Annotated in this window: 55 protein-coding genes and 1 pseudogene (2 of these 56 running past the window's edge); 18 read left to right on the top strand and 38 right to left on the bottom strand. The window is 73.0% G+C overall.

Going from position 1 to position 55390, the window contains the following annotated elements:
- Nucleotides 1–208: the 3' portion of a 3-hydroxybutyrate dehydrogenase gene (locus tag ACFOX0_RS08775; protein WP_377543372.1), read on the top strand. The gene continues 575 nt to the left of window position 1, outside the view; the window shows 208 of its 783 coding nt (coding positions 576–783); its start codon lies beyond the left edge, outside the window; its stop codon occupies nucleotides 206–208.
- A 15-nt stretch (nucleotides 209–223) separates the two neighbouring features.
- Entirely contained in the window at nucleotides 224–2143 is a 1920-nt protein-coding gene (locus ACFOX0_RS08770) for a helix-turn-helix domain-containing protein (RefSeq protein ID WP_377543573.1), read from the top strand.
- Nucleotides 2144–2163: 20 nt separating this feature from the next.
- On the opposite strand, the gene ACFOX0_RS08765 is transcribed toward ACFOX0_RS08770, so the two are convergent.
- The 7 genes from ACFOX0_RS08765 to ACFOX0_RS08735 all read right to left on the bottom strand — a co-directional run bounded on the left by ACFOX0_RS08765 (nucleotide 2164) and on the right by ACFOX0_RS08735 (nucleotide 9227).
- On the bottom strand, nucleotides 2164–2775 hold the full coding sequence (locus ACFOX0_RS08765) for a TetR/AcrR family transcriptional regulator (RefSeq protein ID WP_377543371.1): 612 nt from the start codon (nucleotides 2773–2775) through the stop codon (nucleotides 2164–2166).
- A 13-nt stretch (nucleotides 2776–2788) separates the two neighbouring features.
- The gene (locus ACFOX0_RS08760) at nucleotides 2789–4354 is read right to left on the bottom strand and encodes an MFS transporter (protein ID WP_377543370.1); all 1566 of its coding nucleotides are present in this window, start codon (nucleotides 4352–4354) and stop codon (nucleotides 2789–2791) included.
- A 157-nt stretch (nucleotides 4355–4511) separates the two neighbouring features.
- Complete coding sequence (locus ACFOX0_RS08755; protein ID WP_377543369.1) at nucleotides 4512–5549, bottom strand: branched-chain amino acid ABC transporter permease; 1038 nt, start codon at nucleotides 5547–5549, stop codon at nucleotides 4512–4514.
- On the bottom strand, nucleotides 5546–6427 hold the full coding sequence (locus ACFOX0_RS08750) for a branched-chain amino acid ABC transporter permease (protein ID WP_377543368.1): 882 nt from the start codon (nucleotides 6425–6427) through the stop codon (nucleotides 5546–5548). The genes ACFOX0_RS08755 and ACFOX0_RS08750 overlap by 4 nt, the downstream gene beginning before the upstream one ends.
- 7 nt (nucleotides 6428–6434) lie before the next feature.
- Nucleotides 6435–7679 carry an ABC transporter substrate-binding protein gene (locus tag ACFOX0_RS08745; protein WP_377543367.1) on the bottom strand — a complete coding sequence of 415 codons (1245 nt, stop codon included), beginning with the start codon at nucleotides 7677–7679 and terminating at the stop codon, nucleotides 6435–6437.
- Nucleotides 7680–7762: 83 nt separating this feature from the next.
- Complete coding sequence (locus ACFOX0_RS08740; protein WP_377543366.1) at nucleotides 7763–8455, bottom strand: ABC transporter ATP-binding protein; 693 nt, start codon at nucleotides 8453–8455, stop codon at nucleotides 7763–7765.
- Nucleotides 8442–9227 carry an ABC transporter ATP-binding protein gene (locus ACFOX0_RS08735; protein WP_377543365.1) on the bottom strand — a complete coding sequence of 262 codons (786 nt, stop codon included), beginning with the start codon at nucleotides 9225–9227 and terminating at the stop codon, nucleotides 8442–8444. The genes ACFOX0_RS08740 and ACFOX0_RS08735 overlap by 14 nt, the downstream gene beginning before the upstream one ends.
- Before the next feature lie 463 nt (nucleotides 9228–9690).
- Here ACFOX0_RS08735 and ACFOX0_RS08730 point away from each other — a divergent pair, with 463 nt between their 5' ends.
- Complete coding sequence (locus ACFOX0_RS08730) at nucleotides 9691–10665, top strand: endonuclease domain-containing protein (protein ID WP_377543364.1); 975 nt, start codon at nucleotides 9691–9693, stop codon at nucleotides 10663–10665.
- 90 nt (nucleotides 10666–10755) lie between these two features.
- Here ACFOX0_RS08730 and ACFOX0_RS08725 read toward each other — a convergent pair whose 3' ends face one another.
- Nucleotides 10756–11079 (bottom strand): DivIVA domain-containing protein, encoded by a 324-nt coding sequence (locus ACFOX0_RS08725; protein ID WP_377543363.1) that lies wholly within the window; start codon nucleotides 11077–11079, stop codon nucleotides 10756–10758.
- 212 nt (nucleotides 11080–11291) lie between these two features.
- On the opposite strand from ACFOX0_RS08725, the gene ACFOX0_RS08720 reads away from it, so the two are divergent.
- Nucleotides 11292–11531 carry a winged helix-turn-helix domain-containing protein gene (locus ACFOX0_RS08720; protein WP_377543362.1) on the top strand — a complete coding sequence of 80 codons (240 nt, stop codon included), beginning with the start codon at nucleotides 11292–11294 and terminating at the stop codon, nucleotides 11529–11531.
- Nucleotides 11532–11678: 147 nt separating this feature from the next.
- Here ACFOX0_RS08720 and ACFOX0_RS08715 read toward each other — a convergent pair.
- A pseudogene (locus ACFOX0_RS08715) lies at nucleotides 11679–12140 on the bottom strand (aminotransferase class V-fold PLP-dependent enzyme); the annotation flags it as partial.
- Between the two features lie 778 nt (nucleotides 12141–12918).
- Between ACFOX0_RS08715 and ACFOX0_RS08710 the strand changes: the two are divergent.
- Nucleotides 12919–13449 (top strand): endonuclease domain-containing protein, encoded by a 531-nt coding sequence (locus ACFOX0_RS08710; RefSeq protein WP_377543361.1) that lies wholly within the window; start codon nucleotides 12919–12921, stop codon nucleotides 13447–13449.
- 96 nt (nucleotides 13450–13545) lie between these two features.
- Here the strand turns inward: ACFOX0_RS08710 and ACFOX0_RS08705 are convergent, their stop codons facing one another.
- From ACFOX0_RS08705 to pgsA, 7 genes are all read right to left on the bottom strand, one after another.
- Nucleotides 13546–14295 (bottom strand): YebC/PmpR family DNA-binding transcriptional regulator, encoded by a 750-nt coding sequence (locus tag ACFOX0_RS08705; RefSeq protein ID WP_377543360.1) that lies wholly within the window; start codon nucleotides 14293–14295, stop codon nucleotides 13546–13548.
- Nucleotides 14296–14526: 231 nt separating this feature from the next.
- Entirely contained in the window at nucleotides 14527–15165 is a 639-nt protein-coding gene (pdxT, locus tag ACFOX0_RS08700; protein ID WP_377543359.1) for a pyridoxal 5'-phosphate synthase glutaminase subunit PdxT, read from the bottom strand.
- 177 nt (nucleotides 15166–15342) lie between these two features.
- Nucleotides 15343–16257 carry a pyridoxal 5'-phosphate synthase lyase subunit PdxS gene (gene pdxS, locus ACFOX0_RS08695; RefSeq protein ID WP_377543358.1) on the bottom strand — a complete coding sequence of 305 codons (915 nt, stop codon included), beginning with the start codon at nucleotides 16255–16257 and terminating at the stop codon, nucleotides 15343–15345.
- A 184-nt stretch (nucleotides 16258–16441) separates the two neighbouring features.
- Complete coding sequence (locus tag ACFOX0_RS08690; RefSeq protein ID WP_377543357.1) at nucleotides 16442–16939, bottom strand: hypothetical protein; 498 nt, start codon at nucleotides 16937–16939, stop codon at nucleotides 16442–16444.
- Nucleotides 16940–17058: 119 nt separating this feature from the next.
- Nucleotides 17059–18204: a glycosyltransferase family 4 protein gene (locus ACFOX0_RS08685; RefSeq protein ID WP_377543356.1), complete on the bottom strand. Its 1146-nt coding sequence runs from the start codon at nucleotides 18202–18204 to the stop codon at nucleotides 17059–17061.
- 14 nt (nucleotides 18205–18218) lie between these two features.
- The gene (locus ACFOX0_RS08680) at nucleotides 18219–19184 is read right to left on the bottom strand and encodes a phosphatidylinositol mannoside acyltransferase (protein ID WP_377543355.1); all 966 of its coding nucleotides are present in this window, start codon (nucleotides 19182–19184) and stop codon (nucleotides 18219–18221) included.
- On the bottom strand, nucleotides 19181–19813 hold the full coding sequence (pgsA, locus tag ACFOX0_RS08675) for a phosphatidylinositol phosphate synthase (protein ID WP_377543353.1): 633 nt from the start codon (nucleotides 19811–19813) through the stop codon (nucleotides 19181–19183). The genes ACFOX0_RS08680 and pgsA overlap by 4 nt, the downstream gene beginning before the upstream one ends.
- A gap of 254 nt (nucleotides 19814–20067) precedes the next feature.
- Between pgsA and ACFOX0_RS08670 the strand changes: the two genes are divergently transcribed.
- Nucleotides 20068–22230, top strand: a complete 2163-nt coding sequence (locus tag ACFOX0_RS08670; RefSeq protein ID WP_377543351.1) for an elongation factor G-like protein EF-G2 — start codon at nucleotides 20068–20070, stop codon at nucleotides 22228–22230.
- 61 nt (nucleotides 22231–22291) lie between these two features.
- On the opposite strand, the gene ACFOX0_RS08665 is transcribed toward ACFOX0_RS08670, so the two are convergent.
- The 4 genes from ACFOX0_RS08665 to ACFOX0_RS08650 form a co-directional block, all read right to left on the bottom strand.
- On the bottom strand, nucleotides 22292–23365 hold the full coding sequence (locus ACFOX0_RS08665; RefSeq protein ID WP_377543350.1) for a CapA family protein: 1074 nt from the start codon (nucleotides 23363–23365) through the stop codon (nucleotides 22292–22294).
- Between the two features lie 16 nt (nucleotides 23366–23381).
- Nucleotides 23382–23954, bottom strand: coding sequence for an HIT family protein (locus ACFOX0_RS08660; RefSeq protein WP_377543349.1), 573 nt, complete (start codon nucleotides 23952–23954; stop codon nucleotides 23382–23384).
- 70 nt (nucleotides 23955–24024) lie between these two features.
- Complete coding sequence (gene thrS / locus ACFOX0_RS08655) at nucleotides 24025–26049, bottom strand: threonine--tRNA ligase (protein ID WP_377543348.1); 2025 nt, start codon at nucleotides 26047–26049, stop codon at nucleotides 24025–24027.
- A gap of 94 nt (nucleotides 26050–26143) precedes the next feature.
- On the bottom strand, nucleotides 26144–26956 hold the full coding sequence (locus ACFOX0_RS08650) for a polysaccharide deacetylase family protein (RefSeq protein WP_377543347.1): 813 nt from the start codon (nucleotides 26954–26956) through the stop codon (nucleotides 26144–26146).
- A gap of 146 nt (nucleotides 26957–27102) precedes the next feature.
- Here ACFOX0_RS08650 and ACFOX0_RS08645 point away from each other — a divergent pair, with 146 nt between their 5' ends.
- From ACFOX0_RS08645 to ACFOX0_RS08635, 3 genes are all read left to right on the top strand, one after another.
- Nucleotides 27103–28248 (top strand): class I SAM-dependent methyltransferase, encoded by a 1146-nt coding sequence (locus tag ACFOX0_RS08645; protein ID WP_377543346.1) that lies wholly within the window; start codon nucleotides 27103–27105, stop codon nucleotides 28246–28248.
- Nucleotides 28249–28402: 154 nt separating this feature from the next.
- The gene (locus ACFOX0_RS08640; RefSeq protein ID WP_377543344.1) at nucleotides 28403–29092 is read left to right on the top strand and encodes a response regulator transcription factor; all 690 of its coding nucleotides are present in this window, start codon (nucleotides 28403–28405) and stop codon (nucleotides 29090–29092) included.
- Nucleotides 29093–29121: 29 nt separating this feature from the next.
- Nucleotides 29122–30513 carry a HAMP domain-containing sensor histidine kinase gene (locus ACFOX0_RS08635; RefSeq protein WP_377543342.1) on the top strand — a complete coding sequence of 464 codons (1392 nt, stop codon included), beginning with the start codon at nucleotides 29122–29124 and terminating at the stop codon, nucleotides 30511–30513.
- Between the two features lie 453 nt (nucleotides 30514–30966).
- On the opposite strand, the gene ACFOX0_RS08630 is transcribed toward ACFOX0_RS08635, so the two are convergent.
- Nucleotides 30967–31998 (bottom strand): adenosine deaminase, encoded by a 1032-nt coding sequence (locus ACFOX0_RS08630; protein WP_377543341.1) that lies wholly within the window; start codon nucleotides 31996–31998, stop codon nucleotides 30967–30969.
- 9 nt (nucleotides 31999–32007) lie between these two features.
- On the bottom strand, nucleotides 32008–32847 hold the full coding sequence (locus ACFOX0_RS08625; RefSeq protein ID WP_377543340.1) for a trans-aconitate 2-methyltransferase: 840 nt from the start codon (nucleotides 32845–32847) through the stop codon (nucleotides 32008–32010).
- Between the two features lie 189 nt (nucleotides 32848–33036).
- Here ACFOX0_RS08625 and ACFOX0_RS08620 point away from each other — a divergent pair, with 189 nt between their 5' ends.
- Nucleotides 33037–33240: a hypothetical protein gene (locus ACFOX0_RS08620; RefSeq protein WP_377543338.1), complete on the top strand. Its 204-nt coding sequence runs from the start codon at nucleotides 33037–33039 to the stop codon at nucleotides 33238–33240.
- Between the two features lie 109 nt (nucleotides 33241–33349).
- On the opposite strand, the gene ACFOX0_RS08615 is transcribed toward ACFOX0_RS08620, so the two are convergent.
- The 7 genes from ACFOX0_RS08615 to ACFOX0_RS08585 all read right to left on the bottom strand — a co-directional run bounded on the left by ACFOX0_RS08615 (nucleotide 33350) and on the right by ACFOX0_RS08585 (nucleotide 37440).
- Entirely contained in the window at nucleotides 33350–33553 is a 204-nt protein-coding gene (locus ACFOX0_RS08615) for a cold-shock protein (RefSeq protein ID WP_007075740.1), read from the bottom strand.
- 222 nt (nucleotides 33554–33775) lie between these two features.
- Entirely contained in the window at nucleotides 33776–34048 is a 273-nt protein-coding gene (locus ACFOX0_RS08610; protein WP_377543337.1) for a DUF4235 domain-containing protein, read from the bottom strand.
- Nucleotides 34045–34368, bottom strand: a complete 324-nt coding sequence (locus ACFOX0_RS08605) for a DUF3618 domain-containing protein (RefSeq protein WP_377543336.1) — start codon at nucleotides 34366–34368, stop codon at nucleotides 34045–34047. Before ACFOX0_RS08605 ends, ACFOX0_RS08610 begins: the two co-directional genes overlap by 4 nt.
- On the bottom strand, nucleotides 34368–34802 hold the full coding sequence (locus ACFOX0_RS08600) for a phage holin family protein (protein WP_377543334.1): 435 nt from the start codon (nucleotides 34800–34802) through the stop codon (nucleotides 34368–34370). Before ACFOX0_RS08600 ends, ACFOX0_RS08605 begins: the two co-directional genes overlap by 1 nt.
- 112 nt (nucleotides 34803–34914) lie before the next feature.
- A complete protein-coding gene (locus ACFOX0_RS08595; RefSeq protein ID WP_377543333.1) occupies nucleotides 34915–36114 on the bottom strand; it encodes a mechanosensitive ion channel family protein in 1200 nt (399 codons plus the stop codon).
- A gap of 85 nt (nucleotides 36115–36199) precedes the next feature.
- Nucleotides 36200–37021, bottom strand: coding sequence for a DUF1206 domain-containing protein (locus tag ACFOX0_RS08590; protein ID WP_377543332.1), 822 nt, complete (start codon nucleotides 37019–37021; stop codon nucleotides 36200–36202).
- Between the two features lie 56 nt (nucleotides 37022–37077).
- The gene (locus ACFOX0_RS08585) at nucleotides 37078–37440 is read right to left on the bottom strand and encodes a hypothetical protein (protein ID WP_377543330.1); all 363 of its coding nucleotides are present in this window, start codon (nucleotides 37438–37440) and stop codon (nucleotides 37078–37080) included.
- Between ACFOX0_RS08585 and ACFOX0_RS08580 the strand changes: the two genes are divergently transcribed.
- The 6 genes from ACFOX0_RS08580 (at nucleotide 37397) to ACFOX0_RS08555 (ending at nucleotide 43025) form a co-directional block, all read left to right on the top strand.
- The gene (locus ACFOX0_RS08580) at nucleotides 37397–37861 is read left to right on the top strand and encodes a GNAT family N-acetyltransferase (RefSeq protein ID WP_377543329.1); all 465 of its coding nucleotides are present in this window, start codon (nucleotides 37397–37399) and stop codon (nucleotides 37859–37861) included. The genes ACFOX0_RS08585 and ACFOX0_RS08580 overlap by 44 nt on opposite strands.
- Nucleotides 37862–37922: 61 nt before the next feature.
- Nucleotides 37923–38057: a hypothetical protein gene (locus ACFOX0_RS08575; protein ID WP_377543328.1), complete on the top strand. Its 135-nt coding sequence runs from the start codon at nucleotides 37923–37925 to the stop codon at nucleotides 38055–38057.
- A gap of 88 nt (nucleotides 38058–38145) precedes the next feature.
- Nucleotides 38146–39648, top strand: coding sequence for a M1 family metallopeptidase (locus ACFOX0_RS08570; protein ID WP_377543327.1), 1503 nt, complete (start codon nucleotides 38146–38148; stop codon nucleotides 39646–39648).
- Between the two features lie 115 nt (nucleotides 39649–39763).
- On the top strand, nucleotides 39764–40714 hold the full coding sequence (locus tag ACFOX0_RS08565; RefSeq protein WP_377543326.1) for a TIGR03557 family F420-dependent LLM class oxidoreductase: 951 nt from the start codon (nucleotides 39764–39766) through the stop codon (nucleotides 40712–40714).
- A 125-nt stretch (nucleotides 40715–40839) separates the two neighbouring features.
- Complete coding sequence (locus ACFOX0_RS08560) at nucleotides 40840–42477, top strand: RecQ family ATP-dependent DNA helicase (protein ID WP_377543325.1); 1638 nt, start codon at nucleotides 40840–40842, stop codon at nucleotides 42475–42477.
- A 44-nt stretch (nucleotides 42478–42521) separates the two neighbouring features.
- Nucleotides 42522–43025, top strand: a complete 504-nt coding sequence (locus ACFOX0_RS08555) for a hypothetical protein (protein WP_377543324.1) — start codon at nucleotides 42522–42524, stop codon at nucleotides 43023–43025.
- A gap of 61 nt (nucleotides 43026–43086) precedes the next feature.
- Here ACFOX0_RS08555 and ACFOX0_RS08550 read toward each other — a convergent pair whose 3' ends face one another.
- Genes ACFOX0_RS08550 through ACFOX0_RS08515 form a run of 8 tightly spaced genes read right to left on the bottom strand, consistent with a single transcriptional unit; the run spans nucleotide 43087 to nucleotide 51694 of the window.
- Entirely contained in the window at nucleotides 43087–44076 is a 990-nt protein-coding gene (locus tag ACFOX0_RS08550) for a DNA topoisomerase IB (protein WP_377543322.1), read from the bottom strand.
- On the bottom strand, nucleotides 44057–45013 hold the full coding sequence (locus ACFOX0_RS08545) for a glycosyltransferase family 9 protein (RefSeq protein WP_377543321.1): 957 nt from the start codon (nucleotides 45011–45013) through the stop codon (nucleotides 44057–44059). Before ACFOX0_RS08545 ends, ACFOX0_RS08550 begins: the two co-directional genes overlap by 20 nt.
- Nucleotides 45010–45711 carry an SDR family oxidoreductase gene (locus tag ACFOX0_RS08540; RefSeq protein WP_377543319.1) on the bottom strand — a complete coding sequence of 234 codons (702 nt, stop codon included), beginning with the start codon at nucleotides 45709–45711 and terminating at the stop codon, nucleotides 45010–45012. The genes ACFOX0_RS08545 and ACFOX0_RS08540 overlap by 4 nt, the downstream gene beginning before the upstream one ends.
- The gene (locus ACFOX0_RS08535) at nucleotides 45708–47147 is read right to left on the bottom strand and encodes a PfkB family carbohydrate kinase (protein ID WP_377543571.1); all 1440 of its coding nucleotides are present in this window, start codon (nucleotides 47145–47147) and stop codon (nucleotides 45708–45710) included. Before ACFOX0_RS08535 ends, ACFOX0_RS08540 begins: the two co-directional genes overlap by 4 nt.
- 14 nt (nucleotides 47148–47161) lie before the next feature.
- Complete coding sequence (locus ACFOX0_RS08530; RefSeq protein ID WP_377543318.1) at nucleotides 47162–47875, bottom strand: D-sedoheptulose-7-phosphate isomerase; 714 nt, start codon at nucleotides 47873–47875, stop codon at nucleotides 47162–47164.
- Nucleotides 47875–49095 (bottom strand): glycosyltransferase, encoded by a 1221-nt coding sequence (locus ACFOX0_RS08525; protein WP_377543316.1) that lies wholly within the window; start codon nucleotides 49093–49095, stop codon nucleotides 47875–47877. Before ACFOX0_RS08525 ends, ACFOX0_RS08530 begins: the two co-directional genes overlap by 1 nt.
- Nucleotides 49080–50054: a glycosyltransferase gene (locus ACFOX0_RS08520; protein ID WP_377543315.1), complete on the bottom strand. Its 975-nt coding sequence runs from the start codon at nucleotides 50052–50054 to the stop codon at nucleotides 49080–49082. Before ACFOX0_RS08520 ends, ACFOX0_RS08525 begins: the two co-directional genes overlap by 16 nt.
- A complete protein-coding gene (locus ACFOX0_RS08515; RefSeq protein WP_377543569.1) occupies nucleotides 50051–51694 on the bottom strand; it encodes an HAD-IIIA family hydrolase in 1644 nt (547 codons plus the stop codon). The genes ACFOX0_RS08520 and ACFOX0_RS08515 overlap by 4 nt, the downstream gene beginning before the upstream one ends.
- A gap of 272 nt (nucleotides 51695–51966) precedes the next feature.
- Here ACFOX0_RS08515 and ACFOX0_RS08510 point away from each other — a divergent pair, with 272 nt between their 5' ends.
- Entirely contained in the window at nucleotides 51967–52761 is a 795-nt protein-coding gene (locus tag ACFOX0_RS08510; RefSeq protein WP_377543314.1) for a polyprenol monophosphomannose synthase, read from the top strand.
- Between the two features lie 18 nt (nucleotides 52762–52779).
- On the opposite strand, the gene ACFOX0_RS08505 is transcribed toward ACFOX0_RS08510, so the two are convergent.
- Nucleotides 52780–54363, bottom strand: a complete 1584-nt coding sequence (locus tag ACFOX0_RS08505) for a phytoene desaturase family protein (RefSeq protein WP_377543313.1) — start codon at nucleotides 54361–54363, stop codon at nucleotides 52780–52782.
- Between the two features lie 69 nt (nucleotides 54364–54432).
- On the opposite strand from ACFOX0_RS08505, the gene ACFOX0_RS08500 reads away from it, so the two are divergent.
- Nucleotides 54433–55390, top strand: partial view of an aldehyde dehydrogenase family protein gene (locus ACFOX0_RS08500; RefSeq protein WP_377543566.1) — the 5' portion only. It continues 482 nt past the right edge of the window; 958 of the gene's 1440 nt are visible here — the first part of the coding sequence; the start codon lies at nucleotides 54433–54435; its stop codon lies off the right edge, out of view.

Here is a 55390-nt window from a genome sequence, read left to right as displayed (position 1 = left end):
GGTGGAGGACCAGATCGCGGCGCAGGCGGCCAGTCACGGCATCCCGGAGAGCGAGGTGATCGAGAAGATCATGCTGGCCCGGGCCGCGATCAAACGGTTGATCGAGCCGGACGAGGTGGCCGAGCTGCTGGCGTACCTCTGTTCCCCGGCCGCGTCCTTCATCACCGGGGCGTCGATCGCCCTCGACGGGGGCTGGACGGCGAACTGAGCCGTGTCCAGCAGAATGGCCCTCATGTCCGCGCCGATCGAGTTCCTCGAACTGCTGGCCCGGGAGGCCGCCGCGGTGGAGTTCGAGGGGCCCCTGGTGGCCGCCCGGGCCGCCGGCGAGCCCGCCGAGCGGCTCGCCGAGTTGGACCGGACCAAGGTGCTGGCGCTGCGGGTACGCGCCCTGCTGGAGCGCCGTCGGCAGCGCGAGGTGGAGCTGTCCGGCCTGTACGACACGGCCAACGACCTGGCCGGGCTGCGGGACGTGGACGCGGTGCTGCGGGCGATCGTGCACCGGGCCCGGAACCTGCTGGGCACCGACGTGGCGTACATGACGTTGAACGACGCAGACCGGGGCGACACGTACATGCGGGTCACCGACGGGTCGGTCTCGGCCCGGTTCCAGGGGCTGCGGCTGGAGATGGGCACCGGCCTGGGCGGTCTGGTGGCGCAGACCGGCACCCCGTACGCCACCGCGGACTACTCGGCCGACGAGCGGTTCCGGCACACCGGTGAGATCGACGCCGGGGTGGGCGAGGAGGGCCTGGTGGCCATTCTCGGCGTACCGCTGCGGCTGGGGTCGAGCGTGATCGGCGTGCTGTACGCGGCCAACCGCTCGGCCCGGCCGTTCGCCCGGGAGGAGGTGTCGCTGCTGGGCTCGCTGGCCGCGCACGCGGCGGTGGCGCTGGACACCGCCCGACTGCTGGCCGAGACCCGGGCGGCGCTGGCCGAGCTGTCCGCCGCGAACGCCACCATTCAGGCGCACAGCGCGTCGGTGGAGCGGGCGGCGGCCGCGCACGACCGGATGACGTCGCTGGTGCTGCGGGGCGGCGACGTGCGGGACGTGGCGGCGGCGGTGACCGAGGTGCTGGGCGGCGCGCTGCTGGCGTTGGACGCCGAGGGCCGGACGCTGGCCCGGGTCGGTGAGATCGCCGAGCCGGACCGGGCCGCGTTGGTGGAGGCGGTGGCGGCGTCCCGGACCGAGGGGCGCAGCGTGCTGCGCGGCCCGCTCTGGTACGCGGCGGTGGTGGCCGGCGCGGAGAACCTCGGCGCGCTGGTGCTGCGCGCCGGGGAGGAGTTGGTCGACGCGGACCAGCGGATCCTGGAGCGGGGTGCCCAGGTGACGGCGCTGCTGCTGCTGTTCCGCCGGACGGCGGCCGAGGCCGAGGGCCGGGTGCGCGGTGAGCTGCTGGACGACCTGATCGCCCGGCCGGTCCGCGACGAGGAGGGGTTGCGTACCCGGGCCCGCCGGTTGGGGGTGGACCTGGACGCGCCGCACGTGCTGGTGGCGGTGGACGACGACGCGTTCGCGGCGACCGGGTCGGCCCGGCAGCGGGTGTTGTCCTGGGCCACCACGTACGCCTCGACGCGCGGTGGGCTCGCCGCGGCCCGGGACGGACGGGTGGTGCTGATGCTGCCCGGCGAGGACGCGGGCGGGGCCGCGCGGGCGGTGTCCCGGGACCTGTCCCGGCTGACCGGCCGGCCGGTGACGGCGGGCGGCAGCGGCCCGGCGGACGGGCCGGCCTCGCTGGTGACGGTGTTCCGGGAGGCCGACCGGTGCCTGACCGCGCTGTCCGCCCTGGGTCGGCTGGGTGACGGGGCGAGCACGACGGAACTCGGTTTCGTCGGCCTGCTGCTGGGCGCGGTGGGTGACGGCGCCGATCGGGACGTGTCCCGGTTCCTCACCGACGCGATCGGCCCGGTCGTCGAGTACGACAGCCGGCGCGGTACCGCGCTGGTGCGCACCCTGGAGGCGTACTTCGGGATGGGCGGCAGCCTGGCCCGGGCGGCCGAGCTGCTGCACGTGCACGTGAACACGGTGACCCAGCGGCTGGAGCGGGTCGGTCAGCTGCTCGGCACGGACTGGCAGAAGCCCGAGCGGGCGTTGGAGGTGCAGCTCGCGCTGCGCCTGCACCGCCTGCGTACCCCGGCGGCCTGAGCCGGCGCGACCCGGCGCGGTCAGCGCGGCCTGAGGCCGGCCAGGACGGCGTCGACGAGCTGGCCGGCCAGTTCGTCGGGGTCACGTTCGGGCAGCCGACCGAGCAGCTGGCGCATCAGCATCGGACCGGTCAGCAGCAGCAAGGTCACCTCGACGTCCAGATCGGGGCGCAGCTCACCGGTGGCGATGCCGCGCTCCAGCACCTCCCGCATCACCCGTCTACGGGGCTCGGACATCTCCTCGAAGATCCGGCGCTGCTCGGGGCTGCGGTTCACCTCGGAGACCAGGCACGGCATGATCTTGACGGCCCGGGGGTCGTAGTGCCGACCCACGCCCCGCAGCAGGATGACCAGGTCGTCGCGGACCGAGTCACCCGCCGGCGCCGGCGGGGCGCCCTTCAGGGTGCGCAGCGCGTCGCGCAGCAGTTCCTTCTTGCCCGCCCACCGGCGGTAGATGGTCGCCTTGCCCACGCCGGCCCGGGCGGCGATCGCCTCGATGGAGAGCGAGTCAACGGCGCCGCCCTCGGCGAGCAGGTCCAGGACGGCCTCGACGATCGCCTCGTCCGCGCGGCTGCTCCGCGGTCGCCCGGGCGACCGCGGAGCAGCCGCGGAGGTGGAGGTCATGCCCACCATTGTTTCCGACTTGTCACGCAGAGGCCAACTCTGGTTCCGCCGCGGGTCGCGGTTCGACCTGCGGCGCGGCCGTCCGACCGGGCATCCAGCGCAGCACCACGAGCACCCCGAGGGCGGCGAAGACCGCCGACAGCACGGCCGCCCAGTGCATGGCCGAGACGAAGGCGTCGTTGGCGGCCGAGACCAGCCCGTGCCCGGCGGAACCGAGCCGCCCGGCCACCCCGTACGCCCCGGCGATCGACTCGTTGGCGGCGTCCCGGGCCGGTCCGGGCAGGCCCCGGGTGGCCGGGGCGATCTGGTCCCGGTAGACGGCGGCCAGCACTGAGCCGATCACGGCGACGCCGAACGCGCCGGCGACCTGGCGGACGGTGTTGCTGACCGCCGAGCCGACGCCGGCCCGTTCCCGGGGCAGCGCGGACATGATCGACTCCATCGCCGGCGGCATGATGTTGGCCATCCCGACGCCCTGGACGAAGTAGACCACCGCGACGATCCAGATCGGCGTGTCCGCCTCGACGAAGGCGAACGCGCCGAGCGAGACGGTGGTCAGCAGCAGGCCGACCGCGGAGACCGCCTTGGCGCCGTACCGGCGGACCATGGCCGCGCTGCGCGGCGCGAAGACCAACTGGGCGGAGGCGAACGGCAGGAACAGCAGGCCGGTCTGCAACGGGCTGTAGTCCCGGACCAGCTGCAGGTAGAACGAGCCGAAGAACAGCACGCCCATGGCGGCGAAGAAGACCAGACCGACCACCGCGACCGGCGCCGCGAACCGGGGCAGCCGGAACAGCCGTACGTCCAGCGACGGCTCGGCGATCCGCCGCTCGTACGCGACGAAGCCGGCCAGCACCGCCAGGCCACCGCCGATGGTCAGCCAGACCAGCGGACGGTCGAAGCCGTGCTCGCCGCCGTCGATGATGCCGTAGGAGAGGGCCACCAGGCCGAGCACCGACAGCAGCACGCCGACCACGTCGATCCGGCCCGGCTTCGGGTCCCGCGACTCGGGCACCAGCGCGGCGACGGCGACCAGGCCGATCAGCACCACCGGCACGTTGATCAGGAAGACCGAGCCCCACCAGAAGTGTTCCAGCAGCGCACCGCCGAGGATCGGGCCGATCGCGACGCCGAGGCCGACCGCGCCGGACCACAGGCCGATGGCCCGGGCCCGCTCGCGCGGGTCGAAGACGTTCGAGATGATCGACAGGGTCACCGGCATGATGGCCGCGCCGCCGATCCCCATCAGCGCGCGGGCGAAGATCAGTTGGGTCGGGTCCTGGGCGTACGCCGAGAGCAGCGACGCCAGGCCGAACAGGGCCAGCCCGACCAGCAGGAAGCGCTTGCGCCCGTACCGGTCACCGAGCACGCCGAAGCTGAACAGCAGGCCGGCGAAGACCAGCGTGTAGGAGTTGATGGACCATTCCAGCTCCGACTGGGTGGCGCCCAGACCGTGGTCCGGGTCGGCGAGCGTGCGCAGGGCGACGTTGAGGATGGTGTTGTCCAGCACCACCACCAGCAGGCTCACCACCAGCACGCCGAGGATGGCCCAGCGCCTCGGGTGTCCGGTGTTCTCGTGCGGTTGCATACTCCGTGGATCTCCCCCCGGTGTGACTCCGCACCTGTTTCGATACGGATCAGACTCGTAACGTGAGGAAGACTATGGCCCCCCAAAGCGATACGGAACCGTCTCGTATCAGAATGTGATCCAGCTCTCCCGGCCGGCGGTCCGCGGGCCCGCGGCGTCACTTCCGGCGGCCCGACCACCACCGGTTCGCCAGCGCGGCCACCGTGCCCCAGACGCCGCGCCGGAACAGCAGCACGACCAGGACGAAGATGCCGCCGGTGACCAGGCCGACGGACTCGAACCCGGAGAACGACAGCCAGTCCTCCAACCGGACCAGAATCGCCGCGCCGACCAGCCCGCCCCACAGCGTGCCGATGCCGCCGAGCACCACGACGATCACCGCCTTGCCGGAGGTGGTCCAATGCAGCACGTCCAGCGAGACGAACATGTGGCCGATCGCGAACAGTCCGCCGCCCAGCCCGGCCAGGAACGCGGACAGCACGAACGCGATCAGCTTGTACCGGTGCACCGGGTAGCCCAGCGCCCGGGCGCGGGCCGGGTTGTCCCGGATGCCGACCAGCACCCGACCGAACGGCGAGTGCACGATCCGCCAGGCCGCGAAGAGCCCGAGCAGCACGATCGGCAGGGCGGCGTAGTAGAAGTAGTACTCGTCGGACAGGTCCAGCCCGGCCAGTTCGCGGGGCACCCCCTGCAACCCGTTCTCACCGCCGGTGAGCGAACTCCACTCGTTGGCGACGTAGTAGACCATCTGCGCGAAGGCCAGGGTCACCATCGCGAAGTAGATGCCGGTGCGCCGGACGGCGAGATAGCCGATCGGCACCGCCAGCAGCGCCGCCAGCACCGCCCCGGCCAGTACGGCCACCGGGAACGGCGCACCGGCCCTGGTGGCCACCAGCCCGGTCGCGTACGCCGAGGCCCCCCAGAAGGCCGCGTGCCCGAACGACATCAGCCCGGTGAAGCCGAGCAGCAGGTCCACCGCGACGGCGAACAACGACCAGCAGAGGATGTCCACGGCGACGGTCGGGTACAGCCCGTTGGGCAGGTACAGCGCGACGACCAGCCCGAGGGCGAGCAGCGCGTAGCGTACCCAGGCCGGCGCGGCGCCCACGGCGGCCGTGACCGACCGGGGTCGGGCCGGTGCGGAACCGGCGGCCCGCGGCTGTGCCGCCGGGTCGGTGGTGGATGTCGGGGTCATGCGGCCGTCTCCTCCCGCCCGAACAGGCCGGCCGGGCGCCACAGCAGCACGGCGGCCATCACGATGAACACCAGCGTCTGCGCCACGATCGGCCAGTCCGACAGGTAGACCACGCCCCAGGTCTGCACCAGGCCGATGGCGAAGCCGGCGGCCACCGAGCCGAAGATCGAACCGAGCCCGCCGATCACCACCACCGCGAAGACCAGGATGATCAGGTCCGCGCCCATCAGCGGGTTGACCGCGCGCATCGGCGCGGCCAGCACCCCGGCCAGCCCGGCCAGGGCGATGCCGAAGCCGAACACCGGGGTGACCCACCGGCCCACGTCGATGCCGAACGCCCGGGTCAGCTCGGGTCGCTCGGTGGCCGCGCGGACCACCACGCCGATCCGGGTGTGCGACAGCAACCACCACACCCCGACGCAGACCGCCACGGCGAAGCCGAGCACGAACACCCGGTACGTCGGGAAGTCGAACAACCCGAGGTCGACCGACCCGCTCAGCTCGGCGGGCGTGGCGTACGGGCTGGACTGCACGCCGTACCGGGACTTCACCAGATCCTGCAGGATCAGCGTCAGGCCGAAGGTGAGCAGGAAGTTGTAGAGCGGGTCGAGCCGGGTCAGCCGGTGGATGAACGCCCGCTCCAGCCCCATGCCGAGCAGGCCCAACCCGACCGGCATGATCACCAGGGCCGCCCAGAACGGCACCCCGGCCTCGGTGAGCAGGACGTACGCCCCCATCGCGCCGAGCATGTAGAAGGCCCCGTGGGCGAAGTTGACCACCCGGAGCATCCCGAAGATGACGGCCAGCCCGAGGGCGAGCAGGGCGTAGAACGCCCCGCTCACCAACCCGTTGAACGTGTGTTGCAGGAAACCGCTCATGACCTCGTCACAGCTTGCACTCGCCGGACGGGGCGCGGAACGCCTCCGCCGCGGGGATGGTCTTCAGGACCTTGACGTAGTCCCAGTCCTCCTTGACGTCGGCCGGCGCCTTGACCTGTGCCAGGTACGCGTCGTGGATGACCCGGTGGTCCTCCGCCCGGATCTTGCCGTTGCGCAGGAAGACGTCGTCGACGCTCCTGCCCTCCAGTTGCCCGACCACCTTGTCGGCGTCGTCGGTACCGGCCGCCTGCACCGCCTCCAGGTACTGCGTGGCGGCCGAGTAGTTGGCCGCGTGCGCGAACGTGGGCCGGGTGCCGGTCTCGGACTGGAACCGGTCGGCGAACTCCCGGTTCTTGGCGTCGAAGTTCCAGTACCAGGCGTCGGTGTAGGTGGTGCCGGCGAGCGCGGCCGGGGTCAGCGAGTGGATGTCGGTGAGGAACATCAGTCCGACCGACAGGCCGATGCCCTTGTCCCGCAGCTTGAACTCGTTGTACTGCTTCACCAGGTTGACCAGGTCCGCGCCGGCCTGCATGGTGCCCAGCACGTCCGGCTTCGGGTTCAGCGTCGAGGCCTTGAGCAGTTGGCTGGAGAAGTTGTCGTTCGGGAATGGCGTGGGATCCTTGGCGACGATCTTCCCGCCGGCGCCCTCGACCGCCGTCGAGAAGCTCTTCTCCATGTCCTGACCGAACGCGTAGTTCGGGTAGACGATGTACCAGTTCTTGGCACCCTGCTCGGTGGCCGTCTTGCCGGTGCTGTTGGCCAGCATGTACGTGTCGTACGCGTAGTGGAACGTGTACTTGTTGCAGGACTTGCCGGTCAGGTCCATTGTGGCGCCGGAGATGTTGAAGTAGAGCTTCTTCTTCGCCTTGGCCACGTCGGCCACCTTCAACGCCGCCGACGAGGTGGGCACGTCGAGGATGGCGTCCACCGCCTTGCGGTCGTACAGTTCGGCGGCCTTGGTGTTGGCGATGTCCGGCTTGTTCTGGTGATCGGCGGTCTCCACGGTGATGTTTTTCGTCACCGCCTTGTCCCCGTGCCTGGCCTTGAAGTCGGCGATGGCCATCTCCACGGCCTTCACCGAGTTCTTGCCGGACAACTGGCTGTAGACACCGGACTGGTCGTTCAGCACGCCCAGCACGATCTTGTCGTCGGTCAGTTTGGTGTCGCCCGAGCTCTTCGGGCCGCCACCGCCACACCCGGCGACGAGCAGCACGGTGGCCGAGGCCACCGCGACAGCCGCGGTTGCACGCATCAGCTATTCCTCCCAGGTCCGCGCGGGGCGCGGTTCGCGGTTCGTCAGGGGTCGTCGGTCGTCGGATCCGGGGGTACGGGGTGTCAGATCCCGAGGTACGACAGGAGCTCGCGCTCCCGGGAGCGCACCTCGGAGTTGTCCATCGCCTCGACGACGCTGCCCTGCGCCAGCAGGTAGTGCCGGTCGGCGACGCCGGTGGCGAAGTGCAGGTTCTGTTCCACCAGCAGCACGGTCACGCCGTGCTCCTTGGCCTGCCGGAGGATGTCGCCGACCTGCTGGACCAGCAGCGGGGACAGTCCCTCGGTCGGTTCGTCGCAGAGCAGCAGTCGGGCGCCCATCCGCAGCACCCGGGCCAGGGCGAGCATCTGCTGCTCGCCGCCGGAGAGCGTGGTGGCCGGCGCGGCCCGGCGCTCGCGCAGCACCGGGAACGCCGCGTACACCTGCTCCACCGACCACGGTCGCGGACCGACGGTGGGCGGCAGGGTGAGCTGCTCGGCCACCGACAGGCTGGCGTAGCTGCCCCGGTCGTCGGGCACCCAGCCGAGGCCGAGCCGGGCCCGCCGGTGCGCCGGCAGTCGGCGCAGGTCCCGCCCGTCGAGTTCGACGGTGCCGCGCTGCCCGGTGTGCAGCCCCATCACGCAGCGCAGCAGGGTGGACTTGCCGGCGCCGTTGCGCCCGACCAGGGTCACCACCTCGCCGGGCTCGATCCGCAGGCTGACCTCCCGCAGCACCCGCGCCTCGCCGTACCAGGCGGACAGCCCCTCAACCCGCAACATGGCCGGACTCCTTCCCCTCGCCGGTGGCGGCGCCCAGGTAGGCGGTGATCACCCGCTCGTCGGCGCGGACCTGCTCGTACGGCCCCTCGACCAGGATCCGACCGGCCTGCAGCACGCTGACCCGGTCGGCCAGCCGGCCCACCACGCTCATGTTGTGCTCGACCATCACCACGGTCCGACCGGCCCGGACCCGCTGGATCAACTCGACGGTCCGGTCGACGTCCTCCAGCCCCATGCCCGCCGTCGGCTCGTCCAGCAGCAGCACCTTCGGGTCCAGCGCCAACGCGATCGCCAGCTCCAAGGCCCGCTTGCGCCCGTACGCGAGCGCGTCCGCCGGCACCTCGGCCACCTCGCCCAGACCGACCATGTCGAGCAGTTCCAGAGCCCGCTCGGAGTACCGCCGCATCAGCGTCGCCGACCGCCAGAACCGCCAACCCAGCCCGCTGGCGCTCTGCAGGGCGAGTTCGACGTGCTCCCGGCCGGACAGTTGCGGGAAGAGGCTGGTGATCTGGAACGAGCGGGCCACCCCGAGCCGGGCCACCCGCTCCGGCGGCAGCCCGGTCACATCCCGCCCGGCCAACTCGATCCGCCCGCCGCTCGGCTTGAGGAAGCCGGTCAGCAGGTTGAACAGCGTCGTCTTGCCGGCGCCGTTCGGCCCGACCAGCGCGTGCACCGTACCGGCGACCACGTCGAGGTCCACCCCGGCGACCGCGCGGAAGCCCCGGAAGTCGCGGGTCAGCCCGCGCACCGCCAGCAGCGCCCCCTCGCCCATCCAGCACCTCCGCGCTTCCGAACTCGGCTCGCACCACCCCACCTGGCGGCGCCCTCGCCCGACGAACCGGTGACAGCCGTCACAGTCCCGTCGTTCCCGGGAAACCTACGGCCGCGCCAAGACCCGAGCCATGTAGCCGCACCACACATTGAAGGCGCGCCAGACGGCCCGCCCCGACATGCCGAGCACCCCGGACCAACCCGCCCCCACACCCGCCTCCCCCGCCACTCCCCCTCCGCCCACCCCCACATGTGCCCACCCCACCGCCCCGAGGACGTCCCGGCAACGCTGGCACTTTTTCGGTACGACACGCCGTTGGGGCAACCGAAAAAGTGCCAGTGATCTTGATGGGCCCTTAGCAGATCGACAGCGGGCGTGGGGGCTGTGCACAGGCGGGGCGGTTGTGCACAGGTCGGCGGGCGGTGGTTGCGCGCAGGTGGCGGCTGTCGGCACGGTCGGCGGCGTGCATCCTGTGCTTCAGTCGCTGGTGGACCGGCACGGCGGGCTGGTCACCCGGAACGCGGCGCTGCAGGTGGTGGCCCCCTGGACGTTGGAGCGGGCCTACCGTGCCGGCCACCTGCGTCGCGTGCTGCCACGGGTCTACGTGGACGCTCGACTCCTCGAGCAGAAGCCCACCCCGGAGCAGAAATCCACCCCGGAACGGTCACCCTCACCCCGTCCACCACTGGCCCACCTGAGTCAAGACCTGGCCATCCAGGCGGCCCTGGCCTACGCCGACGGGCGAGCCGCCCTCAGCCACCTCACCGCCCTACGCTCATGGGGCCTGCACCAGCAGCCCTCCAGCCAGCCGATACACCTGAGCGCCCCGGTCCACTCCACCATCCGGAACCGCCCGTACCTGCTCATCCACCGCCGACCCGACTTCATCGTGGAAGCACCGGATGTCGTGCACCGGAAGGGCCTGCCACTCACCGCGTTGGAGCCCACCCTGGTCGACTCCTGGCCGCTGTTGCCGCCGACCGAACGACCCGGCCCGGTCATCCGAGCGGTCAACAACCGTCTCACCACCCCGCACCGCATCGCCGAGGCGCTTGCGACCGCCCCCAGGTTGACCGGCCGGGCCGAACTCCGAATGCTGCTCGACCGGCTCGCCGCGGGTTGTCGCAGCCCGCTGGAGATCTGGGGCCACGACCACGTCTTCACCGGCCCGGGCATGCCCCCGTTCCTGCGCCAGTTCCGGATCGAGGCCGGCGGACGCGTCATGTACCTCGACATGTACGCCGAGCGGCAGCGCCTCAACATCGAACTCGACGGCGCCACCACCCACGGCGACCCGCGACAGCGCGAGATCGACCTACGCCGCGACGCCCTGCTGGCCACCCTCGGCATCCTGGTGGTCCGCTTCAGCCACCGCCGCCTGACGCACGAACCCGACGAGGTCCGCCGGGAAACCCTCGCCATCCTGGCGAACCGCTGACCTCGCGACTCACGCCGGGCATCGTCACCCCCCACGACGTTCACCTTCGTCTTGTCGAACGCGATCTTCGCGGCCCTGCGGCCGCCCGGCTCACCAGGAGCGCTGGTTGCGCCACCGGTCCAGGCGGCGGCGTTCCTCGTCCCGGGCCGCCCGGTCCCGGCCGCAGTGCTGGGCGTGCGCGGACTGCCAGTCGCGCAGCCGCTGGCGGAGCCGGTCGTTCTCGGCGCCGAGCAGCCGGACCGCCGAGTACAGGTCGGTCAGTTCCTCGGCCACCCGCCGCTGGAAGGCCCGGACCTGCTCGGCGTCCAGGCCACGCAGCCGGGTGGGGAAGCTTCGGGTGCGGATCTCGTACGGGGTGAGCCTGTTCGGGTCGTCGTTCCCGAGCGGCCGACCACCGCGATACACCGTGGCCACCTGCGTCCCTTCCGATGCTGTCGCCCGGCCGTCACTGCCGGAGTCTGATCGGCGGGGCGGCTCCAACTCCGCCCCGCCGCAGTGAGCCGATCTCGTTGCCACACAAGGAGCGACCCGCAAACAGACTCTCACGGCTTAGTCGTGTAGGTCAACAGTCAGTTGTGGTGCCGAGGCTTTTCGTGATCAAATTGGCCTGCCACTCAAGGAGCGTCATGCCGAGCACACCCGACTACATCCGAATCGCCGACGACATCATCGCCACGGTCAAGGCCAAGCGGCTCAGACCCGAGGACAAGCTGCCCTCGATCGCGCAGATGGCCGCGGACTACAAGGTGGGCACCTCGACCATTCAGATGGTCTACGTCCGGCTGGAGGCGTTGCGGGTGATCCGGCGGCACCAAGGCAAGGGCGTCTACGTCACCGACCCGAAGACCTGGCTCGGCGACTCCTGACCTGCCGGGCGCCGAGCGCCGCCGTCCCCGCCGAGCCCTGCCGTCCTCCGTCCCGCCGAGCGCCGGCTCCGCGTCCATCCCGCCGGAGACCGTCCGCCGCCGGACATCGCGCGTCCCGCCGGACGCCGCCGTCCGTCCGGCTGACGGTCAGCGGGTGAGGGCGCACACCGCGGCGTCCACGTCGTCAGTGGTGCTGTAGAGGTGGAACGAGGCGCGTACCCGCCCGGCCCGCACCGCGGCCCGGATGTTCGCCCCGGCAAGCCGGCGGGCCGCGTCCGGCACGTCGACCGAGACGATGGCGCTGTCGCCGGGCGGCAGGTCCAGCCCGGCCCGGAACCGGTTGGCCAGCCCCACGTTGTGCTCCCGGATCGCCGGCAGCCCGATCTCGGCGAGCAGTTCCAGCGCGGGCGCGGCCCCGACGAAGCTGAACCAGGCCGGCGACACGTCGAACCGGCGGGCGTCGGTGGCCAGCCGCAGCGGCGGACCGTAGTAGGAGGCGTGCACGTCGGCGCCCGCGTACCAGCCGGCCGCCGAGGGGATCAGCCGGTCCCGCAGCGCCGGCGCGAGGTAGCCGAACGCCGCGCCGCGCGGGGCCATCAACCACTTGTGGCCCCGTCGATCTCCACTCGACTGACTGTAGCGTCGCGCTCGTCGACCCAAGGGTCCTCATGAGCATCAGTGCTATTCCTGCTCGACACGCCGGCCCGAGGACTGTTCTGCAACTGATGCTCTTGGTGACCTCGGTTCACGCCATAGCAGATACCCGGACGAGTTAGAGGCTTGTGCACAGGTGCCGGTCTTATCCACAGGCGACGGATCTGTCGTTGCGGCGTGCGGGGTCGGGCGGCACGGTCAGCGGGTGAATTCTGTGCTCCGGTCGCTGGTCGAGCGGCACGGCGGGCTGGTCACTCGGTCGGTGGCCACGCAGGCTCTACCCGCCTGGGTCCTGGAACGCGCCTGCCAGGACGGCCATCTCTTGCGCGTACTCCCCCGCGTCTACGTCGCGGCGGCACTCGTGCCCACCTCGGCCCTGGCGGTACCGGGCCGTCTCGCAAACCTGGCGGGAGCACGCCACACAGCAGTCTCGAGTCGTACCACGGGACCGGGTCAGGTGGAGGAATTCGCTGTGCCGCTCCTGGCTCGGCTGGAACCCGATCTCGCCGCACGCGCCATTCACGCGTACGCCGATGGGCGCGGCGCGTTGAGTCACCTCACCGCACTGCACGTGTGGGGGCTACGCCGAGTGGCACCGGGCGAACCCGCGCACCTCAGCATTCCGGCCGGGTCCGGTATTCGTGGCCGGCCTCATCTGGTCGTTCACCAACGGTCGGGATTCACCCCACAACCGCCACAGGCGGTCGTCCGGCACGGCGTGTCGGTCACCCGGTTGGAGTCCTCCCTGGTCGACGCCTGGCCGCATATACCACCCGCGGACCGACCGGCCCCACTGATCCGGGCGATCAACGACCGGCTCACGACACCCGACCGGGTCGCCGCCGCCCTGGCGGTCACGCCGATGCTGGTCGGGCGTACGGAGTTGCGGGCCCTGCTGGATCGGCTCGCCGCCGGCTGCCTCAGCCATCTGGAGATCTGGGGCCACGACCACGTCTTCACCGCCCCCGGCATGCCCCCATTCCTGCGCCAGTTCCGGGTCCAGATCGGCGGCCGCGTCCTGTACCTCGACATGTACGCCGAACGGCAGCGCCTCAACATCGAACTCGACGGCGCCACCACCCACGGCGACCCGCGACAGCGCGAGATCGACCTACGCCGCGACGCGCTGCTGGCCACCCTCGGCATCCTGGTGGTCCGCTTCAGCCACCGCCGCCTGACGCACGAACCCGACGAGGTCCGCCGGGAGACCCTCGCCATCCTGGCCCGTCGCCGCGAACAACCGGCTTCCCCCAGGGAGAGATGAGAGTCCCCACCCCCAGTCCAAGAGCATCAGTGCTTTTCCTGCCCGACACGCCGGTTCGAGGACAGTTTCGTAACTGATGCTCTTGGTCGGTCGACGTCAGCCGACGGCTTCCATGATCTCGTCGGACACGTCGAAGTTGCCGTAGACGTTCTGCACGTCGTCGCAGTCCTCCAGCACGTCGATCAGCTTGAAGATCTTGCGCGCGCCCTCCTCGTCCAGCGGCACGTTGACGCTGGGGATGAGCGAGGACTCGGCCGACTCGTACTCGATGCCGGCGTCCTGCAGGGCGGACCGGACGGCGAGCAGGTCACCCGGCTCGGAGACCACCTCGAACGCCTCGCCGAGGTCGTTGACCTCCTCGGCGCCGGCGTCCAGCACGGCCATCATCACGTCGTCCTCGGTGGTGCCCTCCTTGGGGACGAGCACCACGCCCTTGCGGGTGAACATGTACGACACCGAGCCGGCGTCGGCCAGCGAACCGCCGTTGCGGGTCAGCGCGGTGCGCACCTCGGTGGCGGCCCGGTTGCGGTTGTCGGTGAGGCACTCGATCAGCAGGGCCACGCCGTTGGGGCCGTAGCCCTCGTACATCACGGTCTGCCAGTCGGCGCCGCCGGCCTCCAGGCCGGAGCCGCGCTTGACCGCGCGGTCGATGTTGTCGTTGGGGACCGAGTTCTTCTTGGCCTTCTGGATCGCGTCGTACAGTGTCGGGTTGCCGGCGGGGTCACCACCACCGGTACGGGCGGCCACCTCGACGTTCTTGATCAGCTTGGCGAACATCTTGCCGCGCTTGGCGTCGATGACCGCCTTCTTGTGCTTGGTCGTCGCCCACTTTGAGTGGCCGGACATCTGTTACCTCCGTTGCTACCCGCCGTCTGCATCGACCGCACCGCTCGCGCCCCGCTCCTGCCGGCGTACGCGGAGTGTCCCCGGTCAGCTCTGGTGGAAGCCGTGGCGGGCAGATGGCCCTGCCGAATCTCGGCAATCCTACCGACGTCCGTCAGGCGAGTGTCACGCGCCGCACTCGATACCGACGGCCGGCACCGGACAGACGGGACAAATAGCACCAAACCAAATCCGTCAGCGGCCGCTTCGCGCCCAAACCGGGCCGGACGCCCCGGCCGCGCGGACCAGGTCCACGAAGTACGCGTGCAGCCGCAGGTCACCGGTGAGTTCCGGATGAAACGAGGTGGCCAGCAGGTTCTCCTGCCGGACGGCGACGATCCGGCCGGCCGCCGGGCCGTCGGTGACCCGGCCCAGCACCTCGACCCCGTCGCCGACCCGCTCGACCCAGGGCGCGCGGATGAACACCGCGTGGAACGGGTCGCCGTCGACGCCGTCGATCGCCACCGGCGCCTCGAACGAGTCGACCTGCCGGCCGAACGCGTTGCGCCGGACGGTCATCTCGATGCCCGCGAAGGCGCGCTGGTCGGGGCGGCCGTCGAGAACCTCCCGGGCCAGCATGATCATGCCGGCGCAGGAGCCGTAGACCGGCATGCTGCCGGCGATCCGCTTGTCGATCGGCTCGCGCAGCTCGAAGATGTCGGCGAGCTTGCTGATCGTGGTGGACTCGCCGCCGGGGATGACCAGCCCGTCGACCGCGTCCAGCTCGGCCGGGCGGCGGACCGGGCGGGCCTGGGCGCCGGCGCCGGTCAGGGCGGCGACGTGTTCCCGGACGTCCCCCTGCAGGGCGAGCACACCGATCACGGGTGCCGTCACGTTCGTACCTCCAGGTGTGGTGGAAGGGCCCGCGGCGCGGGCCCTTCCGTCGAGGTCGCCGGCGGGTCGTCGACCGGTCGGAAGGCAGCGGTCGGGAAGGCACCGGCCGCGCCCGACCGGTCGGATCACCGACCGTGTCCAGCCGGGCAGGTCACCGGTCGCCACCGACCGGTCGGGTCACCAGCCCCGCTCGGCCAGGCGGTGCGGCTGCGGGATCTCGTCGACGTTGATGCCGACCATCGCCTCGCCGAGCCCGCGGGAGACCTTGGCCAGCATCTCCGGGTCGTCGTGGAAGGTGGTGGCCTTGACGATGGCGGCGGCCCGCTGGGCCGGGTTGCCGGACTTGAAGATGCCCGAGCCGACGAAGACGCCCTCGGCACCGAGCTGCATCATCATGGCCGCGTCGGCCGGGGTGGCGATGCCGCCCGCGGTGAACAGCACGACCGGCAGCTTGCCCGTCTCGGCGACCTCCTTGACCAGCTCGTACGGCGCCTGCAGCTCCTTGGCCGCGACGTACAACTCGTCGGCGGAGAGCGAGGTGAGCCGGCGGATCTCGCCGCCGATTTTCCGCATGTGGGTGGTCGCGTTGGAGACGTCGCCGGTGCCGGCCTCGCCCTTGGAGCGGATCATGGCGGCGCCCTCGGTGATCCGGCGCAGCGCCTCGCCCAGGTTGGTGGCGCCGCAGACGAACGGCACCGTGAACGCCCACTTGTCGATGTGGTTGGCGTAGTCGGCCGGGGTGAGCACCTCGGACTCGTCGACGTAGTCCACGCCGAGCGCCTGGAGGACCCGCGCCTCGACGAAGTGCCCGATCCGGGCCTTGGCCATCACCGGGATGGAGACCGCGTTGATGATCCCGTCGATCATGTCGGGGTCGCTCATCCGGGACACGCCGCCCTGGGCGCGGATGTCGGCGGGCACCCGCTCCAGCGCCATCACCGCGACCGCGCCGGCGTCCTCGGCGATCTTGGCCTGCTCGGGGGTGACCACATCCATGATCACGCCGCCCTTCAGCATCTCGGCCATCCCCCGCTTCACGCGGGCGGTGCCGATGACGGGGGTGGTGGCGGACTGCGCGCTGACCTCGGACACGGGTTCTCGCTCCTCAGGACGGGTGGGGGTGCCTTCGAATGGATGCTATGCCGGGGTCCAACGCCGAACCACGGCCAATCGACACCCCGGTGGCCTGCTCAGTGGCCCGCGTCACCACCACCAAAAATACGGACGTTCCGCCCAGAATTCGCACGGTGGGCGACCGGGCGCGGGACCCCGCCCGTCAGGCCACCCGTAGGTCCGAGGGGCGCGGCTCGATGGTCGGGTCGTCGATGTCGAAGTAGGCCGGCCGGTCGTGCTTGCGGGCCATCCGCAACACCCGGACCACCGGCCGGTCGCGCGCCGACAGGGCGTCGCGTACCAGATCGGTGTGCACCTGGCGGGCCAGCGCGAGCCGGCGGCTGGCCGCCACCACCGCCACCGCGGTCGGTACGTCGCCCGGCAGGGACGTGGCCCGCAGCTGGCGGGTCAGGTCGTTCTCGGCGGCCTCCCGCTCGTCCGGGCCGGCGCCCAGGGCGATCTGCGCCGCGGCGTACAGCTCGAGCGCGAAGCGCTCCTCGGCCAACACCGCGGCCGCCGCCGCCCGGCGCAGCAGGTGCGCGTCGAGCGCCCGGGCGGCCGCCTCCACCCGGGTGTGCAGCCGGTCCACCCGGCCGGCGGTCCAGATCAGGTACGCCGAGACCAGCGCCACCACGACGACCGCGCCCACCACCCACCACATGCCCGGCATCGTAGTGTCGCTCCGTTTCCGCTCGGTGGCTCGGCCCGCTCGGCCCGGTCGAACCGGTCGAACCGGCCGAACCGGTCGAACCGGTCGAATCGGTCGGCCGGCCCGGTCGGTCAGCCCGGCTCGGCCCACTCCTGGTCGATGACCCGTCCGTCGGTCGCCTCGATCGCGGTGGCGTAGACCTCCAGCACCCGCCGGGCCACCGTCGGCCAGTCGTAGCCCGCCACCACCTGCGCCGCGCACCCGGACAGGCCGGCCCGGGCCGGCGGGTCGTCCAGCAGCTCGGCCAGCGTACGGCGCAGCGCCACCGGGTCGCCGGTGGGGAACAACCGGCCGGCCCGGCCCCCGTCGAGGACCCGCCGGAACGCGTCGAGGTCGCTGGCCACGACGGTGGTGCCGGCGGCCATCGCCTCGGTCAGGATCATCCCGAACGACTCGCCGCCGGTGTTCGGCGCGACGTACAGGTCCACGCTGCGCAGCATCCGGGCCTTGTCCGACTCGGACACCCGGCCCAGGAAGACCACCCGGGCGTGCAGATCGGGCGGCATCCGGTCGTAGAGGTCGTCGGCGTCGCCCGGCCCGGCGACCAGCAACCGCAGCCCGGGCCGTTCCCGGGCCAGCGGCACGAACGCGTCCCGCAGCACCGGGAAGCCCTTGCGCGGCTCGGTGAACCGGCCGAGAAAGCCCAGCGCGCCGCCGGCGCCGGGCCAGTCCGGCAACGGGTCGGCGTGCGCGAACTTGGCCACCGCCACCCCGTTGGGGATCTCCACCGCGCCGCCGTCCAGGTGTTCCACCTGCACCTTGCGGGCCAGCGCGCTGACCGCGATCCGCGCGGTGACCCGCTCCAGGACCAGTTGCAGGATGCCCTGCGCGACGGCGAGCGCCCGGGACCGGGTCAGCGCGGTGTGGAAGGTCGCCACCACCGGCCCGCGGGCGGAGAGCACGGCCAGCAACGACAGGCTCAACGTCAGCGGCTCGTGCACGTGCAGCACGTCGAAGTCGCCGCGGGCCAGCCAGCGGCGTACCCGGGCGGTGGAGACCGGGCCGAACGCGATCCGGGCCACCGACCCGTTGTACGGCAGCGGCACCGCCCGCCCGGCCGGCACCACGTACGACGGCAGCGCCGAGTCCTCGTCGGCCGGCGCGAGCACGCTCACCTGGTGACCGAGATTGATCAGGGCCTCGGCGAGATCCATCACGTGGTTCTGCACCCCGCCGGGGACGTCGAAGGAGTACGGGCACACGATGCCGATCCGCACTGCGCCCCTCCCCCTCAGGCCGAACCGGCGGTCGGCGGCCCGATGACCGGCTTGCGGGCGACCGGCTCGGCCAGTCCGTCGTCCGCCGGTGTCGCGGGCTCGTCGATCCACATCCGCTGCAGCATGTGCCAGTCTTCCGGATGCCGGGCGATTCCGGCGGCCAACCGGTCGGCGATCCGCTGGGTCAGCTCGGCCACCCGCTCCTGCAACGTCCCGCTGTCCGGGTCCGGTATCGCCAGGGGCCCTTCGAGCAGGCCGCGCGGTCCGTCCGGTTCGTACCAGAGTGAGGCGACGTAGAGCGGTGCCCCGGTCCGGATGGCCAGCATCGCCGGGCCGGCCGGCATCCGGGTACGACCGTCGAAGAACCGCACCTCGATGCCTCGGGCGGACAGGTCCCGGTCGGCCAGCAGCGGCACCACGTGCCCCTGGGCGATCCGGTCGGCCAGCACCGTGAACGGCGGCTGCTGGCCGCCGGTCAACGGGATGATCTCCATGCCGAGCTGCCGGCGGAAGGCCAACCACCGCTGGTAGACGCTCTCCGGCTTGAGCCGCTCGGCGACCGTGGTCAGCGGCCAGCCCATCGCGGCCACCCAGGCCCCGGCGGCGTCCCAGTTACCGGCGTGCGGCAACGCCACCACCGCGCCCCGGCCGGCCGCCACGTCGGCGCCCAGCAGCTCGTGCCGTTCCAGCCGGAACCCGTCGCGGAGCTGGTCGCGGGACTGCGACGGCAGCCGGAACGCCTCCAGGTAGTACCGGGCGTACGAGCGCAGGCCGCGCCGGACCAGTTCCTCCAGCCGCTGCGGCGGCAGGTCCGGCCCGACCACCCGGCGCAGGTTGCCGGCGAGCCGGTCGACCCGCCGGCCGCGCTTGCGGTACGCCCGGTCCGCGCCGGCCCGGAAGGCCGCGGCGGCCACCGGCCGGGGCAGGGCGCGCACCAGTCGCCAGCCGGCGGCGTAGCCCAGGTCGGCGAGCCGGCTCACGCGTCGGCCTCGGGGTGCCCGGACCGCTGCGCCTGGGCGTACACGTGCCGGACCCGCTGGGCGACGGTGAACAGCGACAGGGCGGCCAGCAGCCACAGCGCCGCGACCAGGGCCCAGGACAGGCCGAAGCCGGTGAGCAGGCCACCAACCCCGACGATGACCAGCCGCTCGGTCCGCTCGGCGACGCCGACGTTCGCGGTCATGCCCAGACCCTCGGCCCGCGCCTTGACGTAGGACACCAGCCCACCGAGGACCAGACAGATCAGGGCCGCGGCGACGCCCCAGTGGTCGCCCCGGGTGGCCAGCCAGTAGGCGACCGCGCCGAACACGGCCCCGTCGGCGAGCCGGTCGGCGCTGGAGTCGAGGAACGCCCCGAACCGGGTGGAGCCGCCGGACAGCCGGGCCATCGTGCCGTCGAGCAGGTCGGTGAGGGCGAAGAAGGTGACCACCAGGGCGCCGGCGACCAGGTGGCCGCGGGCGCCGAGACCCAGCGCCCCGACCAGCACGCCGGTCGTACCGGCGACGGTCACCGCGTTGGGTGACACGCCGGCGCGCAGCAACCGGCGGGCGACCGGTTCGATGACTCGGGTCATCCCGGCACGTGCGGACACTTGGAAGATCTTCGCCATGGCGGTCCCACGATAACGGTCGGCCGCGACCCACCGGTACGGACGGTCCGCTTACTTCGCGCGGCGGGGTTGTGTACGGCCCGTCGCGGGTGTGGGATCAGTGCAGGGAAACGTGAGCTACCTCACCCGGACACACTTCAGGTGAACGGCGCGCGACGGGTCGGCCGAGGATATCGCCGCGGTTTCGCCCCGGGTCGTTCCTCCTCGTCGTCGCGCGGCGGTCGCCCACAACCACCGGCTAGGGAGGCCCGTCGATGGCGCAGAAAAGTCAGGAGAAGGGAGTCACCGGTCCGGTACCGGTGGTGGACGAGCCCGACAGGGTTCGCAACGTGGTGCTCGTCGGTCATTCCGGCGCCGGCAAGACCACTCTGGTCGAGGCCCTGTTGGCGGTCACCGGCACGATCGGGCGGGCCGGCACAGTCACCGAGGGCACCACGGTGTGCGACCACGACCCCGCGGCCGTCCGGCAGCAGCGCTCGGTCAGCCTGGCCTGCGCGCCGGTGACGCACCGGGGCGTGAAGATCAATCTGCTGGACACCCCCGGGTACGCCGACTTCGTCGGCGAACTGCGGGCCGGCCTCCGGGCGGCCGACGCCGCCCTGTTCGTGGTCTCGGCGGTCGACGGGATGGACGCGGCCACCGCCGCGCTGTGGGAGGAGTGCGCCGCCGTCGACATGCCGCGGGCGGTCGCCGTGGCCCGGCTGGACCACCAGCGGGCCGACTTCGACGAGACGGTGGCGCTGTGCCAGCGGGTGTTCGACGACAACGTCCTGCCGCTGTACCTGCCGATGCTCGGCGACGACGGGGTGTCCGTGGCCGGCCTGCTCGGCCTGATCACGCAGCGGGTCTTCGACTACTCCGCCGGTTACCCGCCGGCCGTGCGCGAGCCCGACCCGGAGCACCTGCCGGCCATCGACGAGGCCCGCAACGAGCTGATCGAGGGGATCATCGCCGAGAGCGAGGACGAGACCCTGATGGACCGCTACCTCGGCGGCGAACAGATCGAGGTCCAGGTGCTGATCGACGATCTGGAGAAGGCGGTGGCGCGCGGCCACTTCTACCCGGTGGTGCCGGTCTGCGCGGAGACCGGCCTCGGCCTGGACGCGCTGCTCGAGGTGCTCACGGCCGGGTTCCCCGCCCCGCCGGAGCACGAACTGCCCGTGGTCACCGGGGTGGACGGCTCGCCGTACCCGCCGCTGACCTGCGACCCGGCCGGTCCGCTGGTCGCCGAGGTGGTCAAGACGACGATCGACCGGCACGTCGGGCGGGTGTCCCTGGTCCGGGTCTTCTCCGGCACCCTGCGGCCGGATCAGACGCTGCACATCTGCGGGCACGGGATGGAGCAGCGCGGGCACCCCGACCACGACGCCGACGAGCGGGTCGCGCACGTGTACTCGCCGCTGGGCGCGACCCTGCGGGAGGTTCCGTACTGCGTCGCGGGCGACATCTGCGCGATCACCAAGTCGGGCAGCGCCGAGACCGGGGACACCATCTCCGGCCGGGAGGAGCCGCTGCTGGTCGAGCCGTGGGACATGCCCGAACCGCTGCTGCCGGTCGCCGTCGTCGCCCGGTCCCGGGCCGACGAGGACGCGCTGGCCAAGAACCTGGCCCGGCTGGTGGCCGGTGACCCGACGATGCGGCTGGAGCGCAACCCGGAGACCCACCAACTGGTGCTGTGGTGCATGGGTGAGGCGCACGCCGACGTGGTGCTCGACCGGCTGCGCGGCGGCGGCGTCGAACTGGACACCGAGCCGGTCCGGGTGGCGCTGCGGGAGACCTTCGCGGCCGGTTCGAAGGGGCACGGCCGGCACGTCAAGCAGTCCGGCGGGCACGGTCAGTACGCCGTCTGCGACATCGAGGTGGAACCGCTGCCCCGCGGCGCGGGCTTCGAGTTCGCCGAACGGGTGGTCGGCGGTGCGGTCCCGCACAACTACATCCCCTCCGTGGAGAAGGGCGTCCGCGCCCAGCTGGAACGCGGCCTGGTCGCCGGGCACCAGGTGGTGGACGTACGGGTGACCCTGGTGGACGGCAAGGCGCACAGCGTGGACTCGTCCGACGCGGCGTTCCAGACGGCGGGCGCGCTGGCCCTGCGGGACGCCGCCGAGAAGGGGCAGGTGACCCTGCTGGAACCGGTGGACGAGGTGGTGATCCGGGTCCCGGACGGCTCGGTCGGCGGCGTGATGAGCGACCTGTCCGGCCGGCGCGGCCGGGTGCTGGGCACCGAGCCCGACCCGGCCGGGCACGAGCGCACCCTGGTCCGCGCCGAGGTGCCGGCCACCGAACTCGTCCGGTACGCCGTCGAGCTGCGCTCGATGACCTCCGGGGCGGGCACCTTCACCCGGTCCTTCGTCCGCTACGAGCCGATGCCCGGTCACCTGGTGGACCAGGTCCGCAAGGAACACGCCGCGAACCAGTGACGTACCGGTGGCCCGGTCCGCGCCGGCGGGCCGGGTTGCCGGTGGTGGCGGGCCGGGTCGATCAGCCGGGGGTGCGGCTCAGGCCGGTGCACCGCTGGTTGACGGTCAGCTTGTCGCGGATCTTCCGTTCCGCCGCCCCGGTGACCAGCACCGGCTGCCCGGTGTCCGAGACGGTCGCCGGCCGGAACTCGTTGCGGATCACCTGCCGGCCCCGGACGGTGAGCTGGAGCACCCCCGAGTCCGGGCTGTTCAGGCCGCTCCACCAGAGGAAGTTGCCGAGCCCGTAGTGCACGTAGGTGCGGCCCAGCCAGCCGTCGGCCAGCAGGGTGTGCGCGTGCGTGCCGACCACGATGTCCGCCCCGGCGGCCGCCAGCTTCGGCGCGAACGCCTTCATCTGCGCGCTCGGACAGGGATTGCCCTCGACCCCCCAGTGCAGGTAGACGATGACCAGGTCGGCCTGCTTGCGGGCGGCCGCCACCGCGGCGACGGCCCGCTTGGTGTCGAACGCCATGGCGATCCCGGGCCGGGTCGGTGTCGCCTGCCACTGGCTGGCCAGTTCGCTGATCTGCGACATCCCCAGCACCGCGATCCGGACCCCACGCACGGTGGTCAGCCACGGCGCGTACGCCTGGTCGGCGTCGCGGCCGGCGCCGAAGACCGGGAAACCGGCGCGCCGGGCGGAGTCCAGGGTGTCCAGCAACCCGACCTGGCCGTAGTCGAGGGTGTGGTTGTTCGCGATCGAGACGGCGTCCACCCCGGCCGCCCGTACCGCGTCGTAGGCGGTGGTCGGCGCCCGGAAGTGGAAGGTCTTGGGTTGCGGGGTGCCGCGCTCGGTGACCGCCGTCTCCAGGTTGACCACGGTGAGGTCGGCGTCCCGCAGGGTGTCGGCGATCGGGCCGAAGGCGGTCGCCGGGTCGCGCAGCAACGGCCGGGTGCGGTCCATGAAGTGCACGTCCCCGGCGAAGGCGAGCCGCAGTTCGACGGCGTCGGGCGGAACGGCCGCCGACGACGACCCGCCGCCGGTCTCGGGGGCATGCCACCGGGCGGCCGGGGTTGCGGCGTCCCGGCAGCCGGTCAGCAGGGTCACGACGACGAGCGCGGCGGCGAGGCCACCACGCGGTACGGATTTCAGCACGCTCGGAGCGTACGGCTCAGCCGGCCGGCCAGGCGCCCGCCAAAAGGTCACGAGTGTCGGTGAGCAGTTGCGGCAGCACCTTCGTCCGGCCGATGACCGGCATGAAGTTCGCGTCCCCGCCCCAGCGGGGCACCACGTGCTGGTGCAGGTGCGCGGCGATGCCCGCACCGGCGACGGTGCCCTGGTTCATCCCGATGTTGAAGCCGTGCGCGGCGCTGACGGTGCGGACCACCCGCATCGCGGTCTGGGTGAAGGCGGCCAGTTCGGCCGTCTCGTCGCCGTGCAGGTCCGGGTAGTCCGCCACGTGCCGGTACGGGCAGACCAGCAGGTGACCCGGGTTGTACGGGTAGAGGTTGAGCACCACGAACACGTGCTCGCCCCGGGCGACCACCAGGCTGTCCGCGCCCTCCCGATCCGGGGCCAGGCAGAACGGGCAGCCGGTGGGCTGTTCGTAGCCCTCGGCGGGCCGGTCCTGGCCGCTGATGTAGGTCATCCGGTGTGGCGTCCACAGCCGTTCCAGGCCGTCCGCCAGGCCGGTGGCCGTTCCGTCGGTCGGGTCGGTGTCGGTGTGCCGTCGCGCCCCAGTCACACGGCGATCCTACGAGCACCGCACCGGGTCCCACCCATCCGGACCGGTCAGGTAGGCGGCCCGGGTGTACTCAGGCGGCGGGTTCGGCGGACGGGCCGGCGTTGGTCCGGGACCGGACCACGTCCACCACGTGTGCGACCGCCTCGGCCAGCGGCACGCCGTTGCGCTGTGAACCGTCCCGGTAGCGGAACGACACGGCATCCGCGGCCACGTCGTCGTCGCCGGCGATCGCCATGAACGGGATCTTCTGCTGCTGGGCGGTGCGGATCTTCTTCTGCATCCGGTCGTCGGAGGCGTCCACCTCGGCCCGGATCCCCTCGGCCCGCAGCAGCCGGACGAACTCGTCCAGGTGTGCCCCGTGCTCCTCGCGGATCGGGATGCCGACCACCTGCACCGGCGACAGCCAGGCCGGGAAGGCGCCGGCGTAGTGCTCGGTGAGCACGCCGAAGAACCGCTCGATCGAGCCGAACAGCGCCCGGTGGATCATGACGGGTCGCTGCCGGCTGCCGTCGGCGGCCTGGTACTCCAGGTCGAACCGCTTCGGAAAGTTGAAGTCCACCTGGATGGTGGACATCTGCCAGGTCCGGCCGATCGCGTCCTTGGCCTGTACGGAGATCTTGGGCCCGTAGAACGCCGCGCCGCCCGGGTCGGGGACCAGGTCCAGGCCGGAGTCCTCGGCCGCCGCCCGCAGCGCCTCGGTGGCCGCGTCCCAGTCCTCGTCCGAGCCGATGAACTTCGGCGAGTCGTCCCGGGTGGACAGTTCCAGGTAGAAGTCGTCCAGGCCGTAGTCGGCCAGCAGGTCCAGGACGAAGCGCAGCAGCGAGGTCAGCTCGCCGGCCATCTGCTCCCGGGTGCAGAAGATGTGCGAGTCGTCCATGGTCAGCCCGCGTACCCGGGTCAGCCCGTGCACCACACCGGACTTCTCGTACCGGTAGACCGTGCCGAACTCGAAGAACCGCAGCGGCAGCTCCCGGTAGGACCGCCCGCGCGCCCGGAAGATCAGGCAGTGCATCGGGCAGTTCATCGCCTTGAGGTAGTAGTCCGCGCCCTCCAGGTGCATCGGCGGGAACATGGTGTCCGCGTAGTACGGCAGGTGGCCCGAGGTCAGGAAGAGCTGTTCCTTGGTGATGTGCGGGGTGTTGACGAACTGGTAGCCGGCCTGTTCGTGCTTGAGCCGGGAGTAGTTCTCCATCTCCCGCCGGACGATCCCGCCCTTGGGGTGGAAGACCGCCAGACCCGAGCCGATCTCGTCCGGGAAGCTGAACAGGTCCAGGTCCGCGCCGAGCTTGCGGTGGTCGCGCCGGGCCGCCTCCTCCAGCAACTTCAGGTACGCCTTGAGCTCGTCCCGGGTCGGCCACGCGGTGCCGTAGACCCGTTGCAGCTGCGCGTTCTTCTCCGATCCGCGCCAGTAGGCGGCGGCCGAGCGCATCAGCTTGAAGGCGCCGATCAACCGGGTGTTCGGCAGGTGCGGGCCACGACACAGGTCGGACCAGCAGACCTTGTCCTCGTTCGCGGCCAGGTTGTCGTAGATGGTCAGCTCGCCGCCGCCGACCTCCATCACCTCGGCCGAGTCCAGCCCCTCGCCCTTGACCTCGATCAGCTCCAACTTGTACGGCTCGGCGGCGAGTTCGGCGCGGGCCTGCTCGACGCCGTCGAACCGGCGTCGGCGGAACCGCTGGCCGGACTTGATGATCTCCTGCATCCGCTTCTCGAGCTTGCCGAGATCCTCCGGCTGGAACGGCCGGGACACGTCGAAGTCGTAGTAGAAGCCGTTCTCGATCGGCGGGCCGATGCCCAACTTGGCCTCGGGGAAGACGTCCTGCACCGCCTGGGCGAGCACGTGGGCGGTGGAGTGCCGCAGCACGTTCAGCCCGTCCGGCGAGTTGAGGGCGACCGGCTCGACCCGGGCGTCGGCGGTCGGCGCCCAGTCCAGGTCGCGCAGCCGGCCGGCGTCCGGACCGTCGAGTTCGCGGACCACCACGACGGCCTTCGGGCCGCTCGCCGGCAGGCCCGCCGCGGCCACCGCGTCGGCCGCCGTCGTCCCGGCCGCGACGACGACGGGGTCGGTCACAACAGGGCTGGACGGTGCGGACACGGGAACTCCTTAAGTAGGGACGAACCAGGCGACGCCGGATGCTCGGCTGCTGCGATGCTATCCGGCGCCCGGGTCGGCCCAACCTCCGGAGCGGTCACCGCCCCGCGGGCGACGGCCCGGGCGGGCCGGACCGGCGGGCGGCGAGCAACTCCGAGACGGTGACCGGCTTCAGGCCGCGGGCCCGGAAACCGTCGATGAACGCGCCGATCTGGCGCAGCGCGACCAGCCGGTCGGGGCCGCCGACGTCGTGGGCCAGCACGATGGTCCCGGGTTTGGCGTTGTCGACGATGTCCCGGACCTGGGCCGGCGGGTCGGCCTGGAACATCGTCTCGCGCATCTGCTGGGACCACATCACCACGTCGTAGCCGAGTTCGTCGACCACGGTGAGCGTGCTGCCGCCGAGGTGCCCCCAGGGCGGCCGCATCAGGGTGGGCGACCGGCCGAGCAGCCGGTGGATCGCGTCGTGGGTCCGGGTCAGTTGGTCCCGTACGCCCGCCTCGTCGAGTTGGGCGAGATCGCGGTGCGCCCAGGTGTGGTTGCCGACCTCGTGCCGGTCCAGCCGACCCCGGACCAGTTCCGGGGCACGGGTGAGCCGCTCGCCGACCATGAAGAAGGTGGCCGGGGCGTCGGCCCGGTCCAGTGCGTCGAGCACCATCGGGGTCCACGGCCCGGGACCGTCGTCGAAGGTGAGCGCGACCAGCGGCTCGTCCGTGGGGACGTGCCAGTGCACCTGCACCTGCCCGCGCGGCGACCAGGTGCGCGCCACGCCGGCCGGGGCGTACCCGCCGCTGATCGGCAGCCGGTCCGGGCCGAGCAACGGCCACAGCGCGGTGGCCGCGCCGCCGACGACCGCACCCCCCGCGGCGACCAGCGCTCCACCCAACAGTCGACGCCTGGCGACGCCCATTCGACACCCCCGTGCCCATCCACCGCGGTTCCGATCCCGCAACGAATCCCCGCGCACAGGGTACCGGTCGGGTGCCCGCGTGCATACCGGGTAGTCATCCAGTTGGACGGCAGGCGCCGCCCGGTGTCGCGGGTTAGATTGACGCCGTGGCCGCCACAGACACCGTACGAGCACTTCAACGCCGGTACGAGACGTTCTTCGCCAGCCGACCCGAGATGCCCTTCGCCGTCGCGACGGTGGGTGGCCCGGTCCACCCGTTCGGCACGGGTGAGCCCTTGTTCACGATCCGCGCCACCGACCCGCGCGGCGAGCGGGCCCTCGCCGGACTCGACCAGTTCAGCGTGGCCGTCGCCTACCTGCAGGGCTGGCTGGACGTGGAGGGTGACCTCGCCGCGGCGTTGAAGATGCGGGACTTCTTCAACGACTTCCACCCGATCGCGTTCCTCAGCCGGTTCACCCCCGGCGCGCTGCTGAAGGGGCGCAAGGAACACGACCGGCGGGCCATCTCGCAGCACTACGACGAGGACAGCGAGTTCTTCCTGACCTTTCTCGACCGGCGGCACCGCTGCTACACCGAGGGCGTCTTCGCCAGCGACGACGAGCCGCTCGAGGACGCGATGACCCGCAAGATGGACCTGGCCATCGAGGCGATCGGGGTGCGGCCGGGCGACCGGGTGCTGGAGGTCGGCGGCGGGTGGGGCGCGTTCGCCGAGCACGCGGCCCGGCGCGGCATCGACGTCACCACCACCACCCTGGCGGCCGAGTCGGAGCGCTACCTGAAGGACCTGTTCGTCCGCGAACGGTTGCCGGTGACGGTGGTCCGCCAGCACATCTTCGGCTACACCGACGAGCGCAAGTTCGACGCCATCGTCAACATGGGCGTCACCGAGCACCTGCCCGACTACCGGACCACCCTGCGCAAGTACGCCGAACTGCTGCGTCCCGGTGGTCGGGTCTACCTGGACGCGCTGGCCATGCGGCGCAAGCACCTGGCCTCCACGTTCCTGAAGCGCTACATCTATCCCGGCAACTCGGCGCCGCTGCTGCTGCACCAGTACCTGCGCCAGGTGGCCCGGTCGCCGTTCGAGCTGCTGTCGGTGGCCGACGACCGGCACAACTACTACCTGACCTGCCGGGAGTGGGCGCTGCGGCTGGACGCCGCCCGCGAGGAGGTCGTCGCCCGCTGGGGCGAGCCGTTGTACCGCCGGTTCCGGCTCTTCCTCTGGGGCTCGGCGGCCGGCTTCGACACCGGCCTGGTGCAGGCGTACCGCTGGGTGCTCCGGCTGCCGTAACCGGGCCGAACGGACGATATCGCCGCCATTCGGTCGTACGGGCCGGCGAGGGACGGGCCGTACGGACGGTCGGTGGCGGGCCGAACCGGCGGACACGCCGGCCGCCGGGGCACCGCGCTCCGGCGCGACTTGCCACGGGCAGTACGGTCTTGGGGTGGCCACGGTACTCCTGGTCGAGGATGACCACGTCGTTCGCGGCGCGATGCTGCGGTCCCTGGCCGACCGGGGACACGCGGTGCACGCGGTCGGCACGGCGCTCGACGCGCTGCGCCGGGTCGCGGCGGAGACACCCGACCTGGTGGTGCTGGACCTGGGCCTGCCCGACCTGGACGGCTCCGACGCGCTGCGGATGCTGCGCGGGATCACCGACGTCCCGATCATCATCGCCACCGCCCGGGACGACGAGCAGGCGATCGTCCGGCTGCTGCGCGCCGGCGCCGACGACTACATGGTCAAACCGTTCACCGGCGCCCACCTGGACGCCCGGATCACCACCGTGCTGCGCCGGGCCGGCCGGGCGAGCCGTACGGTACAGCCGGCGGTGCACGAGGTGGGCGGTCTGCGGGTGGACGTCGGCGAGCGCAGCGCCCAGCTCGACGGGGTCGCGCTCGCGCTGACCCGCAAGGAATTCGACCTGCTGGCCTATCTCGCGGCCCGACCCGGCCGGGTAGTGTCCCGCCGGGAACTCTTGGAGGAGGTATGGCGGCAGCCATCGGTCGGCGAGGACCAGACAATCGACGTGCATCTGTACTGGCTGCGCCGCAAGCTGGGCGAGTCCGCGGCGAAGCCTCGCTACCTGCGCACCGTGCGGGGGGTCGGATTCCGGCTGGTGGCACCGGACTGAGGCTGGCGCTGGCCTACCTCGGCGCCGGCATGACGTCGATCGTGGCGTTGGTGTTCCTCGTCCCGCTCGGGATCACGCTCCAGCAGGACACCCGCCGGGAGGCCCTGGCCGACGCCGCGCGGCGCAGCGCGGTGGTGGTCGGCGCGCTCACCGCCACCGCCGACCCGAAGGCCCGGCAGCGGGCGGTCGCCGGCAGTTCGGACGACCCGGCGCGGCGGGTGGTCGTGCACGGGTTGGACCTCGGTGGACCGGGTCGGGCCGATCCGAAGGACGTGGCGCTGGCCGCCGGTGACCGCGCCCCGCAGGTGGTCGACGTGGCCGGCGGGGTGGTGCGGCTGGAGCCGGTGGTGCTGGGCGACCGGACCGCGGTGGTCGAGGTGTTCGTGCCCGACTCGGCGCTGGACGCCGGGGCCACGGGCACCTGGGTCACGCTGGCGGTGGTCGCGGCCGGCCTGGTGGTGGCCTCGGTCGTCGTCGTGGACCGGCTGGCCGGCCGGGCGGTCCGCTCGGCCCGGACGCTGGTCCAGGCGGCGATGGCGGTCGGCGACGGCGACCTCGGGGTACGCATCGAACCGGGCGGCCCGCGGGAGCTGGCCGAGGCCGGGTACGCCTTCAACCGGATGGCCGACCGGCTGGTCGCCTCGCGCACCGACGAGCGGGAACTCGTCGCCGACCTGTCGCACCGGCTGCGCACGCCGTTGACCGTGCTGCGGCTGGACGCCGACGCGCTGGACTCCGACGACACCAGCGTCGGCTCGTTCAGCGAGGCCGAACTCGACCGGCGTCGGACGATCCGCCGGATCCGGCAGGCCATCGTCACGCTGGAGGGTGAGATCGACGTACTGATCAACACCACCCGCAAGACGGTGGCCCAGGAGGTCGCCGTCGGCATGTGCGACGCGAGCGAGGTGGTCCGCGACCGGATGGTCTTCTGGGCGGCGCTGGCCGGCGACCAGAACCGCCCGCACAAGGTGCTCGGCGCCCAGTTGCGGATCCCGGTCCCGGTCCCCCGGGCCGAGCTGGCCGCGGCGCTGGACGCGGTGCTCGGCAACGTCTTCCGGTACACCCCGCAGGGCACCGCGTTCGAGGTGGCCGTCTCGCGGCGGGACGGTTACGTGGCGATCCGGATCGACGACGCCGGTGCCGGCATCGCCAACCCGGACCGGGCGCTGCGCCGGGGCGCCAGCGACCGCGGCTCGACCGGCCTGGGCCTGGACATCGCCCGGCGGGTGGCCCTGCAGGCCGACGGGTCGGTCAGCATCGACCGGGCCCGGCTCGGCGGGGCCAGCGTGGTGATGCTGCTGCGCGACCCGGAGGCGGCCCCCCGCCAGGTGAGCCGGTTCGGGCTGGTCGGCCGGCTGGCCCGGGAACGCGAGACGACCGGACGCCGGTGGTCCCGGTCCAAGGAGTCGGACGGCTGACCCAGCCGGACCGCGCGTCGACCAGGGTCGCGCCGGAAGATCTTTCAGCCTTGCGCAAGTCTTGCTTAGGTCTGGGTTAACCCCCCGCCGTCCGTCCCGCCACGATGGCAACATCGAAGGCGATCCCAACCCGCTCCGCCGGGCCAACGCCCCAGAAGTTGCGTCCCAACCCGGCCCGGTGGAGCCGTGCGCGCGGCGGGACCGGTCCCCCACACCAGCTCCCGCCGCGCGCGCCAACCCGCACAGCAGCCCAACCCAGCGGTACGAGACGACGGGCGGAGAGCGTCGACGAGGACGCGCCGGTCGTGTCGGGTCGACCCCCGGGCGACCCGACCGGCCCGACCCGTCGCCCGAACCCGCTGACCCGGCGCGGCCGCCCGCAGCAAACCGCGCCGGGTCAGCGTCCACCCCGCCCGGGTGGCTCGGTCGGCCGAGGTCGGCCGGCCCGGCGGCTCAGTCGGTCGGCGCCCCGGCCAGGTAGCGGTCGACCTCGGCGGCGAGCCGGGACTTCTCCGCGCTGGACAGGAAGGACGCCGAGATCGCGTTCCGGACCAGCCCGGCGAGTTCCCGCGGGCCGGCGTCCAGCAACCGGGCCGCCACCGCGTACTCGGCCTCCAGGCTGGTGCCGAACATGGGCGGGTCGTCCGAGTTGATGGTCACCAGCAGGCCGGCGTCCACCATCGTCCGCAGCGGGTGCTCGTCGATGCTGGGTACGGCCCGGGTCCGCACGTTGGAGGTGGGGCAGACCTCCAGCGGGAGCTGCCGCTCGGCGAGGTACGCCATCAGTTGCGGGTCCCGTACCGCGGAGGTGCCGTGGCCGATCCGCTCGGCGCCCAGCTCCCGGATCGCGTCCCAGATGGTCTCCGGGCCGGTTGTCTCGCCGGCGTGCGGGACCGAGCGCAGCCCGGCGGCCCGTGCCTTGTCGAAGTACGGCTTGAACTGCGGCCTCGGCACGCCGATCTCCGGCCCGCCGAGCCCGAAGCTGACCAGTCCGTCCGGGCGCTCGTCCAGGGCGATCCGCAGGGTCTCCTCGGCGGCCGGCAGACCGGCCTCGCCCGGGATGTCGAAGCACCAGCGCAGCGCGATGCCGAAGTCGGCCTCGGCCCGCCGCCGGGCGTCCTCGATCGCCTCGCAGAAGGCCGGCGCCGGGATGCCCCGGCGCACGTGCGAGTAGGGCGTGATGGTCAGCTCCGCGTAGCGGACCCGCTGCCGGGCCAGCTCCCGGGCGACCTCGTGGGTGAGCAGCCAGACGTCGTCGGCGTCCCGGATCAGGTCGACGACGCTGAGGTAGATCTCGACGAAGTGGGCGAAGTCGCGGAACGCGAAGTAGTCCGCGAGCGCGGCCGGGTCGGCCGGCACCGGGGTACGCCCCTCGTGCCGGGCGGCCAGCTCGGCCACGATCCGGGGCGAGGCGGACCCGACGTGGTGCACGTGCAGCTCCACTTTGGGCAGCCCGGCGATGAAGCCCGACAGGTCGGTGGTCACGGGTTCTCCCTACGAGCGGGCGTCCGGTGCCCCGGACGGTGGCGACGCGGCCGACCCGGCCGCACGCGTACCCACCCGGGCCACGACGAAGACGCGGCGGAACGGAAAGTACACCTGCCCGTCGCGGACCGGGTACGCCTCGGCGAGGCGGTCGCCGAGCGCGCGGCGGAAGTCCACCCAGTCCCGGTCGTCGACGCCGGCCAGGGCGGCCCGGACCGGGCGCAGCGCGGTGCCGTCCATCCAGGTGAGGACCGGATGCTCGGCCGTCCCGGCGGTCGGGAGCAGGTGCACGTAGGTAGTTTCCCAGGCATCCACCCGGCAGCCGGCGGCGGCCAGCAGGGCGGCGTACTCGACGGGTTCCCGGACCGGGTCGGCGCGCAACCGGGGGGTCACCCGGTCCCGCCAGCGCGGCTGCCCGGCGAGGGCGCGCAGCGCCCGGTGCGAGGGCGCCTCGAAGTTGCCGGGCACCTGCACGGCCAGCCAACTGCCCGGGGCGAGGGCCGCGGCCCAGCGGCGCAGCAGCTCCTCGTGACCGGGCACCCACTGCAGCACCGCGTTGGCCAGCACCACCCGGACCTCGGGGCCGGGCACCCAGTCGGTCACGTCGCCGACCCTGAAGTCGACCGACGAGCCGAGCCGGCGGGCCTCGGCGATCATCTCGGGGGACGAGTCGAGGCCGCCGATCCGGGCCCGCGGCCAGCGGTCGGCGAGTCCGACGGTGAGGGTGCCCGGACCGCAGCCCAGGTCGACCACCTCGGTCGGGTCGGCCGTGCAGATCCGGGCGACGAGGTCGTGGAACGGCCGGGACCGCTCGTCGCCGTACCGCAGGTAGCTCTTCGGATCCCACATGCGCACCGTCCAGACGAGAAAACCGTACGTACGTCTTGTTGAAGCCTAGAGCTGCCCGGTGGCCGGCACAACCCCGATCGGCGCTGGGTGCCGGCGGCGGACGGGACCGGCTTGGGCACCGCGGGCCCGGACCGCCGGGTCCGATCCTCTAGGGTCTGGTCCTGAGCACGAACCGGAAAGGGGAAGGCGATGAAGGGCTGGCTGCCACTCACCCTCGGCCTGCTGGCCGTCATCCTCGGCGCGCTGTGGACGTTGCAGGGTCTGGGCTACGTCGAGGGAAGCGTGCTGACCGGAGAGACGGTCTGGGCGATCGTCGGCCCGGTCGTCGTCCTGGTCGGACTGGCCTGCCTCTACCTCGGACTGCGCCTACGCGGTCGAGGCACTCGTCGGTGAGACCGGACGCGGTCCCGGCGGGACGAACAGATCGAGCCCCACGGTCCGGACGGACCGCGGGGCTCGACAGGGTACGTGTCCGGCCGGTGCGTCGCCGGCCAGAGCTGGATCAGATGGGGCGCACCTGCTCAGCCTGCGGACCCTTCTGACCCTGGGCGATCTCGAACTCCACCCGCTGGTTCTCCTCCAGCGTGCGGTAGCCGCTGGTCTGGATGGCCGAGAAGTGGACGAACACGTCGGCACCCCCACCGTCAACGGTGATGAAGCCGAAGCCCTTGTCTGCGTTGAACCACTTCACGGTTCCCTGCGCCATGTGTATCTCCTTCTGAAACTGGCGGCCAAGCACGCCGTGCGGCCGGTTGGCCGTTTTTCGAGCAGCGGCGCCTGAGGCGGCCCCCACACAGGAGGACTTCTCTCAACCCACGCCATCTCTCAACAGCGTGGAACAGCAAATCACGGACGGAAAAACTCGTACACCCCACCCGACGAAATTCTCCGACATGTGACCTGACAGACCGTAACCTTCGCTGGTCGGTCAGTCGGGCCAGCGGCCGGTCAGTCGGCGGACCCCGACCGCACCACCCCGGTCGACGGCCGCGCGGACGACGGCGAAGATCGCGCCCTGCAGGGCCGCCGCGGCCAGGATCTCGCCCCAGCCCCGGTCCTCGTCGGTGGCGCTGGGCGCCTCGCCGTCGCCGGCCGTCACCTTCCAGACCTGCCGGAACACCGCCCCGGCGAGCATGCCGGCGGTGATGCCCAGCAACACGCCCACCGGCTTGTAGGCCACCTTGTTGATCGCCTTGCTCACCTACGCCTCCCTCGTACCACCAGAATCAGCACCACCACGGCCGCCGCGCCGGCGGCCAGCGCCGCCCACGGGACCGGACCGCGCCCGGCGTCCCGCACCAGCTCGGCCGTCTGGCCGGCCTGCTCACGGACCAGCGCGGTCTTCTCGGCGGCCCGACTGCGCACCCGGGCCGAGGCCTGGGCCGCCGAATCCTTGATCCGCGCCTTCACGTCGGCCTTGCCGGCCAGCGCCTGCACGGTCTCGCCCAGTTCGGCGCGGGTCCGCCTGATGTTCTGCCGCAGGGCCTCCGGATCGCCCTGTCCGTTGTTCCCGCTGCCCATTACGACCGTCCCCTGTCCTTGACGGCGGTGGTGACCGCGTCCACGTCGGCCCGCACGCTGTCCGCGGCCGCCGTGGGAACGGGTGGCACCGCCCGCTTGACCTGGTTCTTACCGACCAGCGCGAGGATGCCGGCGAGCGCGAACAGCACCACCGCCACGATCAGGGCGGCCAACCAGGCCGGTACGACCAGCGCGAGCAGCAGAACGGCCGCGGCGACCAGGGCGCCCAGCCCGTACAGCGCGAGCGCTCCGCCGCCGCCGAAGAGACCCACCCCGATGCCGGCGTGTTTGCCCTTCTCGGTCAGCTCGGCCCGGGCCAGCGCGAGTTCGTCGCGGATCAGCCGCGACACCTGCTCGGTCGCGCGCTGCACCAGCTCGCCGGTGGAGAGCTCGGCAGCCGGCCCGGTCGGGCGGCTGTTGACGGCGTCGGCCATGGCGTCCCCCTTTCCACGTCCCGAGCTGTATGCCCCGGGTTGGGGCAGGTCAATCCTGCGTTCGGGGACCAGTCGGGGCAGGCGGGAGCGGGCCGGAATCCGCCGTTCGGGGTCAGCGGGGCGCCTCGACCACCTCGTCCGGGCCGACGAAGCTGCTGCTGCGGGCGTCGCCGTCGTCGCTGCCGCCGAACACCCGGGCGTCGTCGGGGACGTCCTCGGTGCGCCGGCGTACCGGCCGCCGCCGGGGCTGCACCCACTGCCAGGGCAGGTCGCTGTTGGCGTCGCCGATCTCGGTGCGCACCCGGGGCATCACGGTCGGCCGCTGGTCGCGGATCCACTCGACCAGGTGTTCCCGGACCAGGCAGCGCAGGTCCCACAGCCGGCCCGCGTCGGCGGCGCTGACCAGGGCCCGCAGCCGCACCGACCCGCCGGTGGCGTCGGTCACCTGCAGCACGCAGACCCGGCCGTCCCAGAGCTCGGTGTCCTCCACCATGCGGCGCAGTTCCTCCCGCATGGTCTGCACCGGGACCGCCCAGTCGACGTCGAACTCGGCGGTGCCGAGCACCGCGGACTGGGTCCGGGTCCAGTTCTCGAACGGCTTGGTGGTGAAGTACGAGGTGGGCAGGACCAGCCGACGGTCGTCCCAGATCTGTACCACCACGTAGCTGAGGGTGAGTTCCTCGATCCGGCCCCACTCCCCCTCGACCACCACCACATCGTCGAGCCGGACCGCGCCACCGAACGCCAACTGCAGGCCGGCGAAGAGATTGGCCAGGACACTCTGGGCGGCCAGCGCGGCGAGGGCACCGATCACGCCGGCGGAGGCGAGCACGCTGGCACCGACGCCCCGGACCGCGGGGTACGTCATCAGCATCACGCCCAGGGCGAGCACCACGATGATCACCACGGTGAGCCGGCGCAGGATGTTGATCTGGGTCCGGATCCGCCGGGCCTGCCGGTTGTTCGGCACGTCGGTGCGGAACCGGACCAGCGCGATGTCCTCGCACACCAGCAGCAGCGACGCGACCAGCCAGGCGGTGGTCGCGATGGTGAGCAGGACCAGCCCGTGCAGCAACGCCTGGCGCCAGCCGGTACCCACCGCGTAGAGGCCGGTGCCGATCCGTACCGCGGCCTGCACCGCGAACACGGTCGCCGCGACCTGGAACGGTCGGTGTGCGTGCTGGGCGAGTTCGGCCAGCAGGACCGACCGGCGACCGAGGGCCCGGACGATCCGGTGCACCGTCTGCACCACGAGCAGCGCGATCGCCGCGGCGCCCAGGGCGGCGGCGATCGTCCAGAGGTACGCCTGCACGAAGATTGCTCCTTACCGGGAGGGTCGCGCGGTCCCGTCGTAGGCAAAAGCCCAAGGGTGCCCGACACCTCCCGGTGCGTCCACCTCAGACCTTGCGGTACTTGGCCTGGATCACACAGAACGCGGCGAAGGCGGCGATGCCCAGCGCGACCAGGGTGAGCAGGATCGGGCCGTACGACTGGTCCCGCAGGGTACGCAGCGCGGCGTCCAGGCCGCGAGCCTTGTCCGGGTCGTAGGTCACCGCCGCGCCGACCACCAGCACGCCGGCGATGGCCACCGCGACGCCCTTGGCCGAGTAGCCGGCCACGCCGAGCCGCCGGGCCAGCTTGCTGGTGCCGGCGTTCATCCGCTCGGTGTGCAGCTTCTCCTCGAACTTCTTCTTCGCACCGTAGCCGACCATGCCGACACCGAGCGCGAGCACGGCCACCCCGACCAGGCCCACCAGGAACCGCCCGCCGCCCGAGGACATCAACTGCGCGGACATCGCCTGCTGCTTGTCGGCGCTCGACGAGCCGGCGTCGTTGACCACCTTGACGGCGGTCCAGGCGAACCAGGCGTACAGGACGGCCCGGGCGCCCGAGGCGACCCGCTCGAACACCCGGCGCCTGCCCCGCTCCTCCTGGTGGCCGACGAATGCCTCGGACAACTGCCAGAGGGCCATCGCCAGCAACCCGACGGCCACCGCGACGAGCAGCGTCTTGCCGATCGGCTGGGCGGCCAGCGTCTGCATGGCCCCGGTCTGGTCGCCCTCCTGGGCCGACTTGCCGAAGGCGATCTGCAACGCCAACCAGGCGAAGAGAACGTGGACGATCCCGTAGCCGATGAACCCGGCTCGGGTGAGGATCTCCAGCGGCTTGCTGTTGGCCGCGCGGGAGGCGGTGACTTGCGCACCATGGGTCGCTGACATGCGCAGTCATTCACCGCCCGGGCGAGTTTTCAAACGTACGCCGTGGCCGGAATGCCCTAAGAGCGGGGATTGCGGCCGATCCGTACCACGGCCTTGCTGTCGTCCAGGCTGTCCAGCGAGACGTACAGGCCGGCCGCCTGGGCGTCCGGCTGGTCGACGCTGAGCGTCAGCTGCTCGCCGGCGACCTCGACGGTGACACCGTTGGCGTCGGCGCCGACCAGCTTGGCGTCCACCCCGAGCACGCTCGCGCTCGCGTCGAGATTCCGGTCGAAGGTGACCTTGCAGGCGTCGAGGCCGCAGTCGGTCGAGGCACCCTCGCCGGAACAGCCGGCGAGCACGGTCGCGGCGAGGGCGAGGGCGGCGACGACCCCGGCGGTGCGGGGGGCGGACGAGAACGGGGGGGACGTTCGTCGGGTCATCACCCGGCCAGGGTACGAGAACGCCGCTCACGATCCACCGGCCGTGTCGCCCGGCGCTCGCCCGGCCGGCCCGGCACGCCGCCGCTCGGCCCGGCGGCGCGGCCGGGCGGCCGGGTTCGGTCACAATGAGCGGATGAGTCAACTGGTCGAGGACAATCCCGCCCGGCACCGCTTCGAGATCCTGGTCGACGACGCGCTGGCCGGGTTCGTCGACTACCGGCAGGAGCCCGGCGTGGTGACCCTGGTGCACACCGAGGTCGATCCCGCCTTCGAGGGGTCGGGGGTCGGCTCCGCGCTGGCCCGGGCCGTCCTCGACCAGCTCCGCGAGCGCGGCGATCGGGTGGTGCCGCAGTGTCCGTTCATCGCCGGCTGGATCGGCCGGCACCCGGAGTACGCCGACCTGGTCGTCGAGCGGCCCTGAGCCCGGCCGGCCCGCCGGGGGGTGGATGCGCCCGGTGCCCGGCCCGTGCGACAGTTCCGGCATGGGACCGATCCGGTACGCGGCCGAGGAGATCAGCTGGTACGACGTTCCGGGCGTCCGGCTGGTCGGCCTGGTCCTCGGTGGACTGCTGCTGATCGCGGCGATCCGGTCGATGTTCGGCAAGGGCGGTCGGTGATCCGGCCGATTGCCGAACCATGGCTGCGAATGGTCAACGCCTTCGATATGTTTGCCGGGTGCAACTACCCGACGGAGGGAGCCTCCACGTGCGGAGAGCGTTGGTGGCGGCAGCCGCCGCCCTGACCCTGACCATCGCCGGTGGCGCCGTGACCGGCGCGCCCGCCCAGGCCGAGCCGAGTCCCGGCGGCCCCGGTCTCGGCGACAGCTACTTCCCCGACTACGGCAACAGCGGCTACGACGTCGACCACTACGACATCCGGCTGCGCTACGACCCGGCCACCGACAAGCTCAGCGGCACCACCACCATCGTGGCCCGGGCCACGAAGGATCTGTCCCGGTTCAACCTCGACTTCCTGCTCGACGTGGAGTCGGTGAAGGTGAACGGCTGGACCGCCGGCCACGCCCGGCGGGGCGGCCACGAACTGGTGGTCACGCCGGCCCGGCCGGTGACCAAGGACCAGCAGCTGACCGTGGTGGTCAAGTACGCCGGGATCCCGTCGCAGGTGAAGTACGACGGCTACACGGCGTGGACCCGGACCGCGGACGGGGCGCTCGCCGTCAACGAGCCGGAGATCTCCTGGTGGTGGTACCCGAGCAACGACCACCCGAAGGACAAGGCCACCTTCGACGTCTCCGTCTCGGTGCCGGACGGCGTCGAGGTGATCAGCAACGGGGTACAGCCCCGGCCGCCGCTGCCGGAGTTGCTGGGCTGGACCCGGTGGAGCTGGCGCAGCGTCAAGCCGCAGGCCACCTACCTCACCTTCCTGGCGATCGGTCAGTACGACATCGTCACCGACACGGCGCCCAACGGACAGCCGGTGATCAACGCGTACAGCACCCGGCTGGGTGAGGCGGCCGGTGCCGCGCGGGCCAGCGTCGAGCGGACCGCCGAGGTCATCGACTGGGAGAGCGGCATCTTCGGGCCGTACCCGTTCGAGGCGCAGGGCGGGGTGGCCGCTCCGCCGGACGGGATCGGCTTCGCCCTGGAGACACAGACCCGGCCGGTGTACTCGGCCGGCTTCTGGCGGCGCGGGTCGAACCCGTACGTCATCGTGCACGAGAACGCCCACCAGTGGTTCGGCGACTCGGTCTCGGTGAAGGAGTGGCGCAACATCTGGCTCAACGAGGGCTTCGCCAGCTACGCCGAGTGGCTCTGGTCCGAGGAGCAGGGTGAGGGCACCGCGCAGGAGCTGTTCGACTTCACCTACGCGCTCTACCCGGCCGACGACGAGTTCTGGCAGGTGCTGCCGGGCAACCCGGGCGCCGACCGGGTGTTCGACGGCGCCGTCTACGACCGGGGCGCGATGGCCCTGCACCAGCTCCGGCTGGCCGTCGGTGACGACGCGTTCTTCCGCATCCTGCCCCGCTGGGCGGCCAGCCACCAGTACGGCAACGGCACCATCGAGCAGTTCCAGACGCTCGCCGAGCGGATCTCCGGCAAGGACCTGGACGCGCTCTTCACCACCTGGCTGTTCACCAAGGGCCGGCCCGAGCTGACCGGGACGGCGGCGCGGCACACGGCGGCCACGCCGGCCCAGCCGAAGTCCTGGCCGAAGCTGCGCCAGGCGCACGACCTGCTGCACCACTGATCTCGACGGGCGGGAGAGGGCCGGCGGCCGGGCCGCCGGCCCTCGTGCATGAGCGGCGCGGACCGGGGTACGGGTCCGGTGGAACGCCACCAGCCGCGCGAGGGAGAACAGGCCAATGCGCATCGGTTACTTCTTGTCCAGCGAGGAATACACCCCCGCCGAGCTGCTCGACCAGGCGCGCGGCGCCGAACGGGCCGGTTTCGAGGCGCTGTGGATCTCGGACCACTACCACCCGTGGGTGGACGCGCAGGGGCAGAGCCCGTTCGTCTGGTCGACGATCGGCGCGCTGAGTCAGGTCTGCCAACTGCCGGTCACCACGGCCGTCACCTGCCCCACCGTACGCATCCACCCGGCCGTCGTCGCGCAGGCGGCGGCCACCAGCGCGGTGCTGCACTCCGGCCGGTTCGTGCTCGGCGTGGGCAGCGGCGAGGCGCTGAACGAGCACATCTTCGGCGACGCGTGGCCGGGTGCCGACGTCCGGCTGGCGATGCTGGAGGAGTCCGTCGAGGTGATGCGGAAGCTGTGGCAGTGCGGCTTCGTCACCCACCACGGCAGGCACTACACGGTCGAGCAGGCCCGGGTCTACACGCTGCCGGACACTCCCCCGCCGGTCTACGTCTCGGGGTTCGGCCCGAAGGCGATCGACCTGGCCGCCCGGATCGGTGACGGCTACGTCAGCACGATGCCGGACGGCGACATGGTCAAGCGGTTCCGGGAGAACGGCGGCGGGGACAAGCCGTGCCAGGCCGGGTTCAAGGCCGCGTTCGCGCCGACCGTCGACGAGGGCGCCGACATCGCGTACGAGAAGTGGCCGAACGCCGGGGTGCCCGGCGAACTGTCCCAGGTGCTGCCGTCGCCCCGGCACTTCGAGCAGGCCGCGCAGAACGTCAGCAGGGAGCAGGTCAAGTCGGCGTTCGTCTGCGGCAACGACCCGGACGCCCACCTGGAGATGATCGACAAGTACGCCCGGGCCGGGTTCGACGAGATCTACGTCGCCAACACCGGCCCGCACTACCAGGGCCTGTTCGACCTGTACGCCAAGGAGGTCCTGCCCCGGCTGCGGTGAGCGGGGTGCCCACCGGATCGGGACAGCGGCCCTCGGACACCCGAGGGCCGCTGTCCCGACGGTCCACAGCGGAGGGATCCGCAGGCCGTTTCGATCTCCGAGGGCGGGGGTACCTCGGGCCCTTGATGAAACTGCCTCTGCACTCGACCCGGCTGCGACGCGCCGCGAAGAACCTCTTCGGCTGGCGTACCCTGCGGCCCAACCAGCTTGCCGCCATGCGGTCGGTGATGAAGCGGCGCGACACCCTCGTGGTGTTGCCCACCGGCGCCGGCAAGTCGGCCATCTACCAGATACCGGCGAGCCTGATCCCGGGCCCGACGGTGGTGATCTCGCCGCTGCTGGCACTCCAGCAGGACCAGATCGCGTCGCTCAACGAGCGGCAGCGTCCCGAGTTGCGGGCCGTCCGGATCAGCTCCAACGAGAGCGCGAGGCAGCAGGCCGACGCGTTGGAGGCGATCCGCGACGGTTCGGCCGAGTTCCTGTTCATCACGCCGGAGCAGTTGAGCAATCCGGACCGGCTGGCCGAGGTCCGGGCGCTGCGCCCGGCCCTGGTGGCGGTCGACGAGGCGCACTGCATCTCGGCGTGGGGGCACGACTTCCGGCCGGACTACCTGGCGCTGGGGCACCTGATCCGGGGCATCGGCCGGCCGCCGGTGGTGGCGCTGACCGCCACCGCCTCCCCGCCGGTGCGGGACGACATCATCGAGCGGCTCGGCCTGAACAACCCGAAGATCGTCGTCTCCGGGCTGGACCGGTCGAACCTGTTCGTCGAGGTGGCGCACTGCCCCACCGAGGACTACCGGTGGCGGCGGCTGATCGCGCTGCTGCGCGAGGACAAGCGGCCCGGGATCATCTACGTGCCGACCCGCCGGGCCGCCGAGGAACTGGCCGCGAAGCTCACCAGGGCCGGCTTCGAGTCGAAGTTCTACCACGGCGGGATGCCCGCGAACGCCCGGCACGAACTGCACGAGGCATTCCTCGACGACCAGGTGCCGATCATGGTGGCCACCTCGGCGTTCGGGATGGGCATCGACAAGCCGAACATCGCCTGGGTGGTGCACATGGCGCTGCCCGACTCGCCGGACAGCTACCTGCAGGAGATCGGCCGGGCCGGCCGCAACGGGGAGAGTTCCCGGGTGCTGCTGCTGTGGCGGGCCGAGGACGTCGGCCTGCAGCGGTTCTTCAGCGGCGGGACGCCGGACGAGGCCGAGCTGCGCGACCTGGCCGCGCTGGTCCGCAAGGGCCCGACCAGCAAGACGGCGCTGAAGGAGGCCAGCGGGCTGGGACCGCGCAAGCTCGGCCAGTACCTCGCCCTGCTGGAGCACGTCGGCGCCGTCGCGCCGCACGGCAGCCACCAGCTCGCCGCTCCCCGGTACGCCCCGACGCCGGCGCCGGCCGCGCAGGCGGCGCTGCGGGAGGCGGAACGGCAGCAGACGGTGACCCGGTCCCGGACCGACATGATGCGGGCGTTCGCCGAGACGCGGGGCTGCCGGGGGCAGGCCCTGCTGGCCTACTTCGGCGAGCAGATGACGCACGTCTGCGGGCACTGCGACAACTGCCTGGCCGGCACCAGCACCGCCGCCGACGGCGCGAGCGGCCCGTTCCCGGTGCACAGCCAGGTACGGCACGCGGAGTGGGGCGCCGGCCTGGTGCTCAGCTACGAGGACGACAAGATGACGGTGCTCTTCGACGACGTGGGGTACAAGACCCTCTCCGTGCCGGTGGTGAGCGAGCAGGGTCTGCTCACCGCCGACACGGCGTGACCTAGGGTGATTCCGTCGATCCGATTGACCAGAGGGGTTTTGTCGTGACTGACCAGCCGGTGTACACCGAATTCGGGTTCTCCGACGAGGAGTGGGGGCTGCTCGTCGGGCTGCCGCAGGCGGTGCTGACCGCCGCCAGCGCCGCCGAGTCGGACTCGACCCGTCGGACCATGCAGGAGAACGCGGCCGGCCTGGAGACCATCGGCGCCGGCCGTGAGTCGGCCAGCCCCCTGGTGGCGGCGGTCGCCGGCGAGGTGGTCTCCCGCACCGGCGACCCGGAGGTCGGCGAGGAACTGCCGGTGATCCAGCCGAGCGACCCGCAGGCCCTGATCGAGGACGTCCTGGGGCGGGCCAAGGCCGCGTCCGACCTGCTCGCCGGGAAGGTGGACGAGGGCGAGGTCGGCGCGTACAAGCTGTGGCTGCTGGAGATCGCCGACCACGTGGTGACCGCCGCGCCGAGCGGTGGTTTCCTCGGCATCGGTGGCGAGACGGTGAGCGAGTCCGAGCGCCGGTTCCGCGACGACCTCTCCCACGTGCTCTACGACTAGAGGCAGGGCGTGAACCGGGAGAGTTCGGCTCGTGCGGAACTCTCCCGGAGCACGCGGGACCTCACCCGTCGCGCGGGGTGAGCAGGTCCAGGACGGCGGCCTCGGCCTCGGGGCGGGGGCAGCCGGGTCCCACCTCGACCACCACGCCGTCGTGGTAGAGGTCGACCACCCGGGGGTCGACGTAGGAGGCGCGGGCCACCGTCGGGGTGTTTCCCAGCAGGGCCGCCACCTCGCGCATCACCCCGGCCACCGCCCGCCTGCGGGCCGTCGCCGACCGTTCGTCCGCCCGGGCGGCCAGCTCCACCGCCGCGAGCACCGTGGCGTGCCAGGTCCGGAAGTCCTTCGCGGTCATCTCCGCGCCACTGGCCTCGCGCAGGTACCCGTTGACGTCGTCGCTGCGCACGTCCCGCCAGGCCCGGCCGTCCCAGTAGCCGAACAGCCGCTGCTGGCCGTCCCGGTGTCGGCGCAGCGCCCGCAGCACCCGGCAGACGTCCTCGTCCTCGATCCGCAGCACCTGCCGGATCCCGCCCTTGGCGGGGAACTCGAACACCACGCAGCCGCGCCCGGCCCGGGCGTGTCCGGCCCGCAGGGTGGACACCCCGAAGGTGGGTTCCGCGCCGGCCGCGTACTGGTCGTTGCCGACCCGGAAGGTGCCCATGTCCAGCAGCTTGGCCAGTCCGGCCAGCACCCGCTCCCGGCGCAGCCCCCGGCCGTCCAGGTCGGCGGCGACCCGGGCCCGCAGGTCCGGCAGCCGGCTGGCCACCGCCAGCACCCGGTCGAACTTGTCCGCGTCCCGCTGGGCCCGCCAGTGCGGGTGGTAGAGGTACTGCTTGCGGCCGGCCGCGTCGATGCCGGTGGCCTGGATGTGGCCGCGCGGGTCGGGCGAGATCCACACGTCCCGCCAGGCCGGCGGGATGACCAGCCCCCGGAACCGGGCCACCGCCGCCGGATCGGTGACCGGCCGGCCGGCCGGATCGAGGTAGCTCACCCCGCGGCCGCGCCGACGGCGGCCGTACCCGGGGCGGTTCAGGTCAGTGCGCCGCAACCGCATCCCGGGACCGCCCGGCCCGTTCGGCGTCGTCCGCCGCCGTCAGCACCTGCCGCACGTCCACCGCGGCCAGCGCCGGGTGGATCGTCCCCGGCTCCCCGGCCGCCCCGGCGAGGTCCGCGGCCCACAGGGCCCGGTGCCAGGGCCGGTCCGGTGGTGGCCCCCAGTGGTCCGGGCGGACCGGCCCGAAGATCACCACCGACGGGGTGCCGTAGCCGGTGGCCAGGTGGGCGATCCCGGTGTCCGCGCTGACCACCAGCCGGCCGTAACCGACCAGGGCGGCCAACTCCCGCACGTCGAGGTGGCCGGCGAGGGCGGACGTGGCCGGCAGCCCGGCCGACTCGACGACGTGCCGGACCAGGTCCCGCTCGGCCGTCGAGCCGGTGACCAGCACCCGGTGGCCCAGCCGGGTCAGCTCCCGGGCCACCGCGGCGAACCGGTCCGGCGCCCACCGCCGCCGCGCGTCCTTGCCGCCCGGGTGCAGCAGGGTCAGGCCGATCCCGAGCCGGTGCGGCTCCGGCAGCCGCAGCCCCAGGTCGGCCGGATCGCACGGTACGCCGTACCAGTCCAGCAGCCGGCACCAGCGGTGCACCTCGTGCTCGTCGTCGACCCAGGCCGGTCCGTCGGTGTGCCCCGCCTCCGGGCAGGCGAAGGCGCGCAGCAGCACCGGCTCGGCGCCCTGCAGCAACCGGTGCGAACGAGGGCCCCGACCGTGCAGGTTGACCGCCCAGTACGGCTGCGTGCCGGGCCAGTCGAACGGGTCCAGCCCGTCGGCGCGGACCACCCGGTCGATCCCGCCGACCAGGTCCACCATCGGCTCCAGCCAGCCGGGCGCGGCCAACACCAGCGGATGGTCGGCGAACGCGGCGCGCAGCCCGCGCAGCGCCGGGACCGCGGTCGCGAGGTCCCCGACGCCGAGAGCCCGCAGCACCAGGATCATGGGTACGACGTCTCCCGGTCGGCGCAGACCACCAGTTCCCGTACCGCGCAGCCCGGTGGCTGGCTGAGCGCGAACAGCGCCGCGGCGGCGACGTTGGCCGGTTCGCAGAGCACGGCGTCCGGGCCGGGCCGGTACTGTTCGGCCCGCTCGTCGAAGAACGACGTGCGCATCCCGCCCGGCACCAGCAGAGTGACCCCGACCGAGCCGGACAGCTCGGCGGCCAGCGCCCGGGTGAACCCGACCACGCCGAACTTGGCCGCGCAGTACGCGGTCGCGTCACCGACCGCCTTCAGCCCGAGCGTCGAGGCGACGGTGACGATCCGGCCGCCCGACCGTTCCAGGTGGGGCAGCGCGGCCCGGATGACCGCGGCGGTGGCCAGCAGGTCCACGGCGACCACCCGTTCCCAGGTCTCCCGCGGTACGTCGACGAGCCGACCGGGCACGTCCACCCCGGCGGCGGTCACCACGCCGTCCAGCCCACCGGCCTGCTCGGCGATCTGCCGGACGGCCTCCTCGGCGGCGGCGGTGTCGGCCAGGTCGCAGGCGACGAACGGCAGGTCGCTCTCCGGCGGGTTGCGGTCCAGGACGGACGGCCTCCCGCCGGCGGTGACGACGGCCGCGACGATGGCGGCGCCGAGGCCGCTCGACCCCCCGGTGACCAGGATCGACGGGCCGGGCATGGACGGTGTGTCGGTCATCGGGTCCGCTCCACCCGTCGGCCGTCGCCCCACCGGGCGGCGGCGATCATGCTGGAGGTCGATCGACCGTCCAGGTAGGGCACCACGACCGTCTGGCCGCCCCAACGGCGCAGGATCTCCGCCTCCGGCAGGGCGGACTCGTCCCCGGCGCCGGAGCCGTAGTCACCGCCCTTGACCCAGACGTCCGGCCGCAGCCAGGACAGCACCGCGTGCGGCGTCGCCTCGTCGAAGACCACCACCGCGTCGACGCAGTTCAGCGCGGCCAGCAACCGGCACCGGTCGGCCTGCCCGACCAGCGGCCGGTCCGGCCCCTTCAGGCCGGTCACGCTGGCGTCCGAGTTGAGGCAGACGACCAGACAGTCACCGAGCCGGCTGGCCGCCTCCAGGGTGGCCAGGTGACCGGCGTGCAGCAGGTCGAAACAGCCGCCGGTGGCCACCACCGTGCCGCCGGCCGCCCGTACCCGGGCGACCACCGCACCGGCGGCATCCGGACCGATCCGGTCGGCCCGGCCGGCCGGCACGGTGGGTACCGACGTCCGGGCCGCGGTGGGCACCGGCGTCGCGGGTACGGCGGTGGCCACTCCCCCGGCGGCCACGTAGTCGGACGCCTCGACCACCGCCCGTTGCACCGCCTCGGAGACCAGCTGCCGCTCGGCCAGCGCCACCGTGGCCGCGACCGCGAACCGGTCACCGGCACCGCAGGCGTCCCCGTCGGCACCGGCCGGCGGCCGGACCACCAGCGGCGTCGCCCCGGCGTGGCAGAGCAGGGCGCCGTCCGCGCCCAGGGTCACCGCGACCGCACCGGCCAACCAGCGCTCGCGCAGCTCCTGCGCCGCCCGGGAGGCCATCACCAGCCGCGAGCCACCCGGCCCGGTGGCCGCCAGGTCGTGCGCCTCCACCTCGTTCGGGGTGACCAGCCGGACCCCCGGCACCGGCGCCGGACCGCGCGGATGCGGATCCCAGACGATCGGCGCCGACCCGGCGGCCAGCGCCGCGCGCAGCGTCGGCTGCTGGGCAATCCCCCGTCCGTAGTCGCTGACCAGTACCGCCGCGGCGTCGGCCAGCAGTTCCAGGACCGCGTCGCCCGGCTCGCCCGGCGGGCCGGCCGCGCCGCCCCGGTCGTGCCGCAACAGCACCCGGCCCCGGGTCCGCAGCCGCACCTTCTCCGGGGTCGCCCCGGGCAGCGGCAGCGCGAACACCTGTACGCCGGCGGCGGTGAGCAGGTTGCTCAGCCGGGCCCCGCCGGCGTCGTCGGCGAGCGCCGTGACCAGGGCCACGTCGAAGCCCTGATCGACCGCGAACAGCGCCGCGAGACCGGCGCCGCCGGGGCGGTCGGTGCCGTCCAGCTCGTCCAGCACCGGCACCGGCGAGTCGGGGCAGAGCCGGTTGACCACGCCCTCGACGTCCCGGTCCAGGAGGGTGTCGCCCACCACCACGATCGGGCCCGGCGTCACGGCGTACCCCCGGGGTCGTCGCCGGCACCGACCCCGGCGGGCGGCGCCGGCACCTGGGGGACCTGCACCGACGGGGTCGGATACGAGCGGGCCGGCACACCGGCCGTCGACGGGCCGTACGCCCCGGCGCCGAGCACGGTCGGCAGCGCCGCCTCGACGTACTCGCACAGCACGTGCGCCGAGACCAGATGCAGTTCCTGCACCACCTGCGGGTCCGGCGACGGCACCGCGAGCACGTCGGTGCACACCTCGGCGAGCGGGTTGGGCGCCGGCCCGGTGAACGCCCAGCACCGGAGCGAGAGTTCCGTGGCGGCGCGGGCCGCGCCGATCAGGTTGGCGCTGCGCCCGCTGGTGGACAGCAGCAGCAGGATGTCGTCCGCCCGGCCGTGCGCCCGGACCTGCCGGGCGAAGACCTCCTCGAAGCCGAAGTCGTTGCCGATCGCGCTGACCGCCGAGCTGTCCGCGGTCAGCGCGATCGCGGACAGCGGGACCCGGTCACCGCGCAGCTTGCCCACCAGCTCGGCGGCCAGGTGCTGCGCCTCGGCGGCGCTGCCGCCGTTGCCGGCGATCAGCAACCGCCCGCCGTGGGCCAGCCGCCAGGCGAGTTCGCCGCCCCACTGACCGAGCCGGGCCGCCGCCTCCCGGTACGGCAGCAGGGCCGCCGCCAGGCCGGCGAGGTGGGTGTCCAGCAGCGCCACCGAGTCGGACATCAGGCCACCACCTGGCTGGTCTGCCGCACCTGGCTGACGACCGCCTCGTAGACCTCGCCGAGTTGGGCGGCGGCCCGTTGCCAGGAGTAGTGCCCGCGGACCCGCTCCAGGGCGGCGGTCGCGTAGCCGGCCCGGCGGGCCGGGTCGGCCAGCAGCGCGTGCAGCGCCGCGCCGAGTGCCGCCGGGTCCCGGGGCGGCACCAGGTCGCCGGTCACCCCGTCGACGATGGTGTCGGTCAGGCCGCCCACCGCCGTCCCGATCACCGGGACGCCGCAGGCCATCGCCTCCAGCGGGGTGAGCCCGAACGGTTCGTACCAGGGGGCGGCGACCAGCACGTCCGCCGAGCGGTACCAGCGGGCCATCTCCTGCCGGGGCACCGCCCCGGCGAGCCGGACCCGGTCGGCCACCCCGCACTCCCGCGCCACCGCCAGCAACCGCCGGGCCTGCGGGTCGTCCAGCAGCTCCGCGCCGGGCGGGCCGCCCACCACCACGCACTCCGCGTCGGGGACCGCCGGCATCGCCCGGATCAGGTCCTGGAAGCCCTTGCGTTCCACCAACCGGCCGACGGTGAGCACCCGGGGACGCCCGTCCGGTCGCTCCTGCGCCGGTCCGGTCGGCGCGAACGAGGCGACGTTGACGCCGGACGGCACGATCGTCATCCGGTCGGCCGGTACCCCCATCCGGATCAGTTCCCGCAGTTCGTCCTGGCTCTGCGCGATCACCCGGTCGACCGCCCGGCCGAGCGCCCGCTCGTAGCCGATCCGCCGGCCCGGGCTGGTGTCCGACGCGCCCTGGTGCCGGCGCTTCACCGTCCCCAGCGCGTGGTACGTCAGCAGCACCGGCACCCCGAGCCGCCGCGCGGCGGTGATGCCGGCCAAGCCACTCATCCAGAAGTGCGCGTGCACCACGTCCGGCGCCCAGTCGTCCCGCCGCCACCGGTCCACCAACCACCGGCTGAACGGCTTCATGTGCGGCAGCAGGTCGTCCTTGGCGATGACCTCGGGCGGCCCGGCCGGCACGTGCACCACGGCGACGCCGTCCAGCATCCGTACCGTCACCGGTAGGTCGGTGTCGTCCCGGCGGGTGTAGACCCGTACGTCGTGTCCGGCCCCGGCCAGCGCGGCGGCGAGTTCCGCCACGTGCGTGTTCTGTCCACCGGCGTCCTCTCCCCCGAGCACGGCGAGCGGGCTGGCGTGTTCCGAGATCAACGCGATGCGCACAGCTCCTCCTCCAGCAACCGGTCCCAGTCGGCGAGGAAGCGGTCCAGGCCGTAGCGGGTGAGGGCGGTCTCGCGGGCCCGGTCGCCGATCCGCCGGGCGGCGGCCGGGTCGTCGACCAGCCAGCGGGCGGCGTCGCGGAGGGTCTCGACCCGGGTGGAGAGGATCCCGGCGTCGGGCGGCACCGCGGCCACCGCCTCGGTGGCGGCCAGCACCACGACCGGCATCCCCATCGCCATGGCCTCGATCAGGCTCAGCCCGAGCGACGTCCAGCGGCACAGGTGCAGGTACGCCCGGCGGCGGGCCAGCTCCGCATGCATCCGTCCCTGCGGCAGGTCCTGGTACGAGGTGAGCCGGCCCGCGGGCAGCAGCAGCCGCTCGGCCAGGCCGGCCACCCGCATGCCGTAGACGTCGAGCGGCGCGACGGCCGCGAAGCCGGGCAGCAGGTCGGTCCCGGTCACCCGCCAGCGGCGTACCGGCTCGTTGACCACCACGCCGAGCCGGTCGAGTTCGCCGGTGTACCGGACCGTCGGCGGGACGACGCCGTGCTCGATCACGGCCGTCCGGGTGCCGCCGGTGTCCCAGAACAGCGCGTTGAAGTGGGTGACGTGCGCGATCAGCAGGTCATCCCGGTCGGCGAACTCGTGCCGGGTGTTCGGCACGTCCCCCTTGGGGGTGTTGTGCTCGACGTAGATCGCCGGCAGGTCCCGGCCGATCCGCCGACCCAGCCACTCGGCGGCCAGGTCGTACTCCTCGGGCCGCTGCAGGATCACCAGGTCGACGTCCTGCGCGGCAAGCGCCTGCGGGGGCACCTCCTCGACGGTGGCGGGCCACGGATAGGTGCGGGCCAGTCCCAGCCCGTACGGTCCGCGGTCGGGAGTGACCGGGACCAGGTAGCGGTGTTTGCCGTGCACGAACGCCGTGGTCCAGGAGCCGTGCACGTGCCAGAGGAGGATGTTCACGGGCCGCCCCGGCGGGCCGCGGCCAGGGCGGGTTCGCGGTCCAGCAGCCGGACGGCGGCCAGCACGCTGCCCGGTTCGATCTCCGACAGGCACGGGTGGCCCGGAATCGGGCAACTGGTCGCCCGGGTGTGCCGGCAGCCGGCATCCGCCCGGCCCAACCGTACGGTCGGCACCCGGTACGGCCCCCACTGGCCGAACGGGACGGTCGGGGCGAACAGGCTGACCACCGGGGTGCCCACCGCGGCGGCCAGGTGCGCCGGACCGGTGTTGCCGACCACCAGGCAGCCGGCCCGGGCGATGATGGCGGCCAGCCCGGTCAGCGACGTCTGCCCGCCGAGATCGGTCCCGGCCCGGCCGGCCACCCGGGCGCTCAACTCGTCCTCACCCGGGCCGCCGGTCACCATCACCCGGCGACCGGCCGCCGCCAGCCGCTCGACGATCCGGGCGCACAGCTCCGGCGGGCAGGCCCGGGCGTCCACCGACGCGCCGGGGTGGACCACGACGTAGCCCGGCTCGGCGGACGCCGCCGCGTCCGGTGGCGGCCCCAGGCAGTCCGGTCGCAGCCGCAGCACCGGCTCGTCGTCGGCGGGTAGCGCGAAGCCGGCCACCGCGGCCAGCGACAACGCCCGCTCGACCTCGGGGATGCCGAGCGACACCCGGTGCCGCAGGTCCAGCAGCGATCCCGGGTAGTCGTCGCTGATCGCCGAGATCCGGTCGACCCCGGCCATCCGCAGCACCAGGGCCAGCGGCAGGGCCGACTGGTGGAACGAGGTGAACAGCACCGCCTCGTCGGCGCCGACCCGGGCCAGCCGGTCGACCAGCCGGTCCACCGCGGCCCGGTCCACCGGTTCGGGACGCGGGTCGATCCAGGGCAGCGGCCATTCGACCAGTTCGTCGACCCCGGGCAGCAGTTCGGCGGCGGCGCGGCCGCGCGGCCCGCACAGCAGCACCACCCGGTCGGCCCCGGCCGCGACCGCCCGGATCGCCGGCCCGGTGACCAGCACGTCGCCGGCCGAGTCCGGCCGGGCCACCAGCACACACCGGGGTCGGCGCCGGGTGCCGGCCACCGGGGCGGTCAGCATCGACCGCTGCCGACGCAGGATCAGGTCCACCGCGCCGGCCAGGTCACCGACCACGGCGGGCGCGGCGGCCACCTCCTCGGGCCGGGTCGCCGGGGTGGGCACCATGATCCCGGTCGCGCCGGCCGCCGTGGCGGCGGTCATGTCGGCGCCGATGTCCCCCACGACGACGCAGCGGCCGGCCGCCGTGCCCAGGTCCCGGGCCGCGGCGTGGACCAGTCCCGGCGCGGGCTTGCGGCAGCCGCAGCCCGGCGCGTCGACCGGCGGCTCGGCGTGCGGGCAGATCCGCCAGGTGTCGAACGGGCCGAGCAGCTCGGCGATCCGGGCGTTGACCCGGGCCAGGTCGTCGGCGTCGAACAGGCCGCGGGCCAGGCCGGACTGGTTGCTGACCACACCCACCCGCAACCCGGCGGCGCGCACCCGGTCCAGCGCCGCGCGCGCCCCGTCGACCACCCGCACCCGGTCCGGGTCACCGTTGTACGGCACGTCGTGCACGAGCGTGCCGTCCCGGTCGAACAGCACGGCGTCGAACAGGCCGGCTCGGGCACCGGCGGCAGGGATGCCGTCGACGCCCGAGCCGGCGCCGTCCGCCGCGACCCGGTCATTTCGCACGGGCGGCGGGTTCCCAGGGGCAGCAGGAGTAAACCCGGCGGAACAGCGGTAGGTGACCGGCCGGTAACCGTGTGTCCGCGCCGGTCGGGGGCCGGATCCAGGGTCCACCGGCCGGCCCGTCGAGCCGCTCCGGGCCCTCCCGCGGGGGGAGCCGCTGCGGACGGTCATCGCGCTGGCTACCCTCTCCACTGACCGCTGTCGGCCGAACGAGGATGTCCGTGATGATCGAACCCGTGCAGCTGCCCTCCCCGTGGCGCGACGCACGCCTGACCGTCGTCGTACCCACCTACAACGAGGCGGGCAACCTGCCTGTGCTGGTGAAGCGACTCCTCGCGCTGCCGCTGCCCAGGCTGAGCATCCTGATCGCGGACGACAACTCGCCGGACGGCACCGGCGAGGTCGCCGACAAGCTGGCCATCGAGAACCCGGACCGGATCACGGTCGTGCACCGGCCCGGCAAGGAAGGACTGGGCCGGGCGTACGTCGACGGGATCAGCCGGGCGCTGGACGCCGGCGCCGACTACGTGGGCCAGATGGACGCCGACCTGTCCCACCCGCCGGAGGCGGTGCCCGGCATGCTCGGCGCCCTGCTGTCCACCCAGGCCGGCGTGGTCATCGGCTCGCGCTACGTGCCCGGCGGCGAACTGGACGAGGCCTGGCCGCTCTACCGGCGCGCGCTGAGCGGCTGGGCCAACCTGTACGTGCACACCCTGCTCCGGGTCCGCATCCGCGACCTGACCGCCGGTTTCAAGATCTGGCAGGCCGACGCGCTGCGGGACATCGGCCTGGACCGGGTGCAGTCCAACGGCTACAGCTTCCAGGTGGAGATGCACTACCTGGCCACCAAGTTGGGGCACACCATCATCGAGGTGCCGATCAAGTTCGAGGAACGCCGCGACGGCGCGTCCAAGATGACCACCGCCACCAAGGTGGAGAGCGCCCTGATGCCGTTCAAGCTGCGCAGCCGGCACCGCAACCTCACCCGCGGCGCGGGATCCGACGCCGCTCAGCGGTAGCCCGGGACCGGACTGCGCTCAGCGGTAGATCGCCCGGTTGGCGGCGCCCACCGTGGCGCCGTACCACCGGCCGGTCACCGCGCGGTCCCGGGCCAGGGCGGCCCGGGCGGCGTTGGCGCCCGGACCGCCGTGCACCCCGCCGCCCGGATGGGCCGAGGCGCCGGCCAGGAAGAGCCGGTCGATCGGGGTGTCCGCGCGGCCCAGGCCGGGCACGGGTCGGAAGAACAGTTGCTGGTAGGCCGCGGACGTACCGCCGCCGACGGCGCCACCGACCAGGCTCGGATCGCCCCGTTCCAGGTCCGCCGGGCCGGCGACGTGCCGGCCGCGGACCAGCCGGCCGAAGCCGGGGGCGTGCCGTTCCAGCGCCGCCTCCATCCGGGCCACCTGGGCCGCCACGTCCTCGGTCGACCAGTGCCGGCGGAACGGCAGGTGGCTGTAGGCCCAGAGCGACTCGGCCCCGGCCGGCGCCCGGGCCGGGTCGGCCACCGCGAGCTGCCCGACCAGCAGGAACGGATCGTCCGACAGCCCGCCGGCGGCCAGCGTCGCCGCGCCGGCACGCAGCCCGGCGAGGTCACCGCCCAGGTGTACGGTGCCGGCGCCGCGCAGCCCCGGATTGCGCCACGGCACCGGCCCGGCCAACGCCCAGTCGACCTTCACGGTCGAGCCGTCCCAGCGGAACCGGGTCAGGTCGTCGACCAGCCGGGACGGCAGCCGGGCGGCGCCCACCAGGTCCAGGTACAGCGCCGGCGCCGGCACGTCGGCGAGCACCGCCCGCCGGGCCCGCAGCGCCTCGCCGGCCGCGGTCCGTACGCCCATCGCCCGCCCCCGGGCGACGAGCACCCGCTCCACCGGGGTGCCGGTGCGTACCCGGCCGCCCCGGTCCCGCAGCCGGGCCAGCAGCGCGTCGGTGATCCGGCCGGCGCCACCGGCCGGCACCGGCCAGCCGACCTGCTGGCCGAGCATGGCCAGCAGCCAGCCGTACACGCCCGAGCCGACGTCCCCCGGGGCCAGGTCGGTGTGCAGGGCGCAGCCGGCCAGCAGCAGGGCCGCCCCCTCACCGGCGAACAGTTCCGCGGCGAGCCGGTCGACCGGCAGGGCCAGGGTCCGGGCCAGCCGTAACGCGCCACCGGCCCCGAGCCGGCGCAGCAGGTCGACGGCGCCGCGGACCGGCGGGAAGGGGGAGAACAGCGCCGCCAGCAGCGGACCGGAGACCCGCCGCCAGTCGTCGTACGCGGCGAGCCAGCGGTCACCGTCGCCGGGGGCGAACCGCTCCACCGAGGCCGCGGTGACCGTCGGGTCGCGGTTGAGCAGCACGGCCCGGTCGTCCGGCAGCAGATGGGCCAGCACGTCGGGCGCGTGCCGCCAGGTCAGGCCGTGGTCGTCCAACCGGAGCCGGCGCAGCACCGGGGAGGCGTACCCGAGCGGGTAGAACGAGCTGTAGAGGTCGCTGAGATAGCCGGGCGCGGTCACCTCGGCCGACCGGACCGCCCCGCCGGGCGTACCGACCGCCTCCAGCACCAGCACGTCCCAGCCCGCGTCGGCGAGCAGGTTGGCGGCGACCAGGCCGTTGTGGCCGGCGCCGACCACGATCGCGTCGGTCATCGGCCGCCGGCCGTCCGCCGAGTGCCCGGTAGGCGTTTGTTCCGGTCGGACCGGGGCATGCAACCGGACATGTGGGAGGTGCAGCAACTCATCGCCAGCTCCTGGGGTGCCGGCGGCGCGAACGGCCACCTGACGGTCGTCGACCCGGCCGACGATACGCCGGTCAGCCGGGCCCCGGTCGCCACCGGGGCGGAGATCGCCGCCGCGGTGAAGGCGGCCCGGCAGGCCGCGCCGCAGTGGGCCGCGGCGCCGGTCGCCCAGCGGGCCGAGGCGTTGCGGCGCGCCGCGGACGCCGTCGAGACCGCCGCCGACGAGCTGGCCACCGCGCAGACCGCCGAGATGGGCCGGCCGATCGGCGCCGCGCGGGGCGGCGTCGAGGCGGGCGTCTCCACCCTGCGCCAGTACGCCGAACTGGGCACCGTGCACCGCGGCCGGGCGTTGTCCGGCGAGCCGGACGCGATCGACCTGATGGCGGTGCAGCCGCGCGGCGTGGTCGCCGTGATCACCCCGTGGAACGACCCGGTGGCGGTCTCCTGCGGGCTGCTCGGCGCCGCCCTGGTCACCGGCAACGTGGTCGTGCACAAACCGAGCGAGCGCACGCCCGCCTGCGGTTTCCTGCTGGCCCGGCTGCTCGACGAGCACCTCCCGCCGGGCGTGCTGTCGCTGCTCACCGGCGACGGCGAGGTGGGTGCCGGCCTGGCCGCGCAGGACGTCGACCTGGTCGCCCACGTGGGGTCCACGACCACCGGCCGCAAGATCGCCGCGGCGTGCGTACCGACCTCGGCGAAGGCGCTGCTGGAGAACGGCGGCAGCGACCCGCTGATCGTGGACGCCGACGTGGACCCGGTCTGGGCGGCCGAACAGGCCGCGCTCGGGGCGTTCGCCAACGCCGGGCAGCTCTGCGTGGCGGTGGAACGGATCTACGTGCACCGGGCCGTGGCGTCCCGGTTCCTCACCGCGCTGGTCGAACGCGCGGACGCGATGCGGCCGGGCCCGGGCCGTGACCCGCTGACCGAACTCGGCCCGC

Origin of the sequence: Micromonospora zhanjiangensis (assembly GCF_042650605.1) — a bacterium.
Taxonomy (GTDB): Bacteria; Actinomycetota; Actinomycetes; order Mycobacteriales; family Micromonosporaceae; genus Micromonospora_J; species Micromonospora_J zhanjiangensis.
The sequence above is the reverse complement of the archived record's forward strand: the minus strand, read 5'-3'. Positions and strand labels throughout refer to the sequence as shown.

Excerpts from the sequence above, each read along its gene's own strand:
- ACFOX0_RS08770 (WP_377543573.1), top strand. The coding sequence starts at position 224 with ATGGCCCTCATGTCCGCGCCGATCGAGTTCCTCGAACTGCTGGCCCGG.
- ACFOX0_RS08560 (WP_377543325.1), top strand. The coding sequence starts at position 40,840 with ATGAAACTGCCTCTGCACTCGACCCGGCTGCGACGCGCCGCGAAGAAC.
- ACFOX0_RS08585 (WP_377543330.1), bottom strand. The coding sequence starts at position 37,440 with ATGACCCGACGAACGTCCCCCCCGTTCTCGTCCGCCCCCCGCACCGCC.
- ACFOX0_RS08765 (WP_377543371.1), bottom strand. The coding sequence starts at position 2,775 with ATGGTGGGCATGACCTCCACCTCCGCGGCTGCTCCGCGGTCGCCCGGG.
- ACFOX0_RS08510 (WP_377543314.1), top strand. The coding sequence starts at position 51,967 with ATGATCGAACCCGTGCAGCTGCCCTCCCCGTGGCGCGACGCACGCCTG.
- ACFOX0_RS08590 (WP_377543332.1), bottom strand. The coding sequence starts at position 37,021 with ATGTCAGCGACCCATGGTGCGCAAGTCACCGCCTCCCGCGCGGCCAAC.
- ACFOX0_RS08620 (WP_377543338.1), top strand. The coding sequence starts at position 33,037 with ATGAAGGGCTGGCTGCCACTCACCCTCGGCCTGCTGGCCGTCATCCTC.
- ACFOX0_RS08575 (WP_377543328.1), top strand. The coding sequence starts at position 37,923 with ATGGGACCGATCCGGTACGCGGCCGAGGAGATCAGCTGGTACGACGTT.
- ACFOX0_RS08745 (WP_377543367.1), bottom strand. The coding sequence starts at position 7,679 with ATGCGTGCAACCGCGGCTGTCGCGGTGGCCTCGGCCACCGTGCTGCTC.
- ACFOX0_RS08740 (WP_377543366.1), bottom strand. The coding sequence starts at position 8,455 with ATGTTGCGGGTTGAGGGGCTGTCCGCCTGGTACGGCGAGGCGCGGGTG.
- ACFOX0_RS08565 (WP_377543326.1), top strand. The coding sequence starts at position 39,764 with ATGCGCATCGGTTACTTCTTGTCCAGCGAGGAATACACCCCCGCCGAG.
- ACFOX0_RS08530 (WP_377543318.1), bottom strand. The coding sequence starts at position 47,875 with ATGTCCGACTCGGTGGCGCTGCTGGACACCCACCTCGCCGGCCTGGCG.
- ACFOX0_RS08670 (WP_377543351.1), top strand. The coding sequence starts at position 20,068 with ATGGCGCAGAAAAGTCAGGAGAAGGGAGTCACCGGTCCGGTACCGGTG.
- ACFOX0_RS08705 (WP_377543360.1), bottom strand. The coding sequence starts at position 14,295 with ATGTCCGGCCACTCAAAGTGGGCGACGACCAAGCACAAGAAGGCGGTC.
- ACFOX0_RS08625 (WP_377543340.1), bottom strand. The coding sequence starts at position 32,847 with ATGTGGGATCCGAAGAGCTACCTGCGGTACGGCGACGAGCGGTCCCGG.
- ACFOX0_RS08615 (WP_007075740.1), bottom strand. The coding sequence starts at position 33,553 with ATGGCGCAGGGAACCGTGAAGTGGTTCAACGCAGACAAGGGCTTCGGC.
- ACFOX0_RS08605 (WP_377543336.1), bottom strand. The coding sequence starts at position 34,368 with ATGGGCAGCGGGAACAACGGACAGGGCGATCCGGAGGCCCTGCGGCAG.
- pgsA (WP_377543353.1), bottom strand. The coding sequence starts at position 19,813 with ATGGCGAAGATCTTCCAAGTGTCCGCACGTGCCGGGATGACCCGAGTC.
- ACFOX0_RS08540 (WP_377543319.1), bottom strand. The coding sequence starts at position 45,711 with ATGACCGACACACCGTCCATGCCCGGCCCGTCGATCCTGGTCACCGGG.
- ACFOX0_RS08545 (WP_377543321.1), bottom strand. The coding sequence starts at position 45,013 with ATGATCCTGGTGCTGCGGGCTCTCGGCGTCGGGGACCTCGCGACCGCG.
- ACFOX0_RS08635 (WP_377543342.1), top strand. The coding sequence starts at position 29,122 with ATGACGTCGATCGTGGCGTTGGTGTTCCTCGTCCCGCTCGGGATCACG.
- ACFOX0_RS08755 (WP_377543369.1), bottom strand. The coding sequence starts at position 5,549 with ATGACCCCGACATCCACCACCGACCCGGCGGCACAGCCGCGGGCCGCC.
- ACFOX0_RS08735 (WP_377543365.1), bottom strand. The coding sequence starts at position 9,227 with ATGGGCGAGGGGGCGCTGCTGGCGGTGCGCGGGCTGACCCGCGACTTC.
- ACFOX0_RS08760 (WP_377543370.1), bottom strand. The coding sequence starts at position 4,354 with ATGCAACCGCACGAGAACACCGGACACCCGAGGCGCTGGGCCATCCTC.
- ACFOX0_RS08750 (WP_377543368.1), bottom strand. The coding sequence starts at position 6,427 with ATGAGCGGTTTCCTGCAACACACGTTCAACGGGTTGGTGAGCGGGGCG.
- ACFOX0_RS08600 (WP_377543334.1), bottom strand. The coding sequence starts at position 34,802 with ATGGCCGACGCCGTCAACAGCCGCCCGACCGGGCCGGCTGCCGAGCTC.
- ACFOX0_RS08720 (WP_377543362.1), top strand. The coding sequence starts at position 11,292 with ATGCCGAGCACACCCGACTACATCCGAATCGCCGACGACATCATCGCC.
- ACFOX0_RS08650 (WP_377543347.1), bottom strand. The coding sequence starts at position 26,956 with ATGGGCGTCGCCAGGCGTCGACTGTTGGGTGGAGCGCTGGTCGCCGCG.
- ACFOX0_RS08505 (WP_377543313.1), bottom strand. The coding sequence starts at position 54,363 with ATGACCGACGCGATCGTGGTCGGCGCCGGCCACAACGGCCTGGTCGCC.
- ACFOX0_RS08690 (WP_377543357.1), bottom strand. The coding sequence starts at position 16,939 with ATGTGGTGGGTGGTGGGCGCGGTCGTCGTGGTGGCGCTGGTCTCGGCG.
- ACFOX0_RS08550 (WP_377543322.1), bottom strand. The coding sequence starts at position 44,076 with ATGCGGTTGCGGCGCACTGACCTGAACCGCCCCGGGTACGGCCGCCGT.